This is a genomic window from Pseudomonas sp. NPDC090208, assembly GCF_044746785.1.
In the GTDB taxonomy this organism is placed as follows: domain Bacteria; phylum Pseudomonadota; class Gammaproteobacteria; order Pseudomonadales; family Pseudomonadaceae; genus Aquipseudomonas.
In genome coordinates this window covers 173616-231286 of record NZ_JBIVCU010000013.1, presented here as the reverse complement: position 1 = coordinate 231286, position 57671 = coordinate 173616, and the positions used below count along the sequence as shown (strand labels likewise).

43 protein-coding genes (1 of these 43 only partly in view) are annotated in these 57671 nt (G+C 61.7%); 22 read left to right on the top strand and 21 right to left on the bottom strand.

From position 1 onward, the window contains the following. Positions 1-3160: the 3' portion of an alpha-2-macroglobulin family protein gene (locus ACIPL0_RS21685; RefSeq protein WP_400596538.1), read on the top strand. The gene continues 1766 nt to the left of window position 1, outside the view; 3160 of the gene's 4926 nt are visible here — the last part of the coding sequence; its start codon lies off the left edge, out of view; its stop codon occupies positions 3158-3160. A 213-nt stretch (positions 3161-3373) separates the two neighbouring features. Here the strand turns inward: ACIPL0_RS21685 and ACIPL0_RS21680 are convergent, their stop codons facing one another. Beyond that, the gene (locus tag ACIPL0_RS21680) at positions 3374-3667 is read right to left on the bottom strand and encodes a hypothetical protein (protein ID WP_400596537.1); all 294 of its coding nucleotides are present in this window, start codon (positions 3665-3667) and stop codon (positions 3374-3376) included. A 95-nt stretch (positions 3668-3762) separates the two neighbouring features. On the opposite strand from ACIPL0_RS21680, the gene pbpC reads away from it, so the two are divergent. Then, on the top strand, positions 3763-6141 hold the full coding sequence (pbpC, locus tag ACIPL0_RS21675; protein WP_400596536.1) for a peptidoglycan glycosyltransferase PbpC: 2379 nt from the start codon (positions 3763-3765) through the stop codon (positions 6139-6141). A 630-nt stretch (positions 6142-6771) separates the two neighbouring features. On the opposite strand, the gene ACIPL0_RS21670 is transcribed toward pbpC, so the two are convergent. Further along, the gene (locus ACIPL0_RS21670) at positions 6772-7179 is read right to left on the bottom strand and encodes a response regulator (protein ID WP_400596535.1); all 408 of its coding nucleotides are present in this window, start codon (positions 7177-7179) and stop codon (positions 6772-6774) included. A gap of 61 nt (positions 7180-7240) precedes the next feature. Then, positions 7241-7504 (bottom strand): Flp family type IVb pilin, encoded by a 264-nt coding sequence (locus tag ACIPL0_RS21665; protein ID WP_400596534.1) that lies wholly within the window; start codon positions 7502-7504, stop codon positions 7241-7243. 237 nt (positions 7505-7741) lie between these two features. Here ACIPL0_RS21665 and cpaB point away from each other — a divergent pair, with 237 nt between their 5' ends. From cpaB to ACIPL0_RS21625, 8 genes are read left to right on the top strand one after another with little or no spacing between them, the layout of a single operon-like run. Then, positions 7742-8689 carry a Flp pilus assembly protein CpaB gene (gene cpaB, locus ACIPL0_RS21660; RefSeq protein ID WP_400596533.1) on the top strand — a complete coding sequence of 316 codons (948 nt, stop codon included), beginning with the start codon at positions 7742-7744 and terminating at the stop codon, positions 8687-8689. A gap of 21 nt (positions 8690-8710) precedes the next feature. After that, on the top strand, positions 8711-9964 hold the full coding sequence (locus ACIPL0_RS21655) for a type II and III secretion system protein family protein (RefSeq protein WP_400596532.1): 1254 nt from the start codon (positions 8711-8713) through the stop codon (positions 9962-9964). Continuing rightward, complete coding sequence (locus ACIPL0_RS21650; RefSeq protein WP_400596531.1) at positions 9961-11157, top strand: CpaE family protein; 1197 nt, start codon at positions 9961-9963, stop codon at positions 11155-11157. The genes ACIPL0_RS21655 and ACIPL0_RS21650 overlap by 4 nt, the downstream gene beginning before the upstream one ends. Further along, on the top strand, positions 11158-12420 hold the full coding sequence (locus ACIPL0_RS21645; RefSeq protein ID WP_400596530.1) for a CpaF family protein: 1263 nt from the start codon (positions 11158-11160) through the stop codon (positions 12418-12420). Between the two features lie 20 nt (positions 12421-12440). Next, positions 12441-13325, top strand: a complete 885-nt coding sequence (locus tag ACIPL0_RS21640) for a type II secretion system F family protein (RefSeq protein ID WP_400596529.1) — start codon at positions 12441-12443, stop codon at positions 13323-13325. Position 13326: 1 nt separating this feature from the next. Continuing rightward, positions 13327-14214, top strand: coding sequence for a type II secretion system F family protein (locus tag ACIPL0_RS21635; protein ID WP_400596528.1), 888 nt, complete (start codon positions 13327-13329; stop codon positions 14212-14214). Between the two features lie 24 nt (positions 14215-14238). Next, positions 14239-14940: a tetratricopeptide repeat protein gene (locus ACIPL0_RS21630; protein WP_400596527.1), complete on the top strand. Its 702-nt coding sequence runs from the start codon at positions 14239-14241 to the stop codon at positions 14938-14940. Then, a complete protein-coding gene (locus tag ACIPL0_RS21625; protein WP_400596525.1) occupies positions 14937-15215 on the top strand; it encodes a DUF3613 domain-containing protein in 279 nt (92 codons plus the stop codon). Before ACIPL0_RS21630 ends, ACIPL0_RS21625 begins: the two co-directional genes overlap by 4 nt. A 272-nt stretch (positions 15216-15487) precedes the next feature. Here the strand turns inward: ACIPL0_RS21625 and ACIPL0_RS21620 are convergent, their stop codons facing one another. Beyond that, on the bottom strand, positions 15488-16255 hold the full coding sequence (locus ACIPL0_RS21620; protein ID WP_400596524.1) for a response regulator transcription factor: 768 nt from the start codon (positions 16253-16255) through the stop codon (positions 15488-15490). 148 nt (positions 16256-16403) lie between these two features. Further along, positions 16404-16874: a prepilin peptidase gene (locus ACIPL0_RS21615; RefSeq protein WP_400596523.1), complete on the bottom strand. Its 471-nt coding sequence runs from the start codon at positions 16872-16874 to the stop codon at positions 16404-16406. A 75-nt stretch (positions 16875-16949) separates the two neighbouring features. Here ACIPL0_RS21615 and ACIPL0_RS21610 point away from each other — a divergent pair, with 75 nt between their 5' ends. Beyond that, complete coding sequence (locus ACIPL0_RS21610) at positions 16950-17408, top strand: TadE/TadG family type IV pilus assembly protein (RefSeq protein ID WP_400596522.1); 459 nt, start codon at positions 16950-16952, stop codon at positions 17406-17408. After that, positions 17398-20163 (top strand): ATP-binding protein, encoded by a 2766-nt coding sequence (locus tag ACIPL0_RS21605; protein WP_400596521.1) that lies wholly within the window; start codon positions 17398-17400, stop codon positions 20161-20163. Before ACIPL0_RS21610 ends, ACIPL0_RS21605 begins: the two co-directional genes overlap by 11 nt. A 163-nt stretch (positions 20164-20326) precedes the next feature. On the opposite strand, the gene ACIPL0_RS21600 is transcribed toward ACIPL0_RS21605, so the two are convergent. The 7 genes from ACIPL0_RS21600 to ACIPL0_RS21570 form a co-directional block, all read right to left on the bottom strand. Then, positions 20327-22228, bottom strand: coding sequence for a TadG family pilus assembly protein (locus ACIPL0_RS21600; protein WP_400596520.1), 1902 nt, complete (start codon positions 22226-22228; stop codon positions 20327-20329). A gap of 445 nt (positions 22229-22673) precedes the next feature. Continuing rightward, positions 22674-23243 (bottom strand): DUF4136 domain-containing protein, encoded by a 570-nt coding sequence (locus ACIPL0_RS21595; RefSeq protein ID WP_400596519.1) that lies wholly within the window; start codon positions 23241-23243, stop codon positions 22674-22676. 15 nt (positions 23244-23258) lie between these two features. Then, positions 23259-23882, bottom strand: coding sequence for a DUF4136 domain-containing protein (locus tag ACIPL0_RS21590; protein WP_400596518.1), 624 nt, complete (start codon positions 23880-23882; stop codon positions 23259-23261). A gap of 21 nt (positions 23883-23903) precedes the next feature. Next, complete coding sequence (locus tag ACIPL0_RS21585) at positions 23904-24653, bottom strand: methyltransferase domain-containing protein (RefSeq protein ID WP_400596517.1); 750 nt, start codon at positions 24651-24653, stop codon at positions 23904-23906. After that, entirely contained in the window at positions 24650-24955 is a 306-nt protein-coding gene (locus ACIPL0_RS21580; RefSeq protein ID WP_400596516.1) for a nucleotide pyrophosphohydrolase, read from the bottom strand. Before ACIPL0_RS21580 ends, ACIPL0_RS21585 begins: the two co-directional genes overlap by 4 nt. Positions 24956-25298: 343 nt before the next feature. Then, the gene (locus ACIPL0_RS21575) at positions 25299-26156 is read right to left on the bottom strand and encodes a MaoC family dehydratase (RefSeq protein WP_400596515.1); all 858 of its coding nucleotides are present in this window, start codon (positions 26154-26156) and stop codon (positions 25299-25301) included. A 64-nt stretch (positions 26157-26220) separates the two neighbouring features. After that, positions 26221-27576 carry a 3-oxoacyl-ACP reductase gene (locus ACIPL0_RS21570; RefSeq protein ID WP_400596513.1) on the bottom strand — a complete coding sequence of 452 codons (1356 nt, stop codon included), beginning with the start codon at positions 27574-27576 and terminating at the stop codon, positions 26221-26223. A gap of 142 nt (positions 27577-27718) precedes the next feature. Here ACIPL0_RS21570 and ACIPL0_RS21565 point away from each other — a divergent pair, with 142 nt between their 5' ends. Together ACIPL0_RS21565 and ACIPL0_RS21560 are read left to right on the top strand one after the other, a co-directional pair. Next, positions 27719-28996: an acetyl-CoA C-acetyltransferase gene (locus ACIPL0_RS21565; protein ID WP_400596512.1), complete on the top strand. Its 1278-nt coding sequence runs from the start codon at positions 27719-27721 to the stop codon at positions 28994-28996. A 304-nt stretch (positions 28997-29300) separates the two neighbouring features. After that, positions 29301-30107, top strand: coding sequence for an AraC family transcriptional regulator (locus ACIPL0_RS21560; protein WP_400596510.1), 807 nt, complete (start codon positions 29301-29303; stop codon positions 30105-30107). 57 nt (positions 30108-30164) lie between these two features. Here the strand turns inward: ACIPL0_RS21560 and ACIPL0_RS21555 are convergent, their stop codons facing one another. From ACIPL0_RS21555 to ACIPL0_RS21535, 5 genes are all read right to left on the bottom strand, one after another. Next, the gene (locus ACIPL0_RS21555; protein ID WP_400596508.1) at positions 30165-32036 is read right to left on the bottom strand and encodes a hypothetical protein; all 1872 of its coding nucleotides are present in this window, start codon (positions 32034-32036) and stop codon (positions 30165-30167) included. A gap of 394 nt (positions 32037-32430) precedes the next feature. Beyond that, positions 32431-34338, bottom strand: coding sequence for a hypothetical protein (locus ACIPL0_RS21550; RefSeq protein ID WP_400596507.1), 1908 nt, complete (start codon positions 34336-34338; stop codon positions 32431-32433). A gap of 67 nt (positions 34339-34405) precedes the next feature. Then, complete coding sequence (locus ACIPL0_RS21545; RefSeq protein WP_400596506.1) at positions 34406-35929, bottom strand: hypothetical protein; 1524 nt, start codon at positions 35927-35929, stop codon at positions 34406-34408. A gap of 39 nt (positions 35930-35968) precedes the next feature. Next, on the bottom strand, positions 35969-37861 hold the full coding sequence (locus tag ACIPL0_RS21540) for a hypothetical protein (RefSeq protein ID WP_400731604.1): 1893 nt from the start codon (positions 37859-37861) through the stop codon (positions 35969-35971). An 89-nt stretch (positions 37862-37950) separates the two neighbouring features. Continuing rightward, the gene (locus ACIPL0_RS21535) at positions 37951-39906 is read right to left on the bottom strand and encodes a hypothetical protein (protein ID WP_400596504.1); all 1956 of its coding nucleotides are present in this window, start codon (positions 39904-39906) and stop codon (positions 37951-37953) included. A 446-nt stretch (positions 39907-40352) separates the two neighbouring features. On the opposite strand from ACIPL0_RS21535, the gene ACIPL0_RS21530 reads away from it, so the two are divergent. The 4 genes from ACIPL0_RS21530 (at position 40353) to ACIPL0_RS21515 (ending at position 46594) form a co-directional block, all read left to right on the top strand. After that, positions 40353-42707 (top strand): autotransporter outer membrane beta-barrel domain-containing protein, encoded by a 2355-nt coding sequence (locus ACIPL0_RS21530; RefSeq protein ID WP_400596503.1) that lies wholly within the window; start codon positions 40353-40355, stop codon positions 42705-42707. Positions 42708-42863: 156 nt separating this feature from the next. After that, positions 42864-45110 (top strand): autotransporter outer membrane beta-barrel domain-containing protein, encoded by a 2247-nt coding sequence (locus tag ACIPL0_RS21525; RefSeq protein WP_400596502.1) that lies wholly within the window; start codon positions 42864-42866, stop codon positions 45108-45110. A 243-nt stretch (positions 45111-45353) separates the two neighbouring features. Next, complete coding sequence (locus ACIPL0_RS21520; protein ID WP_400596500.1) at positions 45354-46247, top strand: PA4780 family RIO1-like protein kinase; 894 nt, start codon at positions 45354-45356, stop codon at positions 46245-46247. Between the two features lie 110 nt (positions 46248-46357). After that, the gene (locus ACIPL0_RS21515; RefSeq protein WP_400596498.1) at positions 46358-46594 is read left to right on the top strand and encodes a hypothetical protein; all 237 of its coding nucleotides are present in this window, start codon (positions 46358-46360) and stop codon (positions 46592-46594) included. Between the two features lie 26 nt (positions 46595-46620). Here ACIPL0_RS21515 and ACIPL0_RS21510 read toward each other — a convergent pair whose 3' ends face one another. Then, positions 46621-47808, bottom strand: a complete 1188-nt coding sequence (locus tag ACIPL0_RS21510) for a hypothetical protein (RefSeq protein ID WP_400731603.1) — start codon at positions 47806-47808, stop codon at positions 46621-46623. A 603-nt stretch (positions 47809-48411) separates the two neighbouring features. On the opposite strand from ACIPL0_RS21510, the gene ACIPL0_RS21505 reads away from it, so the two are divergent. From ACIPL0_RS21505 to ACIPL0_RS21495, 3 genes are all read left to right on the top strand, one after another. After that, on the top strand, positions 48412-50250 hold the full coding sequence (locus ACIPL0_RS21505; RefSeq protein WP_400596495.1) for a hypothetical protein: 1839 nt from the start codon (positions 48412-48414) through the stop codon (positions 50248-50250). A 24-nt stretch (positions 50251-50274) separates the two neighbouring features. Further along, positions 50275-52110, top strand: a complete 1836-nt coding sequence (locus tag ACIPL0_RS21500) for a hypothetical protein (RefSeq protein WP_400596493.1) — start codon at positions 50275-50277, stop codon at positions 52108-52110. Between the two features lie 99 nt (positions 52111-52209). Continuing rightward, on the top strand, positions 52210-53958 hold the full coding sequence (locus tag ACIPL0_RS21495) for a hypothetical protein (RefSeq protein WP_400731602.1): 1749 nt from the start codon (positions 52210-52212) through the stop codon (positions 53956-53958). A gap of 11 nt (positions 53959-53969) precedes the next feature. Here ACIPL0_RS21495 and cueR read toward each other — a convergent pair whose 3' ends face one another. From cueR to ACIPL0_RS21480, 3 genes are all read right to left on the bottom strand, one after another. Further along, the gene (gene cueR, locus ACIPL0_RS21490; RefSeq protein ID WP_400596489.1) at positions 53970-54371 is read right to left on the bottom strand and encodes a Cu(I)-responsive transcriptional regulator; all 402 of its coding nucleotides are present in this window, start codon (positions 54369-54371) and stop codon (positions 53970-53972) included. Continuing rightward, positions 54368-56566 carry a heavy metal translocating P-type ATPase gene (locus tag ACIPL0_RS21485; RefSeq protein ID WP_400596487.1) on the bottom strand — a complete coding sequence of 733 codons (2199 nt, stop codon included), beginning with the start codon at positions 56564-56566 and terminating at the stop codon, positions 54368-54370. The genes cueR and ACIPL0_RS21485 overlap by 4 nt, the downstream gene beginning before the upstream one ends. Positions 56567-56817: 251 nt before the next feature. Beyond that, positions 56818-57198, bottom strand: a complete 381-nt coding sequence (locus tag ACIPL0_RS21480) for a hypothetical protein (protein WP_400596485.1) — start codon at positions 57196-57198, stop codon at positions 56818-56820. Positions 57199-57353: 155 nt separating this feature from the next. Here ACIPL0_RS21480 and ACIPL0_RS21475 point away from each other — a divergent pair, with 155 nt between their 5' ends. Further along, complete coding sequence (locus ACIPL0_RS21475) at positions 57354-57551, top strand: heavy-metal-associated domain-containing protein (RefSeq protein ID WP_400596483.1); 198 nt, start codon at positions 57354-57356, stop codon at positions 57549-57551. Positions 57552-57671: the final 120 nt, after the last annotated feature.

Here is a 57671-nt window from a genome sequence, read left to right as displayed (position 1 = left end):
CAGCCTGCAAGAGTCCGGCGGACGGCCGATCACACGGCGTCTGACCCAGCCGGTGTGGCCGGCGGACAAGCTGCCGGGCCTGCGCGGGCTGTTCGACGGCGAAGCCACCGATGGCGATGGTCCGGTCGAATTCGAAGTGCTGATGGCCGATGCAGAGGGCCACAAACTGGCCGCCGACAACCTCAAGGTGCGGCTGATTCGCGAACGTCGCGACTATTACTGGAACTACTCCGACAGCGATGGCTGGAGTTATCACTACAACGAGAAATTCCTCAACCTCGCTGAAGAAACCGTCAGCGTGAACAAGGACTCGACGGCGAAAATCAGTTTCCCGGTGGAGTGGGGCCCATACCGCGTCGAAGTCGAAGACCCGGCCACCGGACTGATCAGCAGCCTGCGTTTCTGGGCCGGCTACCGCTGGCAGGACAACGCCGAGGGCGGCGCCGTGCGTCCCGATCAGGTCAAGCTGGCGCTGGACAAACCGGCCTACGCCGATGGCGACACGGCCAAGGTCACGGTGACCCCGCCGAGCGCTGGCAAGGGCTATCTGCTGGTGGAGTCCAGCGAAGGCCCGCTGTGGTGGCAGGAGATCGACGTGCCCGCCGAGGGCAAGACCTTCGACGTGCCGGTGGACAAACAATGGGCGCGGCATGACCTGTACGTCAGCGCGCTGGTGATTCGTCCCGGCGAGCGCAAGGCCAACGTCACGCCCAAGCGCGCAGTCGGCGTGCTGCACCTGCCGCTGGATCGCGCGCAACGCAAACTGGCCGTGGCAATCACCGCACCGGAAAAAATGCGGCCCAAACAGCCGCTCAAGCTCAAGGTCAACGCGAAGAACGCCGACGGCTCGATCCCCAAAGACGTGCATGTGCTGGTCGCGGCGGTGGACGTCGGTATCCTCAACATCACCGAATACGCCACGCCTGATCCGTTCGCCAGCCTGTTCGGCCGCAAGGAATACGGCGCCGATCAACTGGACATCTACGGCCAGTTGATCGAGGCCGGTCGCAACCGTCTGGCCAGTCTGGCGTTCGGTGGCGACGCAGCGCTGGCCAAGGGCGGCAAGCGTCCGGAAACCAGCGTCACCATTGTCGCCCTGCAAAGTGCGCCGGTGACGCTGAACGAGCAGGGCGATGCCGAAGTCAGCGTCGATATCCCCGACTTCAACGGCGAGCTGCGCATCATGGCGCAGGCCTGGACCGACGAACGCTACGGCATGGCCGAAGCGAAAACCGTGGTGGCCGCGCCGCTGATCGCCGAGCTGTCGGCACCGCGCTTCCTCGCCGGTGGCGACCAGACCAGCGTGGCGCTGGACCTGTCCAACCTGTCCGGCAAGGCGCAGAAGCTCGACGTGCAACTCAGCGGCGAAGGGCAATTGGCACTGGTCGAAGGGGATCACGGCAAGTCGATCAGCCTCAACCAGGGCCAGCGCACCACGCTGCAGATTCCGGTCAAAGCCCAAGGTGGTTTCGGTCAGGGCACGATCAAGGTCACGGTCAACGGCCTCGACCTGCCGGGCGAGAACCTGCCGGCGTTCAGCCGTGAATGGACCATTGGCGTGCGTCCCGCTTATCCGGCGATGCTGCGCCAGTACCGCGCGGTGCTCAAGGATCAGGCCTGGAGCCTGCCGGCCGGTGCGCTGGAGGCGTTTGAGCCGGCTGGGCGCGAGGCGCTGCTGTCGGTGTCGAGCCGACCGCCGCTGAACCTCGGCGAGCAGATTCGTGCGCTCAAGGCTTACCCCTATGGCTGCCTGGAGCAGACCACCAGCGGTCTGTACCCATCGCTGTACGCCGATGCCGCCACCCTCAAGCGGCTGGGGCTTGAAGGCGAGCCGGACGCGGTGCGCAAGCGCAAGATCGAGGTCGGTATCGAGCGCCTGCTGGGCATGCAGCGCTACAACGGCAGCTTCGGCCTGTGGGGCGCCGATGGCGAGGAAGAATACTGGCTGACGGCCTACGTCACCGACTTCCTGCTGCGCGCCCGCGATCAGGGTTACGCGGTGCCGCCGGAGCCATTGAAGAAGGCCAGCGAGCGTCTGCTGCGTTACCTGCAAGAGCGCAATCAGATCGAGGTCAACTACAGCGAAAACGCCGAACACACCCGCTTCGCCGTGCAGGCTTACGCGGCGCTGGTGCTGTCGCGCAGTCAGCAGGCGCCGCTGGGGGCGTTGCGCAGTCTGTTCGACCGGCGCAGCGATGCGCGCTCCGGTCTGCCGCTGGTGCAGCTGTCCATCGCGCTGGAAAAAATGGGCGACAAACCGCGTGCCGAACAGGCGCTGCTGGCCGGGCTTGGCGTCGGTCGCAAGGCCAACGACTGGCTGGCCGATTACGGCAGCCCGCTGCGCGATCAGGCGTTGATCCTGTCGCTGTTGGAGGAAAACAAACTGGCGGCGGACAAGGTCGAGGAGCGTCTGTTTGCGTTGTCCGATCAGGTCGCGGCCAGCCGTTATCTGTCGACCCAGGAGCGCAACTCGCTGTTCCTCGCCGGGCGTGATCTGCTCGGCAAGCCGGAAGGCAAATGGGCAGCGACGCTGAACAGCGGCAGTAACAATCGCGAGCTGAGCAACGATCAGCCGGGCGTGAAGCTGGACAGTTCAGTGCTTGCCTCGCCGCTGACCGTGCAGAACACCGGTGGTGACACGCTGTATCAGCAGTTGACCCTGTCCGGTTACCCGGCGCAGCCACCGGTGGCCGGCGGTGACAACCTGAGCATCCGCCGCGATTACCTGGGCATGGACGGCGAAGCACTGAACCTCAATGCGCTGAAAAGCGGTGAGCTGGTGCTGGTGCATCTGGAGGTCAAAGCCAAGGAGCGCGTGCCGGATGCGCTGGTGGTGGACCTGCTGCCAGCGGGGCTGGAGATCGAGAACCAGAACCTGGCGCAGAGCGCGGCGAGCCTTGAAGACGCCAGCGAGTCGGTGAAACAGTGGCGTGAGTCGATGGAGAATGCCGGGCTGAAACACCAGGAATACCGTGGCGACCGTTACGTCGCGGCGGTGGATATTTCCGGCTACAACACCGTACACCTGCTGTACCTGGCCCGCGCCGTCACCCCCGGCACCTATCGCGTGCCACCGCCGCAGGTGGAGTCGATGTACCGGCCGAACTGGCAAGCCCTGGGCGAAGCCCCGGCGCAGTTGGTGGTGAAGGCCAAGAAGTAGAAACGCGCTTGCCCCTTGTAGGAGCCGGCTTGCTGGCGATTGCATTATGTCTATGACGAATATGTCGCCTGACACACCGCAATCGCCAGCAAGTCGGCTCCTACGGCCTTCGGCCAGAAGCGCATCATCGCTCACCGCGATCCTGTGGGAGCCGGCTTGCTGGCGAATGCGATTTCAAGGACGCAGCCGTCAGAGAGACCGATGCGCGTTGCATCAATGAATAATCCAGCTCAACAACCACAAGCCCAAAAACAGCCAGATGATGCCGACAATGATCGAGCCGCGCATGAAGGCGCGGATCGCCGAATACAGCAGCATCAGCCCGATGATCAATCCGGCGATGCTGATCAGCGAGGTGTTCATGCCCAGTGTGCGCGCCAGGCCGTCGACGAAATTGGCGCCGGCATGGGTGAACAGGTTGAACAGCCAGCTCAGACCGTCGACGACGAAACGGATCACCGCACCGATGACCTGGCCGAGCCATTCGAAAATGCTTTCTACCTGCATGTCTGCTTCCTGATGAAAGGCGTGAAACAACGGAAATCCTGGCTTTGGCTATCCACAGGCGGAGCAAGTTCCGTGTTGCGTAAAGGCAATCTGCGATGATCCGGCGCTGGCTTGAAAAACAGTGTAGATCGGGATGTTGGAGATCTCCGTGGGCGCGGATCGGTCGCTGGCTGCTGGGCAGTCTGTTGCTGCTCTGTCTGTTGCTGTGGCTGGCCGACCGCATCTGGCCGTTGCCGTTGCCCAAAGACGATCTGGCCCGGGTGGTGCTGGCCGAAGACGGCACGCCGTTGTGGCGCTTCGCCGATGCCAATGGCGTGTGGCGTTATCCGGTGACGGTCGATCAGGTGTCGCCGTATTACCTCGAAGCGCTGCTGACCTACGAAGACCGCTGGTTCTATCAGCATCCGGGGGTGAACCCGATGGCGCTGGTCCGCGCCACCTGGCAGAACCTCAGCGACGGCCATGTGGTGTCCGGCGGCAGCACGCTGTCGATGCAGGTGGCGCGGCTGCTCGATCCCCATTCGCGCACGCTGCCCGGCAAGCTGCGTCAGCTGTGGCGTACGGCGCAGCTGGAGTGGCACCTGTCCAAGCAGGAGATCCTCGGGCTGTACCTCAACCGCGCGCCGTTCGGCGGCACCTTGCAGGGCGTCGCCGCCGCCAGTTGGGCGTATCTGGGCAAGTCGCCGCAGCAGCTGACCCGCGCCGATGCCGCGCTGCTCGCGGTGTTGCCGCAGGCGCCAAGCCGCTTGCGCCCTGATCGCCATCCGCAGCGTGCGCAGGCTGCGCGGGACAAGGTGCTGCGGCGTCTGGCCGAATTCGGCAACTGGCCGCAGCAGGCGGTCGATGAGGCGCTGGAAGAACCGCTGCTGCTGGCGCCCCGTCAGGAGCCGAGCCTGGCGCCACTGCTGGCCCGTCGCTTGAATCGCCCTGACAGCCCGCCGCTGATTCGCACCACCCTGGACGCCGGTCTGCAACGACGTCTGGAAGACTTGCTCATGGGCTGGCGCGCACGGTTGCCGGAGCGTACGTCGGCGGCGATTCTGGTGGTCGAGGCACAGAACATGGCGACCCGTGCCTACGTCGGCTCGGTCGATATCGGCGACAGCAAACGCTTCGGCCACGTCGACATGGTCAGCGCCCTGCGCTCGCCGGGTTCGACCCTCAAACCGTTTCTCTACGGCAAGGCCATGGATGCCGGGCTGATCCACTCCGAGTCGCTGCTGCAGGACGTGCCACGGCGCTATGGCGATTACCGCCCCGGCAACTTCTCCTCCGGCTTCAATGGCGCGGTGGCGGCCAGTTCGGCGCTGTCGTTGTCGCTCAATCTGCCGGCGGTGCAATTGCTGGAAGTCTACGGACCGAAGCGCTTTGCCGCCGAGCTGCGCAATGGCGGCGTGCCGCTGACCCTGCCGCCGCTGGCCGAACCGAATCTGGCACTGATTCTCGGTGGCGCCGGCAGCCGCCTGGAGGATCTGGTCGGTGGCTACGCAGCCTTTGCCCGTGGCGGGCGCAGTGCCGATATTCGCCTGCAACCGGATGACCGCCTGCGCGACCGGCCGATGATGTCGCCGGGGGCGGCGTGGATCATCCGGCGCATTCTCAGCGGCCAGTCGCGGCCTGATCTCGACCCGCACGCCGAGCTGGTGCAGCGCCCGCAACTGGCGTGGAAAACCGGCACCAGCTATGGCTTTCGCGATGCCTGGTCGATTGGCGTGGGACCACGTTTTCTGATCGGCATCTGGATTGGCCGGCCGGACGGCACGCCGGTGCCGGGGCAGTTCGGCCTGGCTTCTGCGGCGCCGCTGATGTTGCAGGTGCATGACCTGCTGGTGAACCGCGATGCTCAGCGCAACATCGCGCCGCCGCCATTGCCGGTGCCGTTGAATGTCGGCGTGGCGGCGATCTGTTGGCCGCTGGGCCAGCCGATGAGCAAGAACGATCCGAACTGCCGCCGTCAGCGCTTCGCCTGGACACTGGACGGCACCACGCCGCCGACCTTGCAGGCCAGCGATCAGCCGCTGGGGTTGGGGCTGCTGGAGAAGGTCTGGGTCAACCCGCAGGGCTTGCGTGTGGGCGCCGGTTGTCCGGGTGCAGAAGCCCGTGACATCGCGCTGTGGCCGGCGCCGCTGGAGCCGTGGCTGGCGAAAGGCGAACGCCGCGAAGCGCGCTTGCCGGCGGTCGATCCGGCCTGCCCGCCGCAAGGGTTGAGCCTGGCGGCGCCGCTGTCGATTGTCGGGGTGCGCGAAGGTGATCAACTGCGTCTGCCGGCGGGCAGTCAGCAGCAGTTGCGCCTGCAATTGTCCGCGCTGGGCGGCAATGGCCGGCGCTGGTGGTTCATCGATGGCGCACAGGTCGGCGACACGGCCAGCCAGGCCAGTTACAGCCACACCTTCAGCCGCTCCGGCCGCTATCAGTTGAGCGTGCTGGACGAAAGCGGGCAGACCGCACGGGTGGAGTTCAGTGTGGTGGAGTGATGCGGCGCATATTTTCAGCGGTAACCCGCTCGCTGGTTCCGATACTTTGTAGGAGTGAGCTTGCTCGCGATTGCTGCTGATCTGTTACATCGTGGTTGGCTAGCAGAGCGCTATCGCGAGCAAGCTCACTCCTACAGGGGGTAGGCTCCCCAGAGGTATTAATACCAAGTCATGACTTGCCGAACACCGCCGCAGGGGTTGATATAGGCTCATGGCAGACACATGGAGGTCGCAGGTGTCAGTCGGTGGTTTGAGTGGCGGGTCTGTCGTCGCAAGCCAGCAGTGCCGTGCAGTGGGAGAGCTGTCGCGAGAAGGTTGTCCGTGACGCAGTGTTCTCTCTTCGGCGTGCTTCGACGGCGGCCCGTTGCCCAACGTCTGCGCCTGTTTCGGGTGGGGGAGTCGGATGATCCCCTGCCTTTTTTATGTCCGCATTTCCCTGGGTACACACCCACCCCCTGTAGGAGCTGGCTTGCCCTGCGACCGGCGGGGAACCCGTCGTAAAACCTGTGCACTCGGTATGCCTGACACTCCCAATGCGTATGGATTTACGACTGCTGCGCAGCCGGTCGCAGGACAAGCCAGCTCCTACAGGTAGGGGGCTGGCATGAGGGATTGGTTTGTCCGGGGGATTTACTGCCCGACCTTGAACACTCTGGGTTCGGGGAACAGGTTGTTGAGGGTTTCCAGCAGCCGTTCGTGGTAGATCGGTTTGCGGAATAGATCCAGCACCTGCAGGCGAAGCAGATCGCTGACGTCCTCCATTTCAGCGTGGCCCGAGGTGACAATCACCGGCAGGTGCTGGCGTGACGTGTGCTCGCGCAGGCGACGGATCAGCGAGATGCCGCTTTCTTCGGGCATACGCAGATCGGTGATCACCAGCGCGATATCCGGGTGCAAGGTCAGTTGCTGCAGGGCCGCCTTGACCGACGGCGCCGTGAAGCAGCAAAAGCCCTCGCCTTCGAGCAGCTCGGCGAGTTCTTCGTTGGCGTCCTCTTCGTCGTCAACGAGCAGGAGTTGCTGGCGTGTGGGAGTGGCCATCGAGTCATCCCGTCAATTCAAAAGGCAGTATGGTCGGTACGGTGCTACGAATACGGTGCGGTTATTTCAAGGCCGACTCGATACCGGTAAATATGGTCTTGATATTGCCACCAATGCCTGTGATGAAGCCCGCGATGACCACTGCGACCATCGCCACGATAATCGCGTATTCAATCCCGGAGGCTGCCTCTTCGTTCTTGACGAAACGTCGCAGTAACGCAGAAAAATACATAAGGTACATCTTCATCTCCTTGGCGCTTTGGAGCGCCTTTCTCGCATACGCATGACGTACAACCATCCATCGTGTCCACAGCATTGACCCCATTTAGCCACTCCACAATCGCGAGAAAGCATTAGTCGGAAAGTGATAAGCCTGAGTGCATTGATACCTCTAGGCTTTTTCCCTCGAACGAGGGGCTAGACGCGAAATTTCCGACGAGTGATGGCGCTTTGGGTGACGTCGACTACCTTTCTTAGCGAATGGATGAATGTTCACAGTCAACTGAATGACCGGTTGTCTCGTAACGTTGTCGAGGGTGTGGTCAGGCAGGGGAGAGCCGTCATGAGCAGTCGCGCCACCATGGGGCTCGCTGTGCTGTTTTTGCTGGGAGCATTGTTTGCCGGCTATTGGGGACTGGTTCTGAGTCGCCCGCCTGCACCGCCTCCCCCGGCGCCCGACACGACTGCCACGCCGGTTGCCGCGCCTGTTGTGGTGGAAAAGGAGGCCGAAGACCTCACCCGCCAACCCGTCCTTGTACTGGCCCGCGACCTGCCGGCCTATGAGCCGATCAAGGCCGATGACTTGATCGTCGAACGTCTGAAAGTCGCGCCGCCCGGCAGTTTCGACAAGCCCGAAGATGCCATCGGCCGCATGGCCTGGCGCCCGCTCAGCGCCGGTACCTGGCTCGGTGAAAACAGCTTCGAGGCCGGCGGTCCGCTGGCCCGGATGATCCGCCCTGGCGAACGCGCCATGGCATTGTCCGTCGATGAAATCATCGGCGTCGGTGGTCAGCTCAGTCCCGGTGATTACGTCGATGTGCTGCTTTATCTACCTCAGGATCAGACCAACCTCGACCGCAGCGCGCAGACCGTCGTGCCCGCACTGCGCGTGCTGAGTGTCGGCGCGGTGCTCGGCCCGGTGAATCAGGGCCAGGACGACCCAGGCATCAGCCGTGCCGACCGTGAACAACAACAGAAGCTCAAGGGCTCCGCGCGCAATGTCGTGGTTGCCGTGCCCGAGCAACTGCTCAGCCGCCTGATGCTGGCGTCCCAGTCCGGGTCGCTGCGCCTGGCCGTGCGCAGCGCCGAAGAACGCAATCTGCAGCGTTACTGGGCCGGTGCCAACGACATCACCCAGCAGCGCGACACGGTGCAGCGCAACGTCACCCACTTCGAACAACTGAGCATGGCGTCGCCGCGCCCGGTGCAGACCGGTGGCGGCGTGGTCCGCCCTCGGGGCATCGAAATCATTCGTGGCAGCGGCAACGTGGCGAGCCAGCAAACCCCCTGATCGAGCAAGGATTGCGCATTCATGAGTAACCGTTTCAACGCGGTCTTCAACCGTATCGTGCTGGCGTTTATCGGCGCAGGTCTGCATCAGGGCGTGGTCGCGGCGGCCCCCAGTGGCTGCAGCTCGTTACCGGCGATGCCGGCGGCCATCGAGATCGGCCAGGGCGTGCAACGGGACATGCGTTCGCCGGTGGCGATCACTCGCCTGGCGGTGGGCGATCCGAAGATCGCCGATGTCCACGTCAACGAAAACGACAGCAGCGGCTTTCTGTTGACCGGCGTCGGGCCGGGCACCACCAGCCTGATGGTGTGGACCGCCTGCTCGACTTCGCCGCGCAACAGCATGGTGTTCGTGCGCGGGGCGGCGACCACGGCGATGACCGATTCACAACTGCCGCCGTCCGAAGACCCGCTGCTGCCGAGCCAGGTGCAGACCGACATCCGTTTCATCGAAGTCAGCCGCACCAAACTCAAGGAAGCCAGCACCTCGATCTTCGGCCGCGGCTCGAACAACTTCCTGTTCGGTTCGCCCGGCACGGTGCCGGGTGTGACCGTTTCGCCCGGCACCGTGGGCGCCACGCGGCCGGCGATCCCGCTGAACAACAACAATTTCAACATCGTCTGGGGCGGCGGCAGCAGCAAGGTGCTGGGCATGCTCAACGCCATGGAAAGCAGCGGTTTCGCCTACACCCTGGCGCGACCCAGCCTGGTGGCGCTGAACGGGCAGAGCGCGAGCTTTCTGGCCGGTGGCGAGTTTCCGGTGCCGGTGCCCAATGGCGAGGGCAACGGCATTTCCATCGAGTACAAGGAGTTCGGCGTACGCCTGACCCTGACTCCGACGGTGGTCGGGCGCAATCGCATCACCCTGAAAGTGGCGCCGGAAGTCAGCGAGCTGGACTTCACCGCCGGGGTGACCATCGCCGGGACCACGGTGCCGGCGCTGAACGTGCGTCGCACCGACACCAGCGTGTCGCTGGCCGATGGCGAAAGCTTCGTCATCAGCGGCCTGATCAACAGCAGCAACATTGCGTCGGTGAACAAGTTTCCGGGGCTGGGCGACATCCCGATTCTCGGCGCGTTGTTCCGCAATTCGCAGATCAACCGCGACGAGCGCGAGCTGCTGATGATCGTCACTCCGCACTTGGTCCAGCCGCTGGCGGCCAACGCGCCGTTGCCGACCCTGCCGGGTGAGGGGCTGCGCAACTACGACCCGAACTTCTTCAAGATGTACTTCATGGAGAACGGCCAATTCGATCGCGGCGGGCTATCGCAATGACCCAGGGACCGAGCCTCAGCCAGACCTTTCTGGCCATTACCCGAAACACCACCGACCTGGAATGGCTGCAGGGCGCGCTGGCGCCGCTGGGGCAGGTGGTCAGCGCCGGCACCGGCAGCCTCGACGAACTGTTGGCACTGGTCGACGTGACCTTCGCCAGCGTGGTCTTCGTCGGTCTCGACCGTGAGCATCTGATGAACCAGAGCGCGTTGATCGAAGGCGCGCTGGAGGCCAAGCCGATGCTGGCCGTGGTCGGTCTCGGCGACGGCATGGACAATCAACTGGTGCTCAACGCCATGCGCGCCGGGGCGCGGGATTTCGTCGCCTATGGTTCGCGCTCCAGTGAGGTGGCCGGGCTGGTCCGGCGCCTGAGCAAACGCCTGCCAGCGGTGGCGCCGAACCCGAACATGGGCAGCCTGACGGTGCTCTACGGCGCCCAGTGCGACGGCGACGGGGCGCTGGTGTCGGCGCATCTGGCGCTGGTGGCGCAACAGAAAGGTCAGCGCACGCTGTTGCTGGACCTGGGCATTCCCCGTGGCGACAGCCTGGCCTTGCTCAGCCTGGAAGCATCGTTCAATTTCGGCGACGCCCTGCGCCATCTGCGACGCCTCGATTCGACGCTGATCGACAGCGCCTTCACCGTACACCCCAGCCAGTTGCGCATCCTCGCTTACGCCGCCGACGACATGTCGCTGGAGCACACCAGCACCGCCGAGCTGTACATGTTGCTCAGCGCCCTGCGTCAGCATTTCCAGCACGTGGTGGTGAATCTGGTGGGCCAGGCGGACAGCGAATCGCTGCGCACTTTTGTCGCCCACTGCGACCAGTTGCTGTGGTACGCCGACCAGAACGTCATCGAGTGCCGACGCAATCTGGCGATCCTCAATTTGTGGCGGGAAAAGGGCCTGAAATTGCAGAACGCCGGTCTGCTGGTGGACAAGTACCTGCGTCAGGTCACGCCGCATTCCGAGGTGCTGGAAAAGACCTTCGGCCTGTCGGCATGGGCGGTGCTGCCGCTGAGTCCGGAGTTGCGCCTGAACGCCAAGAATCAGGGCGTGTCGCTGTTCGAGCTGTCACCGAGGGAGTCGTTGAGCGCCGGCCTGCGCCACCTCGGGGAGCGGCTGGCGAGCCATTCGGAAGACCCCGCCAAGGCGCGTGACAACTGGTTCAGCCGGCTGTGGGGGAACCGCTAGATGAAAGGCGAAAAACTCTTTGGCGTGTCGTCACGGCCCCAGGAAAGCGGCGGTGACGGGCAGGGCCTGAAACTCGTGTTGCACCGCTACATCATCGATGCCATCGAAGAGAGCGGCCGCAACCTGCTGGAGGGCACGCGGGCAACGCTGGCGCAGTTTGTCACCGACAAGGTGGCCGAGTATGTCGCGCGTCTGCGCCTGGCGATTTCCCGTTATGAGATGGAGCGTCTGGCCGAAGAACTGGTGGACGAACTCACCGGTTTCGGTCCGCTGGAAGTGCTGCTGCGCGACAAGACGGTCACCGAGATTCTGGTCAACGGGCCGAACAAGGTGTTCATCGAACGCGAAGGTGTGTTGCATCACTCCGACCTGCGTTTCATCGATTCGCACCACGTCGAACGGGTCATCCAGCGCATTCTCGCGCCGTTGGGGCGGCGGCTCGACGAGTCGTCACCGATGGTCGATGCGCGCCTGCCGGACGGCAGCCGGGTCAACGCGATCATCCCGCCGATTGCCCTGGACGGCCCCTGTGTGTCGATCCGGAAATTCCGCAAGGACATGCTCAAAAGCTCCGACCTGGTGGCGATGCAGACCATCGACCAGTCGATCTACGAATTCCTCGAAAACGCGGTGAGCAAGCGCTGCAACATCCTGATCAGCGGCGGTACCGGCACCGGCAAGACCACCATGCTCAACGTGCTCAGCCAGATGATCCACACCCAGCAACGGCTGGTGACCATCGAAGACGTCGCCGAACTGCAGCTCGGCCACCCCCATGTGGTGCGCCTGGAAACCCGTCCGCCGAACGCCGAGGGCCATGGTGAGGTGCGCGCCAGCGACCTGATCCGCAATGCCCTGCGGATGCGCCCGGACCGCATCATTCTCGGCGAGATTCGCGGTGTCGAAGTGCTCGACGTGATGACCGCGATGAACACCGGCCACGATGGCTCGATGAGCACTGTCCACGCCAACAACGCGCAGGATGCGTTGCTGCGCCTGGAGACCCTGGTCGGCCTGACCGGTCGGCAGATCGCCGAGAAAACTCTGCGGCAGATGATTTGCGCCGCGCTGGACGTGGTCATTCAACTGACGCGCATGCCCGACGGACGCCGCTGCGTCAGCGAAGTGGTGGAAGTGGTCGGCGTGCGTGACGACGTGTACGTCACCAACACCCTGTTCCGCCTCGACCGCCGCACCGGCTTCGGCTTTTTGCGCGAAGCGATCAACCCGGCCGGCGACAAGCTGCGTCATCTGGATTATTAGGCCGGGCCAGGGAGGTTACGGTGAAAGGCTCCATCGTTCTCGGACTGCTGTTCATGCTGATGCTGGTGGCGTCGCTGTACCTGTTCCGGCGCGGGCTGAGTCAGGGCGCCAACGAACGGATCATGGCGCGGCTGGTGCTGGACCAGCCTGAAGTTGCGCCGGCCAGACCTGGCCTTGCGCGGATCGAACGGGCGTTTCTGCGCGCGGGTCTGGGGCGGCCCACCGAACGACTGCCGCTGGCGCTGACCCTCTGGTCGCTGTCGGCACTTCTGGGGTTCGCACTGCAGGGACTGTTCGGCCTGCTTCTCGGTTTGTTGCTGCCGATCATCCTGCTGCGCTTTTACGTCAGTTTCCGTTACCAGCGGCGGCTGCGGCGGATGATCGAACAACTGCCGCAATTGCTCGATCACAGCGTGCGCAGCCTCAAGTCGGGACGCACCCTGGGCGATGCGGTGCTGAACAGTATCGAGGTCGCCGACCAGCCGCTGAAGGGCGCCATGTTGCGGATCAAACGCAACGTGCAACTGGGCGTGACCCTGCCTGATGCGGTGCAGGATTTCGCCGAATTGTACGAGCGCGACGAGTTTCAGTTGTTCGCCCTCGGTTTGCGGGTCAACCACCGCTACGGCGGCAACGCCAGCGAGCTGCTGGACAACCTCATCCGCCTGATCCGTGAGCGCGAACAGGCCGCCCGGCAACTGCGCGCGATGACCGGCGAAACCCGCATGACCGCCGTGGTGCTGGCGCTGCTGCCGGTGGGCATGGTCGGCTACTTCCTGTTGGTCAATCCGGCCTATCTGATGCACATGTGGCAGGACCCGTCCGGGCAAAAAATGCTGATGGTTGCGTTCGCCATGCAGACCCTGGGTTGCGTGGCGCTGTGGCGCATGTTGCGGAGTATCTGAAATGGCCTTGATGCTGTGTGCTCTGCTGTTGGCCGCCGCCGGCTTTTTCCTGCTGTTGGGAGTGGCCCGGCAGAAACGCTATGAGCGGCAGGTGATGTCGCGTCTGCAAGGGGAGATGACCCGCGACAGCAAGGTCGGCAACTGGCTGCGGGTGCTGGGCGACAGCCGCTTCGGCCAGCGCTCGGTCAGCCTCGACAGCGAAAGCCAGATCCTGCTCAACCGCGTCGGCTGGCGGCGCTCCAGCCAGCGCTCGATGTTTGCCGCGTGCCAGATCGGTCTGCCCATCATCGCCGTGTGCCTGGTGCTGCTGGTGCAGGCAGTGTTTTTCGAGGACGCGACTTACCCGTTGATGGCGCCGGTGTTCGCCCTCGGGCTTGGGTATCTGGCGCCCAAGCGGGTGCTTGCCGCGGCGGCTGCCAATCGGCAGAAAAAAGTGGTCGGTGAAATCAGCATTTTCATTCCGCTGCTGCGCATTCTTTTCGAGTCCGGCATGGCCGTGGAGCAGGCGCTGCGCGTGCTCAGCGGCGAGGGACAGCGACTGCTGCCGGTGCTGTCTTCCGAGCTGCGGGTGATGCTGATGCGGGTCGATTCGGGGCTGGAGCTGGGCGACGAATTGAACAAGGTCGCGGTGCTGCTGGCCGTGGACGAATTCAGCGATACCTGCGTGATTCTCAACCAGTTGATTCATCAGGGTGGCGGGGCGATGAAATCGCTGCTGGCGCTCAAGCAGTTGATCGATGACCGCCGCCTGACCCGTTTGCAGGAGTACATCTCCAAGCTGTCGGGAAAGATGTCGGTGGTGATGATGGTGTTTCTGTTTCCGGCGTTGCTGATCGTGCTGGCGGGCCCGGGGTTCGTGGCGATCGGCAAGGCGCTGGGGTCGTATTGAAGAATGGCTATTCAGGGAGAACGGATGAAAGCAGTCATCGCAGCATTGGGGCTGATGGTGCTCAGCGGGTGTGCCACCGATGGCCGGGGTGCGTGGCAGGCGGCCGGTAGCTGTGCCAAGCCGGGATCGGATCAGGAGCTGGCGCTGAACATGGCGCAGGACATGGCTGACGAGGGCCGTTTGCACGCCAGCCTGGCCCATCTGGAAACCCTGCCGCCGAACCTGCCTGAAGTGCGCCTGCGCAAGGCGCGGGTGCTGCGTCTGTTGGGCAGCGGCGAAGCCGAGCCGCTGTATCGCAGCCTGCTCGGCACCTGTCGTGCGGCGGAGGGGGCGCATGGTCTGGGTCAACTGGCGGCGGCCCGTGGCGACAACCATCAGGCGCTGATGTACCTGCGCGATGCGGTGAAGCTGGCGCCGACCGACGAAAAGATCCGCAACGACCTCGGCGTGGTGTACCTCAATCAACGGCAACTGGAGCAGGCGCGGTTCCAGTTTCTCACCGCCATCGAACTCAAGCAGGGTGACAACCTGGCGGCGCTGAATCTGGTGACGCTCTTGCTCTACGAGGATGACTGGACCCGGGCCGCCGAGGTGGTGTCGCGGGCCGGGCTCACGCCCGATCAGGTCAGCAGCGCCCAGGCCCGCGCCGATCAACTCAAGGCCGCGCCTGTGAGCACGCCGGTGAAAGCCGACAAGGTCGCGGCGCTGACAGGAGCACAACCATGAAAAGCGTATTGCTGACCGGTTTGTGCCTGGCGGGGCTGTCCGGCGCCGCCATGGCCATCGACCCCGGCCCGTCCTCGCCCACGCAACAACAGACCGAAGCGTGGCTGCAACTGCAAGCCAGCGGCAAGGCCGCCTCACCCATCCCGCAAGCGGCCAGCCCCATCGAACGCGACCTGAGCATGCAGCGCTGGCTGAACAGCTACCAACACCCGATCCCGGATTTCTTCGAGCAGAAAAAAGGCGGCAACATTTCCAGCGGATCGGGGAGTAATTGATCGGGTTTCGGTAGATGCACGCGCAGCCCCCGTAGGAGCGCGCTTGCCCGCGATTGCGTTTGGTCAGGCGGTATCGATGTGTCAGACCCACCGCCATCGCGAGCAAGCTCACTCCTACGGTTTTGTGGTGCTCGCGGGGTGTGATGTCAGGCGCAGCAGACGTTGTAGGAGTGAGCTTGCTCGCGATCGCGTTTGGTCAGGCGGCATCGATGTGTCAGACCCACCGCAATCGCGAGCAAGCTCACTCCTACAGATAGCGTTATGGGCCTGTTTTAATGCGCCGTCACTTTGCTACGCCATGCGCTGTTGTTGGGCGACAGGGCCAGCGCCAGTTGCGTGCGGTTGTGCATGTGGGTCAGGCGCAGGACCTGGGACACGTACAGCTTTACGGTGTTTTCGGTGATGCCCAGTTCACAGGCGATCTGGTAGTTGGTCTGGCCCTTGCCGACCAGTTTCGCTACATCGAGCTGACGCGGCGACAGCTGTTCGAACAGTGCCGGAAGTGGCGTGTGGGCCGCGCTTTCAACCGGTTCCGGTTGGCCGATCTGGCGGGACTTGTCGAGGTCATGGCAGAGGTCGTCGATCGACGCCGCCAGAAATTGCAGCTTGTCGTTCAGATGCCCCAGATGCTGGACATTCTTGACCCGCTCTTCCAGCGACTCCTCCTGACGGCGTATGCCGTCGAGCAGTTCGTTGAGGTCGACCGGCTTTTGATAGTAATCGGCGATGCCGGCGCGCAGGGCCTTGATCACGTCCTGTTTCTCGGCGCGTCCGGTGAGCATGATCGATTCGAAAATGCGCTTCTTGCCCGCCAGTTGCTGCATGGTCTGCACCAGCTCGATGCCATTGAGGCCGGGCATTTCCAGGTCGAAGAGGACGATGGCGATGGCCGTGTCGTCGCGGAACCGCTCCAACGCATCGCGACTTGAGTAGCAGGGCACGCAGTCATAACCGCTGCCCTGCAGGAATTCACTGATTTCGTCGACGATGGCGGGCTGGTCGTCGACCACCAGCACTTTTACAGCCGAATGCTTGTTCACTCGCTACTCCCTGCTGCGATTGCAACTGACCGGTGCCCGGTGCCATGTGTGTCCTTCACGGCAATCCACGCAGGACTAACAGTCCGGGCGCAGGAACAAACCTAGTCTTACTTTCCGACTATGTACATAGAGTGTGATGGCATTTCGACTAGCGGAGCCAGACCACCGTGCCGACGAAGCCGGCCAGCAGGAACGGCACGAATGGCGGCTTGTTTGACGTTTGCGCAAACAGGCCCGGGTAGCGCCCCGTAACTCCTTGACCCGCATACGCCACGATTTTTTGACGCGCCAGCAGCCAGATCACGCTGACCATCCCGGCCCCGATAAACGTGCCCAGGACATACGTCGGATGGCTGGCGAGGGCCACCGCCATAAGCAGTTTCACATCACCGGCGCCCAGTCGGTTCAAGGCATAACCGGGCAGCGTCAACAGCAGCGTCAGGCATAAGGCCCAGCCCGCTTGCGAGGCGGGAGCCCCCAGCCAGGACGTGCCGGTGGTCGCCAGCCACACCAGCGCCACCGCTGCGCCGCCGAACGTCAGCAGGTTGGAAACACGGCGCTGCCGGGCGTCCTGGTCTGCACAGACGACGAACCACAGCAGTAGGAAAAGTAAATTCATTGAGTAAAAAACGTCCTGTTTTTTGGAAAGAATCTATGCTCCTTGCAAGGTAGCACTGTCAGGGTAGACGTCGGCATGCGCAGTAACCTTCGCCATTTTTCCCGATCAAGACAACGCGGCGCAGCGGCCATCGAGTTCGCTCTGGTGTTCGTGGTGTTCTTCGCCGTGTTCTACGGCCTGGTGACCTACAGCCTGCCGCTGTTGATGATGCAGTCCTTCAACAACGCCACCGCCGAGGCCGTTCGTCAGAGCGTCGCCATCAGCCCCAGCGCCAACAACTACAGCACGCTGGTGCAAAACCAGGCCAGCAGCGCACTCACCACGCAACTTTCATGGATTCCCACGGCCTTCGCTTTCAGCGTGGCCTCGGACGCCACGGTGAGTTTCGACGGCAAGCTGCTGCGAGTCCGTATCGATTACCCCAAAAGCAAGCTGACTCAGGTCATGCCGGTACTGACGCTGCCAGGCGTCGGTAGCGTGCCGAACCTGCCGACTTTCCTTTCCGCTGAAGCGAGTCTGCAACTTGCCCCTTAAAAACGAAATCCTCAATCGGTGGCTCGGCCGTGTCGACAGCCCGCCCGAGCCTGCACCCGCCATCGTGGTGGAACCTGCTCCGGCCAGTGCCGACTGGCACATGCAACTGGACGCCGAGGGCCGCGTGACTGCGGTCAGCAAATCCCTGCGCAGCGCGTTGGGGCTGGGGCCGCTCACCAGTGCGCCAGCGCAGCGTCTGCTGGGCTATCTGATGCCCGGCAGTGCGCTGGTGGTCGAAGGCGTGCCGCAGGACTGGCAGGGGCACATGCTCGATCTGGATTTCACCCGCCCCAGCGGCCAGGTGCTGCACACGCGGGGTTGGGTGCAGGCCCGGGGCGATAGCTGGCTGCTGCAGCTGCTCGACATCGGCGACCTCATGGAAGAGGCGACCATCGCCCAGAGCCGTCAGCAGTGCCTGCGTCTGGCCGGGCAGATCGCCGAGAAGGTGCGCGGCTGCCACCCCGACCGCCTGCAAAGCGTGACCGCCGATCAGCTCGAAGAACTGGCCCAGCGTTATCGGGTGCCGTGCCTGGCTTTGGTGCTGGCCGAGCCGGCCGGGATCGGCTGGCGCATCTACGCGCATTACAACGCCCACACCGCGCCGCAGCTGTGGCAGGACGGCCAGCGCCTGGGCAATGACCTCAATGCCCTCGACGGCACCGTGACCCACCAGATCGACTTCAGCAGCACCAGCCATCTGGTGCATCTGCAAAGCGCCTTCGGCAATGCCGACGGGTTTCTCCTGCCGCACCAGAAGGACGGTGCGGTCAAGGCGTGGATGCTGTTTGGTTTCTACAACGCCGAGCGACAGGCGCCGGAGCTGGGCGAGCGTGAGTGGATGAACCTCTGTTCGGCGCTGGCTGGCCCGATTCTGTATCGCCAGGCCGATCAGACCCATCGCCATCAACTGGAGCGTCTGGCGGTGCTGCAGGACTTGCTCGGCACCGGCTGGTGGGAGTTGCTCCCCGCCGATGACGAAGTGCAGCTGGCGCCGCAACTGGCGCGTACCATCGGCCTGCCGGACATCACCGACGTATTGCCGCTGTCGGCATGGATGCAGCGAATTCATCCCGCCGATCGCCACGAACTGGAAAGCCGCCTGAGCCTGCTGCGCCGCCAGGGCACGCCGATGCTGGCCTGTGTGCGCTTGCGTCAGGACGATCCGAGCCAGGCGCCGGTGTGGTTCCGTATTCAGGGGCAGGTGCTGATCAGCGGCCAGACCCGGCGGATCCTCGGTTTCATGCTCGATGTCAGCGACATCAAGAATCAGGAGACCCAGGCCGCTGCGGCCCACGCGCGGCTGGACAATCTGATCGCCAGCTCGCCGGCGGTCATCTACGTGCTCGGCTACGATCAGGGCAGCCTCGAACCGACCTTTTTCAGCGCCAGCCTGACGCCCCTGCTGGGCTGGAGCGAAGCCGAGTGCGCCGATGGTCGCCTGACCCAATACATCCACCCCGACGACCGCGATCTGTGGTTCCAGCGCACCCGCCAATTGCTGCGCGAAGGCGTGGTCAGCTGCCGCTATCGACTGCGCGACAAGAAGGGCGAGTACCACTGGCTGCTCGATGAAGCGCGGCTGCTGCGTGACGATCTGGGCATGCCGGTGGAAGCCGTCGGCCTGTGGCTGGACGTCACCGAGGCGACTCAGGCGGCCGAGCGCGTGCGCGAAAGCGAAGAGCGCTACCGCATTCTGGTAGAGGACTCGCCAGCGATGATCTGCCGCTACACGCCGGATCTGGTGCTGAATTTCGGCAACCGGCCGCTGGCTGATTATCTGGAATGCACGCCGCAGCAATTGACCGGGGTGAATCTTGGCGCGTGGTTCTCTGCCGAGCAAAAAGAGGCGTTTCTGGCGCGCATCGCCGAGCTGACCCCGGAGTCGCCAATGAGCACGGCGGAAATCTGCCTGGAACTGCCGGGGCGCGAGCACGCCTGGTGGGTCTGGGCCGACCGTGGCGTGTTCGACGAGCAGGGCAAGCTGATAGAAATCCAGGCCGTGGGGCGCGACAACACGGAAATCCGCCGCACCCGCATGCAGCTCAACCAGAGCGCGAAAATGGCGACCCTCGGCGAGATGGCCACGGGGCTTGCCCATGAGATCAACCAGCCGCTCAACGTCATGCGCATGGCGGTGGTCAACGTGCTCAAGCGGCTGAGCAACGGCGACACCGATATCGAGTACCTGACCGACAAGCTCAACCGCATCGACACACAGGTGCAACGCGCCGCACGGGTGGTCAACCACATGCGTGTGTTCGGTCGTCGTTCGGAAATCGAACAGCAACTGTTCGACCCCATCGATGCGGTGGAGGGCACGCTGAACATGCTGACCGAGGGCATGAAGGGTAAGGGCGTGGAACTGCGCGTCGGCGATGCCGGCGAACGGGTGCAGGTGCGCGGCCATGTCGACCAGTTGGAACAGGTGCTGATCAACCTGATGGTCAACGCCCGCGACGCGCTGCTTTCCAAGCGCGAGAAGGACAACGAGTTCCAGCCGTGGATCGCCCTGCACGTGGAACAGGACGAGCAGACGTTGTGGCTGATCGTCGAAGACAACGGCGGCGGCATCGATCCGCGCCTGCTGGAGCGCATCTTCGAGCCGTTCTTCACCACCAAACCGGTGGGCGTCGGCACCGGCCTGGGGTTGTCGGTGAGCTATGGCATCGTCGAACAGATGGGCGGGCGCATGAGCGTCAGCAATGCCAGTGAAGGGGCGTGTTTCCGCATTGCGTTGCCGATTGCGCGGGATTGAGGGATTGCATTGAAAACGGTGGCGCCTGATCCGACGCCTTCGCGAGCAGGGCTCCCTCCCACGGTTTTGTTCTTGGCCGCAGCATTGCGTCCGACGCAAGCCCTGTGGGAGGGAGCCCTGCTCGCGAAGAGGCCAGCCCAGACAGCGGTGAACTCAGCGGGTGTCAAATCACCAACTGCGCCTGCCCCGGATGGCAGCTGAGGTTGGCGCCGACTTCAACGTTTGCCAGGTTGATACCCAGGCTGGTCAGCACCTGATTGAGCAACGGGTCGACGATCGGGCCGAGCAATCCGCCCACCACCCCACCAAGCAGATTCAACACCGACGTCAGTACACCGGTCACCAAACCCAGCACCGCACCGAGCAGGGAGGTGCTGGCCGGTGGGTGATTGATCAGCTTGATGCTGCCAAGGGTGTTTTGCAGGCTGCTCACCAGGTTATTGCTGCTGAAGGAGTGGTAAGGCGAGGGCGGCTGATTGATCTCCGCAGGCTGGGGAAAGGTCCAGGGTTGAACCGATCCCAGCACGGTTCCGTCGAGTGGTCCCGTTCCGCCGATCATCAACCCCACGCCGCCAGCCCCGTAAGGAATGCGGGGCTGACAGACGCCGAAAATGTTGCAACTGACGAGACCCAGATCGAGGATCGGCAGCTCGCTGACCGTGAGGTTGGTCGATGACGACGTCCAGGCTGACTTGTTGATCTGCCCGACCTTGACCGTCACCGCTGCGGTGCTGGTGGTTGCCGTCAGGCTCTTGGTGCTGTCGTTGGTGCAATCGAAATCCGTGACCCGGCTGCTGGCGCTGGCGGCTTCAAGGCTCAGATCCAGATTGGGACCGTTGGGCAGCAATTTGGGATCGATACTGAGTGCGCCGGTGAGGATGGACAGTAATCCGTTGACCGCACCGAGTGATGCATTCAGGCCACTCAGATCGACGCTGATCAGCGTTCTGACTTGTGCGGTTCGCACGTAAATCTGGTTGGGGCCGGTCGGGTTGGCCTTTGCCAGCACCGGGTTGCCCATGGCGGACAATTGCGGCGGCTCGATGACCTTGAGGTTGATCGTGACGCCGGCCAGGCCCAGCACATTGGCCGGAATGGTGGCGAACGCTGCGCTTTGCGTATTGGCCACCTGCACAAACGCCTCGATCAACTGGAACAGATTGAGGTTGGTGTCGAGCGCCGAGGCGGGCAGGCCGGATTGCAAGGTCAGCAAATCCTGCAGCTTGATTTTCGTACCTGCCGCGATGGCATTGACGCCCAGCAGGTTATTGATGGCCGCCTGTATCGCCGGGCTGTTCTGGGACAGCACTTTGGTCGAGGTGTTGAGCAACTGCGTGACGGAAATGCTGGTACCCAGCAATGAGGTGTAATCCCCGGCTTTCACGCCGACATCCAGCGCCAGTTGGTTGAGGAAGTTGAGCAGGTTGATGTTGGCGTTGGTCAGGCCGTTCCAGCCTGCGACCGATATGTTCAGGGTGCCGCCGAGCAATCCGCCCCAGATCGAGTTCAGCAGGTTGCCGCTGTTGCTGTCGACGGTGGCCAGCGTGCTGCGAATGGTCAACTGCGCCAATGGCGGCGACGGTTTGGCGGCCACGGCCACCGCGGTCAGTTGCACATTGGGTGAGGTCGGCTGGCTGTCGAACATGGCGCCGACACCGGCGGCGATGCTGCGGGGTACAGCGTGGCTGACGGTGACTTGAATGGCGGCAGACTGGGTGGCATCGACCACGAAGCTGCGGCGGCTGTCGGCGCCGGTGGCGAGGGTGCCGCAGCGGGTGGTCAGAGTGCGGCTGTTGTCGCTGACGGTGAAGCCATTGCGGGTGGCGCTTTGCGTCGCGTAGCTGCTGGCGGTATTGGCACCGCTGCAGGAGCCGTTGAGGCTGGCGGCTTCCAGGGCGGCCATGTCGGCGACCCGTTGCAGGGTGCGTTTTTCCAGGTACAGACGACCGCTGTCGACCACGACCAGGGTGCATAGCAGCGCCAGAGCCATGGTCAACGCGGCCAACAGGCCGATAGCGCCCCGCTGCCGGTCCCGGCGCAGGCCACGATGGATCGGGGGAGACATCAGCACTCCTTCGGCTTGCGCCGTCGCTACTCACCCAGGTTGCAAGGAGTGTAGTTGGCGTGAAGGCAGAATGCTGGCGTGGAGATGGCAACGGACACCGTAAAACCTGTAGGCGCTGGCTTGTCCTGCGAGCGCGCCGGGGTCGCGTCCGACGGAACCCGTCGTAAAACCTGCACATGCGGTGGACCTGACACGGACAAGGCGTCCGGACAAACGCTGTGGAAGCGGGCTTGCCCGCGAAGGCGTCGTGTCAGGCAACAGGGATGTCACAGATCAAATTCATTCGCGGGCAAGCCACGCTCCCACAGGTTTTGGGGTGTTCTCAGGCCATGCGGCCAACACATTTCCTGTAGGAGCGGGCTTGCCCGCGAAGGCGTCGTGTCAGGCGACAGTGATCTCACAGATCAAACGCAATCGCGGGCAAGCGCGCTCCTACAGCAGGGGCTCAATGCGGCGGGTACTGCTGGAGGATTTTCTGTACGGTCTGGCGCAATGCCAGTTCGCGGGCGGCCGGGTTGGCGGTGCTGCTGTCGTTGCCGACCTGTTCAGTGCTGCCGCGCCAGACCAGTTTGCCGTCCTTGCCGTCGAGCAGGTCGATCTGCAGGGTCGAAACCTTGTAATCGACATTGCGCGTTTCAGTGCCGATCGGGCCGCCCCAGTAGCCGCCCCACGGATTGCCCCAATAGCCGCCACCGCCGTAGTTGGTGGTGACCATCTGCTGGCGGTTCTCGACGATCAGCCAGGCCTGCACCTGCACGTCGGCCTTGGTGCCGGGCGCGGCCATGCGCAGGCCGCGTTGGTCGAGTTGCTCGCCGACCGATTGGCGGATGCGCTGCTCGGTCAGGTCACTCTTGATCCGTGGATCGTTGGGTTGATATTGCAGGCCGGGTTCTTTCCAGGCCCAGGTTCGATAGCCGCCGAAGTCTCGCTGGGCGTCGAAGTCACGAATGACCCGGTCGGTCTGACAGGCGCTCAGAAGCAGGGCGACAAACAGGACAGCGATACAGCGCAACATGATGGTTCTCCGGGCTTACGAAGGTGGGTAGGCGGTCAGGGCGTGCTGCACCGCCTGGCGCAACGCTCTGGCGCGATCCGACTGATCGCCGCCACTGCCGGTTTCGGCACTGGCGCTCCACACGGGCTGGCCACTGCGCGCATCGAACAGACTGATGCGCACCACGACCACTTGTTCCTGATACGTGCGCACGATCGGCACGCTGGCATAACCGCCGTAGCCGCGACGGTAGCCGTTGTAATAACCCACACCGGCGCCGCCGTAGTAAGGGTCGTAATAATCCTCACGGACCTGACGCAGGCGGGTTTCCACACGGGTGTCGGCGGCGACGCTGAGGTCGGCCGCCTGTGGGTTGCGCGACGGGCGCAGGCCGCGTTGGTCCAGACCGTTGCTCACCGCTTCGGCCAGTTGCGCCGAGTCGGCCCAGGCGGTGCCCGGCGGCAATTGGCCGTTGAGCCAGGTCCAGTTGCGATAACGGCCGAAGTCCCGAGGTGCTGCCGGGTAGGCGCTCATGTCGAGGGTATTGGCGGCCTGCGGTGGCGCCGGAGGAATCGCCGCCGACACCGCACGGTAAGGATTCGGGCTCTGACAGGCGGCAAGGCCCAGGCAGAGGAAGAGGACAGCGACACGGCGTTTCATGAGGATCTCCGCAGATAACCGTCAGACAGGTCGGCACATCCAGTGCAGATAACGTCCCAAACCGGCAAAGCCTGGATGGCGTCGGTGCGCGAGTTCCATTTCCAGCAGATCCGCGAGCTCGGCACGGGCCTGGAACTCGACGGGCATGTAATCGTGAAAGACCCGAACGCCACTCTGGGTTTCGACTCGCCACATACCCTCAAGTTGCGCCGCTAATTCGCGGGGATCAAGAGGTTCTTGCGGGGTCAGGCTCTGTTTTTCACCGGCCAGGGTGTTGCGGCGCATCTTGCGGAAGTGGCCCTTGAGCAGATTGCGATAAATCAGCGCGTCGCGGTTGTAAAACGCCAGAGACAGCCAGCCGTCGGCGCGGGTCAGCTGACGCAAGACCGGCAGGATGGTGTAGGGCTCGGCCAGCCATTCCAGCACGGCGTGGCAGATGACCAGATCGTACGGCTCGCTCAGCAGTTGCGGCAGTTCCTGCCACGGCGCCTGAATGAACGTGGCGGTACGGCCGGCCTCGGCAAAACGCTGGCGCGCGCCTTCAAGCATGGGTTCGGCCGGTTCGGCGAGGGTGACCTCATGGCCGCGCTCGGCCAGCCAAAGCGACATGTGGCCCAGGCCCGCGCCGATATCCAGCACCCGCAGCGGGCGGTCCGGCAGGCTTTCCAGCAAGTCGGCCTGCAACACCGCCAGACGGATCGCACCCTTGGCGCCGCCGTAGATCTTCTCGGCGAAGCGCGTGGCGAGCTGGTCGAAGTGACGGTCACTCATTTGGCGAACCGCCGCTCGCTGTCGGCCAGCTTGGCGCGCACCACTTCGTTCATGTCCAGCCCCAGTTCGCTGCACATCAGCAGCAGATAGAGGATGATGTCGCCCACTTCCTGGCCGGCATGGGCCAGTTCGTCAGCCGGCAACTGGCGCGACTGCTCTTCGGTTTTCCACTGAAAGATTTCCACCAGCTCGGCCATTTCCACACTGGCGGCCATGGCGAGGTTCTTCGGGCTGTGGAATTGGCGCCAGTCGTTGGTATCGCGGATACGGTGCAGGCGCTGGGTGAGTTCGTCGAGGTTCATGGGTGCGTCTCCTGAAGGTGCGTAGCTTCAGGGGGAAGCGCGCGGGACGCAAGGGGGACGCTGACAGACCTGTGGCCGATCAGCCTGTGGGAGCGAATTCATTCGCGATGCGGTTTTTCAGACGGGGCATTTGTGCGGTCTGATCCGGCCTCTCGCGAATGAATTCGCTCCCACAGGTTCTTGGCCCGAAGGTCCACTTTTGGCAGCTGGCACACCGCTTTCCCTGTGGGAGGGATCGGAGGTTACGACGGTCGCGAAAGCGTTCTGTCTGACACACCGCCTTCGCGACCGTCGTAACCTCCGATCCCTCCCACGTGAAGAGCAGCCCAGTCTGGAACGGCTGTCACTCAGCCGCCGGCTGCCAGCTCCCGAGCAGATGCACGATCCCTGCCTTGCCCTCGACCTTGAACTGTCCATGAGACCCTGCGGCGCTGGCGGACAGGTGGACTTCACCCGGCAGGCGCACCGGCTTCTGAAATTCCACCGAGATATCCACATTCGACGCCGGCAAATGGTCCTCCAGCGCTGCCAGCGTGCGGCTTTTTATCCACAGGCCGTGGGCGATGGCGGTGGGGAAGCCGAACAGTTTGGCGCTGGCATCGCTCAGGTGAATCGGGTTGTAGTCGCCGCTGACCCTGGCGTATTGCCGGCCGATGTCCGACGGCGCATACCAGGTCGCCAGTTCGGTCATGGGCAGCGGTGCTGGCTCGAAAGCGCCTTCCGGCTGGCCGTCGACATGGGCGCCGCGACAGAGCATGGTGCTGTCTTCTTCCCAGAGCAGGCCCAGCGCATCCTCGATCTGGGTGATCAGGCTGAACGTTGCGCCCTTGGCATGGGGCTGCAGGTTGGCGACCCGCACGCTGACCTGGGCCTTGATCACTCCGCCCAAGGGGCGGCGAATGCTGATGCGGTTGCTCAGATGCACCAGCCCCAGCAGCGGGAAAGGGAAGTCCTTGTCGGTCAGCAGTTTCATCTGCAACGGAAAGGCCAGCACGTGTGGATAAGTCGGCGGCAACAGGCTGCCGGGGATGAAGCCGCAGACCTTGGCGAAGGTGTTGACCTTGTCCGGGTCCACTGACACCCAGCAGCGCAGGCCCTGATCGGGCAGTTGTGCGCCGCTGACCTTGCGCCGCAGCGCCGCCTGCATGAACAGGCCGGGCAGGGCCGGCGGGCTGTCCAGATAACGCCAGTGTCCGCTCATCGCGCTGTTCCTGTGTTTGCCACCGTTTTCCGGAGAGCTTGGGGATGATTCGAGCATAGAGACCTCAGGCGCCAATGACGCTTTGTCCACAGACCCGCAGCACCTGGCCGCTGACCGCGCCGCTGCCCGGCTGGCTCAACCAGGCCACGGCTTCGGCGACGTCTTGCGGCTGGCCGCCCTGACCCAGCGAGCTCATGCGCCGCCCGGCTTCGCGCAGGGCGAACGGCATGTGCGCGGTCATGCTGGTTTCGATAAAGCCCGGCGCCACCGCGTTGATGCTGATGCCACGGGCTTTCAGCGCGGGCGCCATGGCTCTGGCCAGGCCGATCAGGCCGGCTTTGCTGGCGGTGTAGTTGGTCTGTCCGCGATTGCCGGCCAGACCGCTGATCGAGGCCATCAGAATCACGCTGCCGTTGTCGTGGATGACGCCTTCGTCGATCAACGCCTGGGTCAGCACCTGCGGTGCGTTGAGGTTGACGTTAAGCACCGAGTCCCAGAAGTCGGCGGTCATGTTGGCCAGGGTCTTGTCGCGGGTGATACCAGCGTTGTGCACGACGATGTCGAGGCCGCCGGGGAGCTGGCCGATCAACTGCGTGGCGGCGTCCGGCGCGCAGATGTCCAGCGCCACCGCCTGGCCGCCGAGGCGCGCGGCCAAAGCTTCGAGGTCGGACTTGGCTGGCGGCACGTCCAGCAGCACCACGTCGGCACCGTCACGGGCCAGGGTTTCGGCGATGGCCGCACCTATGCCCCGCGCCGCGCCGGTCACCAGCGCCTTGCGTCCGGCCAGCGGACGGCTCCAGTCCTGCACGCTTTCAGCGCAGGGGCTCAGGCGAATGACTTGTCCGGAAATGAACGCGCTTTTCGGCGACAGAAAAAAGCGCAGCGCGCCTTCCAGCTGCTCCTCGGCGCCACTTTCCACCTGCAACAGCTGCACGGTGCCGCCGTTGCGCATTTCCTTGCCCAGCGAGCGGCTGAAACCCTCGATGGCCTGTTGTGTGCTGGCGGCCAGCGGATCGCTTTGTGAATCGGGCGTGCAGGCAAGGATCACGATGTGCGCGCTGTTTTCCAGGTGACGCAGCAGTGGCTGGAAGAACTCGCGCAGACGGGCCAGATCGGCGGTGTGCAACAGGGTGCTGGCGTCGAACACCACGGCCTTGATCTTCGCCCCTTGCTCGGCGGTCCATGGGTGCGCGCCGCTGACGTCGCTGCCAAAGCTGAACAGCAGGTCGGTCATGCGCGGTGCGAAGCCGCTGACCCGCTCGGCCAATGGCCCGCCGCTGAGCAGCAAGGCCCCTTCCACCGGCCGCAACCGCCCGGCTTGCCAACGTTCCAGACGAGCAGGGGCGGGCAGCCCGACGGCGCCTACCAGCCGACGGCCGATGTCCGAGTTGGCGAAGTCAATGTAGCGATCAGATGCCATGGTGCTATCTCCTTGAAAGCAGCGCCTTGAGGACAGTTCCTTGAGGGCGGCTCCTGGGCGGGATTCAAAGAGTGGACCACACTCCTTGGCAATAGATCCTAGGCTGTCCGCTGGCAACTTCGCACAAGAAAGGGAGATTTCGATGATTCAGACACGTCGCGTGGCCATCATTGGCGGTAACCGCATTCCGTTCGCCCGCTCCAACGGCGCCTACGCCACCGCCAGCAATCAGGACATGCTGACCGCTGCTCTGGAGGGGCTGATCGAACGTTTCAACCTGCATGGCCTGCGCATCGGCGAAGTGGCGGCGGGGGCGGTGCTCAAGCATTCCCGTGATTTCAACCTGACCCGCGAATGCGTGCTCGGCTCGCGCCTGTCGCCGCAGACCCCGGCCTACGACATCCAGCAGGCCTGCGGCACCGGCCTGGAAGCGGCGCTGCTGGTGGCGAACAAGATCGCTCTGGGCCAGATCGAGTGCGGCATTGCCGGTGGCGTCGACACCACGTCCGACGCGCCCATCGGCGTCAATGAAGACCTGCGGCAGATTCTGTTGCAGGTCAATCGGGCGAAAAGCACGGGCGACAAACTCAAGCTGCTGACGCAATTGCGCCCGCACAACCTCAAGCCGGAGTTGCCGCGCAATGGCGAGCCGCGCACGGGGTTGTCCATGGGCCAGCATTGCGAGTTGATGGCGCAGACCTGGCAGATTCCCCGCGAGGCGCAGGACCAACTGGCGCTCGAGAGTCATCAGAAAATGGCGGCGGCCTATGCCGAGGGCTGGCACGGCGACCTGCTCACGCCGTTTCAGGGCCTGACCCGCGACAACAACCTGCGGGTCGATGCCAGCCTGGAGAAGCTCGCCTCACTCAAGCCGGCCTATGAACGCAGCAGCAAGGGCACACTGACCGCGGGCAACTCGACACCGCTGACCGATGGCGCTTCGTTGGTGCTGCTCGGCAGTGAGGACTGGGCCCGCGAGCGCGGCTTGCCGGTGCTGGCGTACTGGCGTGACGGCGAAGCAGCGGCGGTGGATTTCGTTCGTGGCGAAGAGGGCCTGCTGATGGCGCCGGTGTATGCGGTGCCACGTCTGCTGGCGCGCAATGGTCTGACGTTGCAGGACTTCGATTACTACGAAATCCATGAAGCCTTTGCGGCGCAGGTGCTGTGTACGCTCAAGGCCTGGGAAGATGCGGACTACTGCAAGACTCGCCTGGGCCTCGATGCACCGTTGGGCTCGATTGATCGCAGCAAGCTCAACGTCAAAGGCAGCTCCCTTGCGGCCGGACACCCGTTTGCTGCAACCGGGGGAAGGATCGTCGCCAACCTCGCCAAATTGCTCAGCGTTGCCGGGCAAGGGCGCGGCCTGATCTCGATTTGCGCGGCAGGCGGGCAGGGCGTGACGGCGATTCTGGAGCGTTAAGGCGATGCCCCGTAGGAGCGCGCTTGCCCGCGATTGCAACCTGCCTGTGTCATTTGGATTGCCTGGCACACCGCCTTCGCGACCCTCGCAAACTCGGATCCCTCCCACGGCCTGCGGCCAGAATCAAAAATTGTGGGCGCCAAAGATGGGTGCCACGACAAAACCCTGTGGGAGGGATCCGAGGTTACGAGGGTCGCGAAAGCAATCTGTCTGACACACCGCGATCGCGGGCAAGCGCGCTCCTAAGGGGCAGGTCAGTCCTCAGCTCAGGTATACTGCCCGCTTCACGACATAGGGCGCCGTCATGCCGGTCAACGGACATTCCTCTGCACGCAACCCCGACACGCAACGGCTGATCCCCAGCCTGACCGACTTGCCGCGCCCGCTGTATGCGCGCGCCGAGAGCCTTACGGCCGGGTCGTGGACGCCGACCCATCGGCATGACTGGGTGCAGTTTTCCTACGCTATCAGCGGCGTTCTGGGCGTGCACACCGCTCAGGGCAGTTTCTTCGCGCCGCCGCAGTGGGGCGTGTGGATTCCCGCCGGGCTCGACCATGAAGTGGTCACCTCGACCCGCGCCGAGATGCGCAGCCTGTACGTGCGTACGGCGGATTCACAGTGGGCGCCGGACCGCTGCCGGGTGCTGGAAGTCACGCCACTGGCCCGCGAGTTGATCAAGACGTTCTGTCTGTTGCCCGCCGATTATCCACAGGCCGACGGTCCGGAAGCGCGATTGGTGCAGGTATTGCTCGATCAGCTGGCAAGCCTGCCGGAAGTGGCGTTTTCCTTGCCGCTGCCAAGGCATGCGCGCCTGCTCGGGCTGTGCAACGAACTGATCGAAGCGCCGGACAGCTCGATCACCCTCGGCGATTGGGCGACTCGCCTGAGCATGTCGGAAAAGACCCTGATGCGCCTGTTTCAGCGCGAAACCGGCCTGAGCTTTCGCGGCTGGCGGCAACGGGCACGGCTGCTGGCTGCACTCAATGCGCTGGAAGAAGGCGACAGTGTCACCAGTACCGCGCTGGCCTGCGGCTACGATTCCACCTCGGCGTTCATCGCAGCCTTCAAGGGCCTGTTCGGTTTTACCCCGGGGGAATTATTTCGCGGCTGAACCGGATTCTGCACCCAGACCCGGATGCAGAACCCTGTTTCACGGAAGCCCGATGGCTCAGCGCTCCATCAGAAAGTTGTCCCAGCGACTCCAGTCCCGATCACCGGTGATGCGCAGGTAACTTGCGGGCTGCGCAGGATTGTTGAAGTCCAGGTGGTAGTTGGACTGATCACCGGGAATGGCAATGGTTTCAACCACATCCTTGTTGCCATCCAGCACGTCGACCAAGGTGCTGCCCATGCCGCCATGCACGTCGCACTGCACCCGCGTAAATGCGCCGTGCAGATCCACCTCCATGACCTGAACGCCGGGGTAGCACATGTGCAGCACCGGCAGTTCCAGCGAGCCCGGTTCGGCAGGCAGTTGGTCATTGTCGGGGAAACCGGCATAGCCCAGCCCCGAGATGAAGTTGAGGCCCAGTTTGCCGGTGTCGATGGACTCGCCCGCCTGGATCAGGTTGGGTGCCTGACCGGTAAAGTCTTCGGAAATCGGGCCGTCGCTGCGAATGATGTTGTAGGTGGCCTCATCCGAGCCGGGGAAGGTCAGGCCCCACGACAAGCGCTGGATACGGTAATGCAGCTTCAACTGGCCGCCGATGAGCAGAGTCAGCTGCTTGTGGCTCACTTCAAACACCTGCTCGGCAGCCTCTTCTCCGGCCAGCACGACATGCTCGACCAGCAGGTGCGAGGCGGGAGGCGACAACGGCAGGCCCGTGCCGACCAGGCTGATGCGGTCGCCCTCTTTCTTGCCGGTGTAAACCGGCACGGTGATGCGCAGCGGATCAGCAATTTGCCCAAGGTCTATCTCATTGCCAGTAGCACCCTGTACCACAGGCGCGGCCAGCCCCGGCCACTGTCCGCTCAGAAGGGCCGAGGCTTGAGCCCTGATGGAATTCTGACCGCCCGAACGTCGGATGTAGCTGGCATGCGCTCTGCCCCTGCTGAAGCGCTGCAGTTCAGCGTTGGGAATCGCAAAGGTTGTCACGGGGTCGGCGGCGGGGTCGATGACGGTATGGACGAGTATCTGCACGGCCTCGGAGCGTGCGAATCCACCCATCCAGGTCAGCGTGTAGATATCGCCTACTTGAGGTGAGTAGGCGCGAGGGATGGAGACATGGGCGTCGGCCCCTCCCAGCGCGTCGAGATCCAGCATCAGGGTGTCCGGATCGACCTCCTTGATCACGGGGGAGGGCAAAGCGCCTGAAGTGAATACCTCCACCATGGTCGTCGGAGAAACCCGCGAGTAATTATCGACCTTGTCGTGAATCGAATAACTGACAGGCACTTTGGGGTTCAGCGGCTCATCGCCGCCAAAGAAAAGCGTCACGGTCTGAGCAATCCCTGGCTGGGTGACCGAAATGTTTTCTTTGGGTATGCCATCCCACCACACCGTCAAGAAATCGCCCTCCGCCATATTTTCCCAAGGCGCGACCGTGACCTTAATGGTTCGGGTAGTTGCCGGATTGAAACGGGCAGGCTCCACGCTCGGCGGTTGCAGATTGTCGTTGAAGCCTGTCTCGGGATTGGGTGCCTGGCCGCCAGGGACGCTCCTTTTGACGGGAATCGTGCGCGTTGGCGAGGGCTGCGGACCTTTACCGCTGTGATCGTCGACGGTGTAGTACACCTCGCCGGACGGCTCCTGAATCTGATCGGGCAACACACTGAAACTCAGCCAGCCGGTGTCCAGGGTGGTGGTATCGACGTTGTAGCTTTGTTGCTCCACACCGTCCCAATACAACGTGACGGTGTCGCCCATACTGATGACATCGGGCAATGCCGCGATCAGGGTAACGGGTACAGCGGGATCAGAGAGCTGTTGATGACCCAGGCCTCGCCTTGGGTTGTTCTGGATGTCATGGAGCCCGGTAAAAACTAGCGCATTAAGTACTCGTTTATCCTGGGCGTTGTAAGAAATATCCTTAGTGTTCATGGTTATGTCCGTTCTTGATTAAATGGGTTTTGTTTTGGCAATAGATCGCCAAGACGGCGGAACGCATCGGCCGGTTATCGGGAGGATGAAAAAGATGAATGGAACAGCCGTGCCTTGTTATCCGATCACTGTCGAATCATTCGTCAAGAGGATGGGTTAATAGGAAGTGGGTAGGTGGCGTCAAGCGAAATGTTGCCATTTGTCATGAAAGACACAGTCGACTGAAGTCGGAAGACAGGAGTGTTCGTCAATAAGAAGTGTTATTGAGTGTGCGTTTTTGATCAGCGGCTTATTAATTAATGTGATGGGGCATTCAATATCGGTCGATAGCGTGTTTAATGATTAAACAGCATCGCTCTGCATCATTTTTCGATGCAGAGCGATGTTGCAGGTATCACTTTTCCATCACGAAATTGTCCCAACGGGTCCAGTCCTTGTCTGCAACGATGCGCAGGTAACGAATGACCGCCGTGGCGCTGCTGTGGCTAAAGGCGTAATTCACCTGGTCGGGCACATTGATGGTGGCGATGACCGTCTTGCTGCTGTCCAGTACTTCGACTTTTGTGGCGCCGTTGCTGCCATGTATGTCGCAGCTGACCTTTTTGAACTCGCGTTTGAGGTCGACTTCCAGAGTCTGCGTGCCGGGGTTGAGTGTCGGGTTCTGGAAGCAAGCATGCAGCACCGGCAAATTCAGCGTGCCGGGGGATTCCGGCAGCTTGTCGTTGTCGGGGAAGCCTGCATTGCCTGCACCAGAAACAAAACGGATAACCAGATTCTCGGTGTCGATGCTGGCACCGGCCTGGATCAAACCCGGGCCCTGCCCGGTGAAATCGTCTTCGACGATTTCCGTTTCGATGATGCTGAATGTGGCCGGTAGTGAAAATTTCGATTGCGTTACGGTCTGCGAGGCGGTCGACTGGTTATAGGTGACCTGATAACAGAGCCGCCACTGGCCGTTGATCAACGGGACCAGTTGAGCGCGGCTCACTTCGAAGACCAGTGATTCGAGTTCTTCACCCTCTGTCACCTTGTGATCCGCCAGATAATGAGCTGCTGGCGGGTCCACTGGATTGCCTATGCCGAACAGTCGAATGTAATCCGTTAAACCTTTACCGGGATAAGCCGGCACGGTGACTTGTAGCACTGGATCGCTGACGGTCCCCAGGTCAATGACATCGGCTACCGCCTGTCGCACAGTGGGCGAAGGTAGGCCGGGCCACTTGCCGCTCAGCACGACGCAGGTGTTTTTCGATGGGTAATTCAGGGTGCCGCTAAGTTTTGTGTAGTAGACATTGGCCTTGCCTCCGCTAAACCGTTGTAGGTCAGCATTGGGAATCGCGACTCGCATCACGGGATCCAGAGCGCTATCGGTGACTGTATGGTTGAACACCACGGGGGTAGCGTTTTGGTTGTAGTACCCGCCGAGCCAGGTCAGGGTAAATATGTCGCCTGTTCTGACGGTGCGGTCGTTGGGTATGGCGACGTGAGCATCGGCGCCGTCCAGTGCTTCCAGATCCAGCATCAGCGTTTGCGGATCGGTCTCCTCCACGACAGGCGGTATGATGTCAGAGCTTCGCTTGAGCTCACCCCACGCTGTTTGCGAAAACCTGGAGTAGTTGCCCACCTCGTCGCGAATCTCATAGGTCACCGGCAATCTCGCGTCCGCGATTCTGTCGGGTCGCAAGAAAATGGACAGGCTTTGAACACCGGTGTCCGGATTAGTGACGTTGCCAGAGGCTGCTGGAGAGCCATTCAGCAGCACCACCCAACTGTCGCCAATCTCGATGTTGCGCCAGTTGGGTACGGTTACCTCAAGGTTTTCTCTCTTGTCCAGATCGACGGGGACGGGGGTCAGACTGGGCGGTGGCAGCCCAATGTTCGTGGGCGAGTCCGGCTCGAGGATGGGGCCACCCGGAATGCTCTTCTTGACATTCACCGTGCGCAACGGCGACCGCTGCGGTCCGCTACCGGAATGATCATCCACCGTGTAATACACGGTCCCCAAGGGTTCTTCGATCTGATCGGGCAGCACGCTGAAACTCAACTGTCCGGTGTCGACGACCAACTGACTGACGTTGAAGGTTTGCTGCACCTTATCGTCCCAGTACAGCGTGACTGTGTCGTCCAGGCCAATGTCGGTCGACAGGCTCGCGATCATCGCGACCGGCCTTTGTGGGTCTGACAGCTGCTCGACTCCAAGCCCTGGCCTTGGGTTACGGTCGGTGTCGTCAAAAACGGTAAACACAATCGGATTGAGCGCCCGTGCGCTCCGGGCATTGCGGGAAAGATCTTCGGTTGTCATGTTCGTGTCCTTTCGTTGAAGTTCCGGCAAACCGCCCGCCGTCCGGCGGCGGGGCGGTTGGTGCTACCTAGTTTGTTTCCACCGTGCCGGTCAGCGTGACTCTGGTGTAAGCGGTCGAACCACCCGAAGGGATCTCGACGCCGTCGGCGCCTTCCACTGTGGTGATGGTGACGATCTTGCCGACCTGTGGTGTGGTTCTGATCGAGTAGGTCTTGACCGGGAAGGGCACGCGGTTGATGCCGTCGAGGGAAACCTCAACCAACAGAGAGAGTTCCGATCCGTCGTTGAGGGTTTTCAGCCTGGCAAGGTCCAGGGTGGTGGCCTGCGCGCCGTTACCGACGATTGCTCCGCCATTCCAGAAAGTGGCGCCGTAGGGCGGGTCGGATGTGACAGTCAGCCAGATTTTTTCGCCTGAGATGATGCCCGGCCAGGCCGCAACGGTGACGTTGGCGTCGGCGGTCAGCTTGCTGATGTCGAGCACGTCAGCTACCGCTTCGGTGATAACCGGTTTCGGGTAATCGAGCGCCACGTTTTTGATGGTGTAGGTCGCCACAGGGAAGGGCGTACGGGTGGTGCCGTCCAGAGACACTTCAACCAGCAGCAAAAGTTCCGATCCGTCCTTGAGGACTTTCAGTTTGGCGGCGTCCAAAAAGGTGACCTGCGAGCCGAAACCGTCAACTATCCCGTCATTCCAGGAAGTGGCGCCGTAGGCCGGGTCGGATGTGACGGTCAGCCAGATCTTTTGGCCTGGCGCGATGCCCGGCCAGCTGGCAACGAGGAGGCTGGCAGTGTTGCTCAGCTTGACGACGTCCAACACGTTTCCAGATGCTTCTTTGATCTCCGGTTTCGGGTACACGGGCGCCACGTTTTTGATGATGAAGTTCGCCTCAGGGAAGGGCACACGGGTGGTGCCGTCCAGAGAGACTTCAACCAGCAGGTAAAGCGTTGATCCGTCTTCGAGGGTTTTCAGCTTGGCAAGGTCCAGGGTGGTGGCCTGCGCGCCGGTGCCGACAATGGCCTCGCCATCCCAGGCGGTGGCGCCGTAGGCCGGGTTGGATGTGACAGTCAGCCAGATCTTCTGGCCAGCGGCGATGCCCGGCCAGGCAGCAACGGTGACGTTGGCATCGGCGGTCAGGGCCGCGATATCCAGTACACCGCCTGACGCCTGGGTAATCTCGGGGGCGGGATATACCGGTTCGAGGTACTTGTCCACGACCAGTTTGAGAATCTCCGATGGCACGCCGTCGGGGTTGGCATCGTCGACCACCGAATACAGCACATCGATGGTCTTTTCGGTGGCGGCCATCACCAGTGCCCTGGGCACAGCCACTTTTTTCGGCTTGTTGTCGGCGGCCACTGGCGCGATGGAGGTATCGCCGTTCCAGGAAAAGATCAGCACGTCATTGCTGGGCATGTCGGCGTAGTCGACGATGATTTCCACCGTGTCGACATTGTCAGGTGTCGGGTGCAATACGCCGTCGGTTTCGACCGGGGTGACGGTCGGCGCCAGGTAAGCGGCATTGGGGCTGCCTGAGCGCGCAGCGGCGCGGAGCACGGCTTTTTGTTTGTCTGTGGCGGTCTTGGGGATCATGGTCATATTCCTTTATCGAGATTCCATGGTGGGCGCGGGTCAGGGGGTCATCACGAAGTTGTCCCAGCGCGTCCAGTCTTTGTCGCCGATGATGCGCAAGCGGTGGATCGGGCGAGCGCGGGTGCTGTTGCAGACGAAGGGGTAGTGGGTCTGGTCGGGAATGACGAAGCCGTCGATCACTGTCTGGCTGCTGTCCAGCCAGGCGATCTCGGTTTTGCCGTTGCTGCCGTGCACGTGACATTGCACGCTGACGTAACCGTCCTGCAGGTCGATTTCCAGGGTCTGGGTGCCGGGGTTGAGCACCGGATTCTGAAAACACACGTGCAGCACGGGCAAGGCTAGCGGGCCGGGGTCGGACGGCAGGCTGTCGTTCTCGGGAAAGCCGGCATTGCCTGCGCCGGAGACGAAGTGAATGGTGATCTTGCCGGTGTCGATCGACTGGTTCGCCTGAATGATCTGCGATGCCATACCGGTGAAGTCTTCAATCTTGGTGAAGGCGCCGATCACGGCGTAATTGATCGTTTTCGAATCGGCCGGCCGTGCGCTGTCCACGTACACCACCTGATATTGCAAGGCCAGCGCTCCGTCGATCAGCGGCTCCAACAGCAGGGTGTCCACGGCAAATACGTGCTCGCGAGCCTCTTCGCCGGCGGTGACGATGTGACTGGCCTTGTAGTGCGAGGGTGGCCCGCTTGCCGGTTCCCCGCTCCAGATCAGGTTGATCCGGTCGCCGGCCTTCTTGCCGGGATACGCCGCAATGACGACATGCACATCCGGGGTGGTGATCTGGCCCAGATCGATGACCCGGCCGTTGGCCTCTTCCACACCGGGCGCAGCAAGCTCCAGCGGCATGCCGGTGAGGGTGATGCTGGTCCGTTTCGACGGCAGGTCGGTACTGCCGCGACGGCGCACGTAACTGGCCGACGCTGCGCCGCCGACGATCAATTGCAGGTGGGCGTTGGGGATTCTGAAGGTCACCACCGGGTCTCTGTCGGCATCACTCACCACCTGGGTCTGATCGGGCAGCGGGATGTCGGCCGCGCCGGTGCGGCCGGTCCACTTCAGGATCAACTCGTCACCCACTTGCACGTCGCCATACGGAGCGACATCGACATTGGCGTCGCCGCTGCCCAACGCTTGCAGATCCAGTATCAGCGTGACCGGGTCGGCCTCCCTGACTCGGGGCGCGACCAGCCTGGAGCCGATATCAACGGCAGCGAAGGCCGACAGGGAAACCAGCGAATAGTTATCGACGATGTCGCGAATTTCATAGGTGACCGGCAGCCTCTCATTGCTGCCGGCCTGCTCCAGAACCTCCCTGGGGATGGGGACGATCTGCGGGCCGCCGATGATGTCGAGTTTCGGCTGATCGACGCGAATGCCGTCCCACAGCACGGTCAGCTCATCGCCCAGTTCCATGTTTTCCCATTCGGGGACGGTCACGGTGACGTTGGTATCGGCGGCGTTGATCACCGGCGGGATGATGGTCGCCGGGGCCAGCTTCTCGTTGATCGGCGTGCTGATGTCCGGGTCCAGGCCGCCCGGTGGCAGGCGGTTGACGGTGACGGTGCGCACGTCAGAAGTTTCGATGTCGCCGGAGAAGGGGTCGGCGACGGTGTAGTACGCCCTTCCGGAGGGATCCTTGATCACGGCTGGGGACACACTGAAGCTCAGCCAGCGCCGGTCGACCGAGCCTTGATCGACTTCATACTTTTGTCGCTCGATGTCATCCCAGTAGAACACCACCAGATCGCCCTCGCGTACCGTTGCAGGCAGCGCTGCGATCAGCCCCACAGGGACCGTGGTGTCAAACAGCTGCTTGTAGCCCAACCCCGGTCGCGGGTTGTTCGGGGAGTCGTCGAAGCCGGTGAAAACGAGCGGATTGAGTGCCCGTCCGCCTTTCGGGTTTTTCGGCAGGTCCTTGATGTTCATGGCCGCTCCAGTGCGCGGAAGTCCGCAAGTCGTCTTGATGAGCGGACCCGGCTGACAGGCCGGGCGCGCGGTTCAGTGACGGGTGGGTGCTAGACGGGGCAACTGCCTCCAGCGACGTTGAGGGCGAAGTAGACGTACTTGGGCGGCGCTAGCGTCCAGCCCAGATCATTGCGGATCATGTAACCCACATAGGCGCCGTTGCGGCAGATCAGCCGCAGGAACTGATAGGTCAGCGACACTTCGTAATAGCCCTGATCCAGCATGGCCTGGGTGATCGGAATGTTATTGCCTTCCCGTTCGGTCCCCGGGATGAGTTCGGTGCCGGGTGGCGCGGGGTACAGTGTTGTATTCACCACCCCATGGAACTGGTAACTGATGGCGGGGCCTCGGCTGAGCTCGATATTGCTGACGTCCAACAGCGGGATGCGGAACGTGGTGCCGTCCAGGCCAGCCGCCCTTTGAATGGCGTCATACTCCAGATACCCCGGGATTTGCGTGGCCTCCGGAAAAAACGCGAGCTCCAGCGTTCCACTGCCCGGTAGCTCATCGACGGAACTGACCTTGACCTCCTGGGTCGGGGCCAGGATTTTCACCTCGATATCGCCTCCGGCACTGTTCAGTGTGCGCGTGATCGTGAAGAACATTCGAACTGTGCCGACGCCGACAGCCTTGATCACGGTGTCGAAGGGCAGGTTGATTCTCAGGTCCGCACCTTCATTGGCTGCCGTGATCGTCACGGCCGGGATGGTGGGCGAGGCCAGGGTGCCATAGGTCAATTGCACCACGTCGTCGACCTGCCAGATAGGGCTGTCCTTTTTACTGAGTCGTTTCAGGGTAACCGTTGCGTCCTTGCCATAGTCCAGAGGGATGATCGTGTTGGGGTCGCTGATGCCGCAGGTCAGCGTTGCCGGAAAGACATTTTCATGTTCCGGCGTTTCGGGGTCGGGATCCGGGTCCGGGCCGCCAGGCATGTCGAGATTGACGTCCACCAGCGTGTCGGGCGACACCCGATTGGCGCCCCCGCGAACCAACGTGTAGTTGACGACGATGTCGGTGCCATTGCCCACCAACGCCACCGTCGCATAAGGCACCACCAGCGTCACGATCGGGTCGGCTGCGGCTTCTTCCGCGCTGATCGAATAAGGCCCCAAAGCCTGGCCACCCCAGCTGACTTTCAGCACGTCACCGGCTTTTGCACTGTTGTAGGCGGGAATTTCCACATTCACGCCCTTGGCCGCATCCGGATAGGTCACCAGACCGTCGGCATCGGCGGGCACCACGGGCGCAGGCAGGGCAGCAGGTACTTCGAGAAAGACATCGATCTGCACCGGTTCGGATTTGGTGCTGACGTTACCTGCCCAGTCGGTCACCTGATAGCCAAAAAAGCGCACACCGTCTGGCAGGCTTACCAGGTCGGCTCTGCTGATGGTGACGGTGGTCGGCATCGCCGGGTTGGTCACTGTGAAGGTTGGTGTCAGAAAGGCGCCAGTGGTGGCGCTGCTGCCCATCCACAGTTGCAGCACATCGTCCGCAGCGCCATCCAGATAGTTGGAGATATGCGCTGTCAGCACATCACCCACCAGATCATCTTCGGTGATGCCGGAAAGCTGATCGGCCGTGAAGGTGATAGGCGGAGGGTTGTCGCCGCCGGGCGCGAGCCGATCGAAGCGGGCGGTTACGGGCATGCCGGCTGGCTGGCCGTCTCCGGAAAAAATGTCGAATATCCAGTAGTCGACGTTGACTACAGTGTCCGTACCCGCAGCCGGGAAGTCTGCCATTTTGAAAGTCAGATCAAATTCGGTCGCGTTGTCAAAGTCTGCATCTGCCAGGGTTAACGGCTCACCCTTCTTTTCCCCGTTAACGAGCAGTTGGATGGCTTGTTCGGGGTACATTTCAGCTGATTTGGGTACTTTTACTTCAATGTCGCTGGTCAGATCGGCAATCTTGAAGGTGAGCCGGGTCGCGTCCAGTTTGGGTATTTTAAGTTGAGCCAGTGCTCCGGGTGTCACAGGCTTTCTCGCACGAAGAGGTTGCATGGTGGTCATGATCGAATCCCTTTTATCCAGTTCCATTAGCCTGCGTTTATGCCAGGTAATAACGCGACTTCACCCGTCCTTGAGCGGACTGGCGATCAATGCCTGTGAGCAGGAAAGTGTCGTACGGGAAGGACATTCCCGCTGAGTTGACGGGCCTATTGTAGGGTCGCTCAGCGAATACCGTCACCTGTCAGAATTGACAGTTGACGGGTGAAGTTTGATTTTTTCGACCTCGTAAATGAATGATTTGGCGCAATATGTTTTTTCGCGATAATTGTTATTCGGAATCAATATGAAGGATGTTGAATAAAGAGAATGGCTCACGTTGACAGTGAATGAGTTGATACTTAAATGAAGTGATCAGAGCGGTTGGTTATATCAGGTGTTAACGATATTTCAGTTGCTGATTTATCGTCTTTGGAGTGGTTTGAAAGTTGAACAGGGAGGTTGGTTATATGAGCCAGTGTGCTCGGTTTTGCCATCGCCGCGAGTGGGTTGCGGTCGCCATGATCATGACGTTGAGTGAGTGTGCCTGGGGGGCGGTGGTGCCCCCGGGAGGCTCGGCCGTCGTCAATCCCGGCGATGTTCCCGAAACCTGGCAACTGACGGGAGCCACCCTGACCGTCAACCCGGGAGGGCAGACGCTGGGCATTTCGACGTTTGCCGGCTCGACCGTCACACTGAATTCGGCAGCGGTTTCCGAAACGACCAATGACGCTGTCAGCGTGCTCAGCAGCACAGCGACCATCAGTGGTTCGACCCTCACGTCCAGCAGCGGCACCGGCCTGTCTGCTGCTCGCGATACAAGTTCTGCGCTGGCAGGCTCCACGGTCGCTGTCACGGGCAGCACGATTTCCGGTCTGAGTCGCGGGGTCAGCGTATCGGCTGGCAGTACGGTGACGTTGAGCAATTCACAAGTCACTGGCACCGGGACGGGGGTTGGCGACGGCCTCGGCATTTCGCTGATTGGCGGCGAAGCCATTGTGCAGGGCAGCCAGGTGACCGGCAGCACCCGTGGCATCGGTCTGTTTTCCTCCGCCACAACCGGCCAGGCGCCGCATCTGCTGCTGGACGCTTCGACCCTGACCTCGGGGGCCGGCAGCGCCATTTTGGTGAGTAATCAGGGTGGCCCGGCGATGACGGCAACCATTGAGGTCAATAACGGTTCATCGCTGTCGGCCGCCAACGGCACCTTGCTGGAGGTCGGGGATGCGACCTCGCCCGCCGGTTCCACCAACGCGGTGTTCACGGTGAACGCCAGCACCCTGACCGGTAATGTGCAGGTGCTGCCGGGCGCCACTGCCGATGTGTCGTTGCTGGGCAGCTCGGCGCTGACCGGCAACCTCAGCAATGTCACCAACCTGTCTCTGGACAACAGCCGCCTGACCGGCGATGTGACCAGTGATGCCAGCCCCGGTACCGCGATCACGCTGAACAATGGCGCGCGGCTGGCCGGTACGGTCAGCAATGGCCAGAGCATGGCGGTGGGCAGCGGCTCGACCTTCGACATGGTCAACGACTCCAGCGTCGGTGCGCTGACCCTCAATGGCGGTACGGTCAATCTGCGTGGCGGCAACGGCGCCTTCCGCACGCTGACGGCATCGAGCCTGGCAGGCGCAGGCACGTTCGCCATCGGCACCGACCTGGCCGGGCACTTGAGCGACCTGGTGAACATCACCGGCCAGGCCAGTGGCAATCATGTGCTGTGGGTGCAGAACAGCGGTGCCGAGCCGGTGGAAGAAAATCACTCGCAGTTGGTGGTGCACACCGGCGGTGGCGATGCGGCGTTCGCGGTCGAAAGCGGGCAAGTGAGCCTGGGGACGTTCAATTACGATCTGCAGCAGCAAGGCACCGACTGGTTCCTGAGTCAGGCTATCGGGGGGGATGGCGGCCCGATCATCTCGCCGGGAGCTCAGGCGGTGATCGGCGTGTTCAGTGCCGCACCCACGGTGTGGTACGGCGAGCTGAGCACCTTGCGCAGCCGCATGGGCGAGTTGCGCAACGGCCATGAGCAGGGCGGTTTCTGGGCGCGGACCTACGGCAACAAATACAACGTATCGGCGGCCGATCAGGTCAACTACAGCCAGACCCAACAGGGCGTGTCATTCGGTGTCGATACGCCGATTGCCAGTCGCTACGGTCAATGGTTGGTGGGCGTCATGGGCGGCTACAGCAATTCTGCGCTGAACCTGCGCGAAGGGGCCAATGGCCGGGTCAACAGCTACTACCTGGGCGCGTACAGCACCTGGCTGCTCAATGACGGTTACTACGTGGACGCGCTGTTCAAGGTCAACCGCTTCCAGAACCGCGCCGACGTGCGCCTGGACGATGGCAGCAAGGCCAAGGGCGATTACGACAACTACGGCGTCGGTGGTTCGGTGGAGGCCGGGCGGCGTTTCGATCTGGCCGATGGCTGGTTTGTCGAGCCCTTCGTACAGGGCTCGGCGTTGTGGGTCAACGGCGAAAACTATGACCTGAACAATGGCCTGCAAGCGCGCAGCAACAAGGCCGACTCGTTTCTTGGAAAAATCGGTACCCATGCCGGGCGCACCATAGCCTTGCAGTCGGGCGGCTTCATACAACCTTATGTGAAGGTGGCGCTGGCCCATGAATTTGCCAGCAGCAACGAAGTGAAGGTCAACAGCACGACGTTCAATGACGACTTGTCCGGCAGTCGCGGTGAGCTGGGTGCAGGTGTCGTGGCCCAGATAAACCAAGCGCTGCAGCTGCACGCCGATGTGGACTACAGCAATGGCAGGAACATCGAGCAGCCTTGGGGGGTGAATCTTGGCCTGCGTTATGCGTGGTAGAAGCTGTCAGTCGTCTCGGAGAAAGCTGACGCTGTGTTGGTGATTGTTTCTATTTGATTGAGGGAATTTTCCTACGTGTAAAACAGAAGCGTCTGGACTATTTCTGTAGTCCATTCCTATCAAATAGCGCCCTTTTCTTGTGCGGAGCAATAGGGCGTGGCGAAAAAACGGTTTGAAGGCAAGGTGGGCCTGCTGGCGCTGGCGGTGACCATGGCATCGTTCGAGGCACAGGGTTTGAATCTGAAGCCCGGTGACAGCCTTACCATTGGCGAAGGCGATGCGCTTGATAAATACACGCTGGACAACGCGACACTGACGGTGACCGCAGGTGGCGAGACGCAGAATATTACGGCCAACAACGGCTCGAACCTGAACATCAACGGTGGCAAGGTGGCATCGGTGGGTACCACCGCGATTGCTCTGTCCGGCAGCCACGCAGTCATCGATGGCGCAACGATCATTGCCCAGGCCAACCCGGATACCCCCAAGAATATCGCCTACGGGCTGGCGCTGAGCAGCTGGTCGGGCAGCGTGCCGTCTCTGGCACAGGTCAGCAACAGCTTCATTTCGGGCGTCGACCGAGGTGTCAATGTCGCCGGTGGCAGCGAGCTGACGCTGGTCAACTCCCGGGTTGAGGGGTATGCAGGAGAAACAGGCGTTTCTTTCATCAGCGGTGGCGTCGGACTCGTCGTCGCCGGGGGTAGCGCTGTTGTCAGGGGCAGTGAAATCGTCGGCGATAACCATGGTGTGGTGCTGGCGCCCGCCAGAGTCGGATCGCAGCTAGCCACATCGAATCTGGCGCTGGACAGTACCTCCGTTACCGGGCTGGAAGGTTCGGCGTTGTTGATTGGCAGAAGCAACGTGGATCTCGACACCCACGTCGACATTCGCAATGGCTCCACCCTGACCGGCGGTAACGGTGTGGCCATCGAGGTCGCTTATGGCGCCGTCGGCAGGATCAACATCGACAACAGCGCGATCGTCGGCGATGTGCTGGTCGACGACGCGTCCAAAGCCCATCTGAAGCTCGACAACAACGCCAGCCTCACGGGCCAGATGACCAATGTCACCAGCCTGCAGATCGGTGAAGCTTCGGCGTGGAACATGCGCGGCGATTCCAGCGTCGGCGAACTGACCCTCAACGGCGGCACCGTCGACCTGCGCAACCCGGACAACGGCTTCGGCCGCCTGACCCTGGGTGAGCTGGGCGGCGAGGGCACTTTTGCCTTGGGCACCGACCTGTCAACCGGCGAAGGCGACTTCCTCGACGTGACCGGCACTGCCAGCGGCCATCATCAGTTGCTGGTGCAGAACTCCGGTATCGATCCGACACTGGGACAGGATGCTCATCAGGTGGTCCATGCAGCAGCAGGCGATGCGCAATTCTCGCTGGTCGGTGGCCAGGTCGATTTCGGCACCTTTGCCTATGAACTGGAGCAGAACGCCGACGGTCTGGGCGGTACTGACTGGTCGTTGGTGCAGACTGAACAACTGTCCGAGTCATCGCGATCGGTGATCGGCCTGTTCAGCGCCGCGCCGACCGTGTGGTACGGCGAATCGGCCAGCCTGCGCAGCCGTATGGGCGAACTGCGTAACGGCAATGGCCAGGGCGGTGGCTGGATGCGTGCCTATGGCAACAAATACGACATGTCGGCAGCGGGCGGTGTGGCGTACCGACAACGGCAGCAAGGTATCTCATTCGGTGCCGATGGCGCTGTGCCGGGCAGCTCCGGTCAGTGGCTGATGGGTCTGATGGGCGGTTACAGCAAGTCCGATCTGGATCTGAAAACCGGCACCACCGGCAAGGTCGACAGCTACTACGTAGGCGCTTACAGCACCTGGCTGGCCGAGGACGGTTTCTATATCGACGCGCTGATCAAGGCCAACCGCTTCCAGAACTCGTCGGATGTCGCCATGCGGGATGGTCAGAAGGCCAAGGGTGACTACAGCAATAATGGCCTTGGTGGCTCGCTGGAAGTCGGCAAGCACATCAAGCTCGATGACGGCTGGTTCGTCGAACCGTTCGCGCAGGCATCGGCGCTGTGGGTCGGCGGCGAGGATTACCACCTGGACAACGGCATGCATGCCAGCAGCAACAACGCCAACTCGCTGCTGGGCAAGGTCGGCACCCACGTCGGGCGTACCTTTGCACTGGATCAGGGCGGTTTCGTCCAGCCGTACGTGAAACTCGCGGGCGCCCGTGAGTTTGTCGACAGCAACCGCGTCAACATCAACGACCAACGCTTCAGCAATGACCTTTCCGGCTCGCGTATCGAGTTGGGAGCGGGCGTCGCCGCACAAGTGACCGAGGTGCTGCAGGTGCATGCCGACTTCGATCACATGAGCGGTCGCAACATCGAACAACCATGGGGCATGAGCGTCGGTCTGCGCTACAACTGGTAACGATCGGCTCACTACTGGCTGTCCACAAAAGGGGTCTTGATTGACCCCTTTTTGCTTGTCTGCGGCGGCCTCTGCAATACGGGTTTCGCCTCGGCATGAAAGGTGCTTGGACAGATCTGGCACTCCTGTGCGGCAACTCGATCCATGATCGGCGTTCACCGCCCCTCTACTCGCTGACGGAGGATTGCCGTATAACGAGCAACGATCGCGTGTCTGGCCACGAAGGACCCATAATAAAAGCTGATGAAGACTCCAAAACGCATTGAACCCCTGATCGAAGACGGTCTGGTAGACGAGGTGCTGCGCCCGCTCATGAGCGGTAAAGAAGCGGCTGTTTATGTGGTGCGCTGCGGTAAGGAGCTGCGCTGCGCCAAGGTTTACAAGGAGGCGAACAAACGCAGTTTCCGTCAGGCAGCCGAGTACCAGGAAGGCCGCAAGGTGCGCAACAGCCGTCAGGCGCGGGCCATGGCAAAAGGCTCGAAATACGGGCGCAAGGAGGCCGAAGACGCGTGGCAGAACGCTGAAGTGGCGGCGCTGTTCCGCCTCGCCAACGCGGGTGTGCGGGTGCCCAAACCCTACGATTTCCTTGAGGGCGTCCTGCTCATGGAAATGGTCTGCGACGAGGACGGCGATGCGGCGCCGCGCCTGAACGATGTGGTGCTGGAGCCGGAGCAGGCTCGTGAGTACCACGCCTATCTGATCAGTCAGATCGTGCTGATGCTGTGTACCGGACTGGTGCACGGTGACTTGTCAGAGTTCAACGTGCTGCTGTCGCCGGATGGCCCGGTGATCATCGACCTGCCCCAGGCGGTGGATGCGGCGGGTAACAACCATGCGTTGAGCATGCTGGAGCGTGACGTCGGCAACATGGCTTCGTACTTCGGCCGGTTCGCCCCTGAATTGAAGAAAACCCGTTACGCCCGGGAAATGTGGGCTCACTACGAAGCCGGCACGTTGTCGCCGGCGACCGTATTGACCGGTGAGTTCGCCGATCCGGATGACGTGGCAGACGTCAACAGCGTGCTGCGTGAGATCGAAGCGGCGCAGCGTGACGAAGCGCGGCGTCAGGCGGCACGGAATGCCGATGACGCACCCGCAGCCAAGGCTGAAGAGCCGACGCCGCCATGGATGCAGTGACAGGCTCCTGCCTGTCGCCGCGCAATCGCTACGGTGTTGCCTGACACGACGCCATCGCGGGCAAGCGCGCTCCTACAGATTTCGCGGCGGCAGTTCGGCTGGCTGGCGACATGAAGGAGCTGGCTTGCCCTGCGACCTGGCGCGCAGCGGCAGCAAGATCGGCGAATGCGATGTGCCTGGAAAAACACGGCGTCAGGTTTTACAACGGGGTTTTTACTGCCAGTGAATCCTTTGTCCGGCAGAACGAATTTATCCTGCGGGCATGGGATAGCGACGCAAAAGTGACGGGCAGGCTGCCTCCCCTTGAGGGTACACGCCACTTCGCCACTGAAAACGGCCTGGCGTGAGCGCCAGGCCGTTTTTTAGTCCAGCGTTACAGTGAATCGATGCGCAGCAGCAACGAGAAAAACGCATGCGGATCTGCCGGGTTGAACTGCACGCGATAGTTGAAGAGCACCGATGTGCCACGGTTTTCCGCCAGCCACGCCGGATCAATCGGCGTGTTGACATATTCCGCACTGCCCACGGTGATCTCCTCACCTTCCCATGAGCTGATCCCGATGGCGCGCACTGTGACCGTCGTGGCGTCGTTGAAGGTTTGCAGACGCCAGACCCTGATGTTGTTGTGAGCGTCGTTGATGGTCGGCGCCAGGATGGCCGGCTCATGGCCGGTGACGCGTAGCTTCAGGTGGCGAGAGTAGACAATTCCGGGGCTGGGCGGCCGTCTGACGCTGTAGCGCACGTCAGTATTGGGCAGGCCGATGACATCGATCACCTCGTATTTGGAAACCTGGAAGCTCAACGGTTCGACCGGATCGGCCACGGTGACGATGTCCGGGCTCCACTGACCGTTTCTGCCGATCCAGTACAGCTTCACCGTGTCTCCCGAGCGCAGATAATCCACCGGAACGATCACATGGATATCGTCCAGATGCTGGTAGTAATTCAGTTGCTGGGCATCGTTTTCAGGCACCGGCGCTTCTTCGACAAAGGGCACCTGGATGTCTACCGGGGTCACCAGTTCGTCGACTCGCAGGATGCGCGAGAACAGCAGATCAGGGCTCGACGCGTCCATCTGCACGCTGTAGTTGAACACCACCGGTATGCCACGGTTGGCGGCGATCCATTCTGGGGAGATCGTGAAATTCAGCGCGTTTTCGGTACCAAAGGCCTTGAAACTGCTTTCCCATGAGGTGTTGCCAACGGCACGAACCCGCACCCGGGTGGCTGCGCTGAACTGGCTCTGACGTCTGACGCTCAGCGTCTCGTGTGTCTCGTCGATGGTGGGCGCGTTGATGACAAAATCCTGGCCGGTGACCGTCAGATTCAGGTGGCGCGAAACGATCAGATCAGCGCTGGGCGGGCGCTTGATGGTGTAATGCACGTCCGTGGTCTGGTAGCCGATGGCGTCGATGACTTCGTATCTGGAAATGTTGAATTGCATCGGCTCTACAGGGTCGGTGACCGTGCGGGTTTCCGAACTCACTCTGAAGCCATCCCGGCCGATCCAGTGCAGTTTGACGCTGTCGGCGGGGCGCAGGTAGCCGGGCGGGACGATCACTGAAAGGTCGCCTCTGTGCTCGTGATAGTTAAATCGTTGCGCGTCGTCCACCGGCGGCGCGATGCCCTCGACATAGGGCACTTCGATGCCCGTCGGCGTTTCACCGACGTTGATTCGCCAGGGGCGGGAAACGAAGCTCTCTGTCTGCGCGAAAATACATGGAGGCCCGGGGTCAGATCCCTGACTTGCCAGGTCCATGTGCCGGCGTCATCGGTCTGGGTTGTCCCGAGGCTTTCGTCATTATCGAAGATTTCCACGGTTTCCAGCGGCGCAGGTGCCCGCGCACTGGCTGTCTGTGGGGTGCTGTTCATGGTCGATGTCCTTGTGATGTCTGTCCCTGGGGCACTGGCAGCCAGTGGCCCGTTGCAGTTGCTTATTCGCAGACCGAAGGAATGGGCAGACTGCCCGCCGGATCAGCAAGGTATCGGATAAACAGAGGTCCCGAACAGGGTGCGAATAACCGAGTTATAAGTCTCGATTGTATGAAGGGTCAAGCGCTCGCTGTTTTATTTGAAATATAGAAAAAGTCGCGATACCTCGTAAGGGTGTTATGTCGAAAAGCTCTTGTGGACTGTCAATTCTGACAGTAGTCAGCGAACAGGGTTGGCGATATTCTCGGAACTCGTTAATGCCAAATGGCTGCCGTTGTTACAGTGGTTTTATGGCAAAAAATACATGGATGGTCACGTCCAGCTCAATGGAATTGCCATGACTACGACAAAGTACATCTGGTGCTTGTTATTTGTTTTGGTGTTAAGTGCCTGTACCAATGAATCGCCTCGTTCCGTCGACGGGTCATTCCGTCACATGATAAAAGCGGACCTGGGCGATCAAACGGCAATGTTGCTGAATACGCGTTATGTTGACACTGCACGCAATTGCGGCAGCAATTCGACACCGGCCTTTTTATGCAGTGGCATCATGATCAGAGGCACACGGGATAATCTGGAGCATCCTGTCTGGGACCCGGCAGAAAAGGATACCGTCCGAGGCGCCGTATCGTTTTCTTATTTGCGCGCCGACACACGCTATAAAAAGCTGGCGTACAGTTACAGCAACGGTTACATCATGGATGCCTACTTCAAGGCGTCTGGAAAGTTTCATCCGGAAGTGCGTTGTTTCTTTCCCATCGACGGGTCGAGCAATGAGCGTGCCTTGCAGGGGTGTGGAGAGTATCCAGGCTACGCAGGGAGCGGCCCGTGCCATACGGTGGGTGTACTGACCGCGGCGCAGTGGTGGGCCCACTACGATGCCAACACCGATGACCGGCGCCGTCGGCAGTGCGGATTCGATGTTTCCGATGATCGCAACGCCCTGGCAGGCCCGGCCTTCGCCGCGGGTATCGAGGCGATGGCACTGGCGGGCGATGAGTCTTTCGGCACGCAGAACGAAATGGTCCTGACCGTCTGGGAGGCGGGTTTGGGGAAAGCATTGCCGTTGCAGGCGTTTTTTTATGCCGCCGGTTCGGCAGACGGATTGACGGTTGCACGGCGCAATCAAACCGATCTGAAAACCCGGGAAGACGTGACCGTACCGGTGATCAAGGTGACGTTGCCGCAATCGGAAACGGACCTGGCGAGCTTCACCTACGCCGCTGTCGATCAGGCGGTGCCGATGCCTGCGGTGCCGGATCTGGGCGACAAGGTCGCGGCCGACCTCACGGCGCGCTACGCCGATACAGCCGTGGGCTGTGACAACAACTCAAGCCCTGCCTACTTGTGTAGCGGTATCGTGATCAGAGGCACTCGGGACGACCTCGAACAGCCGGTATGGGATGTCGCCGATAAAGACATTGCCCGTGGTGCGGTGACATTCGCCTATATGCGCGCCGACGCTACGTACAAGACGGTCATCAACAACTACTCCAACGGCTTTATCTTCAAGCCTTACGCGAGCGCTGCAGGGCAGTTGCATCCTCAGGTCAGGTGCTTCTTTCCCCTGGCTGCCAGTACCGCCAGCAGGGCTGAACAGGGCTGCGGCGCCCATTCTTCCTGGCCAAAAAGCGGCCCCTGTCGGGCCAATGGTGTGGTCAGTGCCGAGCAATGGTGGGCACATTTCAACAATGAAGCCGGTGGGAACATTCAAGGGCAGTGTGGTTTTTCGCTGACACAGGACAATCAGCTCCACGACTTCGCGGCGGGCATTGCAGCGATGAAACTGGCGGGCGAGCGCTCGTTTCAGAGTTCGAATGAACTGCTGTTATCACCGTGGAAAAATGGCCAAGGCAAGGATCTTCCGCTAGAGGCATTCTTCTATGTTGCCGGTTCTTCTTCGGGGCTTGAAGTTGCCAGGCGCAACCAAAGAAGTTTGATTGATCGAGAACAGGTCATTATTCCGGTGATTAAAATTTCCTTGCCGCAAGCCTCCAGTGAACGGGCGACATTTAATTACGATCCCGATGATCAGGTAATTTCCATGCCTGTGGTCGTGGCGTTGCGCTGAAGGTGTTGAAAATAACAGGGTCCAATGAAAGTTATCAAGGAAGGAATCGATATGAGTCGCGTGAAATATGGGTTGAGTCTATTTTTATGTCTATCGCTGGCTGCCTGTGTGAACACCGACCATGGCGTTACCCAGGTTGATACGGCACGAACATCGGTTGGCACCAGGGCTCAGGAAGACCTGGGCCAATATGTTGCCCGCCAGTTGACTGCCCGTTATGCCGATGTGGCTGTAGGCTGTGACAACAATTCCAAGCCTGCTTATTTGTGTAATGGCGTTTTGTTCAGGGCGGTCAATGACTCCCTTAAACCACCTATTTGGGATGTTGCCGATAAAGACATCGCCCGAGGCGCTGTGACATTCGCTTACATGAGAGCGAATGTGAAATTCAAGTCGCTCATTAATGGCTATTCCCACGGTTATATCTTTAAACCTTATCTGCAAGCATCAGGCAAACTCAATCCGCAGGTTCGGTGCGTCTTTCCACTGGGTGCTTCTACCGATGAACGGGATGAGCAGGGGTGTGGTGCCTCTTCAGGGTATCCAAAAAGTGGGCTGTGCCGTGTAAATGGCGTGACCTCTGCCGATCAATGGTTGGTGCACTTCAGGGATCAGGCCGGCGGTGCGGCTAAAGGGCAATGTGGCTTCTCTCTGACGCTGGAGAACTCATCCACAGTTTTTCACGACTTTGCCGTTACGGTGGCCGTCAGGGTACTGATGGGCGAGGAAGCATTCTCGCAGTCCAACGAGTTGCTGCTGTCGGTCTGGCCCAATGGCAAAGGCAAGGAGTTGCCGCTGGAGGCGTTTTTCTATGTAGCTGATTCCACCACGGGACGTGAGTCTGCAAGACGTGACCAGCAGGACTTGAATACTCGCGACGGCGTGCTTATTCCCGTGATCAGAGTCACCCTGCCGCAAACGGCGAGCAGTCTGGCTACCTTCAGATACAGTGCCGCTGATCAAACCACGCCCATGCCGCCCGCGTTGAGTGCGGGCGCGATGGTCGCCGCCAATCTGACAGCGCGTTATGCCGACACGGCAGCCAATTGCGGCAGTGATTCAAAACCGGCGTTCCTGTGCAGCGGGGTCATGATTCGTGCTACGGGTAGCAAACCCACTTACCACGTATGGGAAAACAGCCCGGCATCCCTGGCCAAGGGCGGGGTCTCTTTCTCGTATGTCCGCGCGGACGCTCCTGTGTTCAGGCTCGCGTACACCTATACCAATGGCTACATCATGAAGGCCTATGAACATTCCGAAAGTACGTTCAAGCCTGAGGTGTTGTGTTTCTTTCCAACGGATGGTGACTCCGTTAATCGGAGTGGGAAAGGCTGCGGTCCACATAAAGGCAGCCCTAGTAGCGATCTTTGCCATCTGAACGGCGTTACCACCGCGCAGCAATGGTGGGAGCACTACACGGCCCACAGTAGCGGTCGTGATGGATGGCAGTGCAGCTTTGACGTGTCGGGAGCACGTGAATCATTGGCCGGCCCCGCTTTCCATGAGGGCATCAAGGCGATGAGTCTGATTGACCGTGAGCCGCTGGATAAACCGAATGAGATGATTCTTGCCGCCTGGCAAAACGGCGTCGGCAAAACACTGCCTCTGGAAGCATTCTTTTACATGGACGGCTCCGCGCCAGGGCTGACCGACGCCAAACGCAATCAGCAGGATCTGTTTGATACGCATGGCGTCGTCATCCCGGTGATCAAGCTGAAACTGCCACCCGCAGAAAACGATGTCGCCACCTTTACCTACGACGACGCCGATCAGGCGGTGCCGATGCCTGAAGCCAGCAATCCAGGCGCTTCGATCACCACCGATCTGGCCGCGCGTTTTGCCATGACCGGCAAACGATGAGGTGATTCCAACCAGGCTGGCGTTCTGTAGCGCGATTTCCGGAAGTGCGCAAAGCGCGCCGTATCAGATGTTGAATATCAACAGTGTCGGGGCATTCAAATGAACGCATCAAGGATGGTTGCGCTTTTTCTTCTCGTATTGCTAAACAGCGCATGTGTCGATCGAGCGCCGATAGAAGTAAGGCGCCAGTCTGCGGTAGCTCAGGAAGACCTGGGCCAATATGTTGCTCGTCAGTTGACTACCCGGTATGCCTTCTCGGCATTGGATTGTGAAAATTCGACCAAACCTGGTTATTTGTGTAATGGCGTTCTGTTCAGAGCGGTCAATGACTCTGTCAAACCGCCCATTTGGGATGTGACCGATAAAGATATTGCCCGAGGTGCTGTGACATTTGCCTGGATGCACGATGGCGTGAAATTCAAGTCGCTCATCAATGGCTATTCCCACGGTTTTATCTTCAAGCCTTATCTGCAAGCGCCAGGAAGACTCCATCCACTGGTTCGGTGCGTCTTTCCATTGGCTGCCTCTACCAATAGTCGAGATGAACAGGGTTGTGGCGCCTCCCCCGGATATCCAAAAAGCGGGCCGTGTCAGCTGAATGGCGTGAGTACTGGCGAGCAATGGTTGGCTCACTTCAAAAATGAGGGTGGTGGTACGAACGCAGGGCAATGTGGCTTTTCTATGCCATCGGAGACATCCACAGATTATTTAAGTTTCAGGATGTCGATATCCGCAAGGAAGCTGGTGGGTGAGCAGGCACTCTCACAGCCCAACGAGTTGCTGTTGTCGGTCTGGCCCAAGGGCAAAGGCAAGGAATTGCCGCTGGAGGCATTTTTCTATGTAGCCGACTCCGCCACGGGACGCGAGGCTGCCATGCGTGATCAGCAGGACTTGAATACCCGAGACGGTGTGCTCATTCCTGTGATCATGATTACTCTGCCGCAAACGCTAAACGATAAGGCAACGTTTACCTACAACGCTGACGATCAAACGTCGCCGATGCCGCTTGTAGAGGATCTGGGGGATATCACGGCAGCCAGCCTGACTGCGCGGTATGCCGATACGTCAGCCAACTGCGGCAGCAATTCCACGCCGGCGTTTTTGTGCACCGGTGTGATGCTCAGGGGCACCAGCAACAACCCGACGTATCACGTCTGGGACAACAGTCCTGCCTCCATCGCCAAGGGTGGCGTGTCGTTTTCGTATCTGCGCACTGATGCACCGATTTTCAGACTGGCCTACACCTACAACAATGGCTATTTTTTCAACGCCTATTTTCATGTTTCGGAGAAACTCCTCCCGGAGGTACTCTGCTTCTTTCCAACGGACGGTGATTCCTACGATCGTGCCGATAAGGGTTGTGGCGCCAAAATAGATCGTCCAGGCAGTGACTCTTGTCATTTGAGCGGTATTACCACAGCGCAGCAATGGTGGGAGCATTACACCGCGCACACTGAAAACCGGGATGAATGGCAATGCAGTTTCTCAGTGGAAGATGATCGTAACAGCCTGGCCGGACCTGCTTTCTTTGAGGGGATTAAAGCCATGGCTTTGGTTGGGCGCGAGCCGGCAGACAAACCGAACGAAATGATTCTGGCGGCCTGGAAAGACGGGTTGGGCAAGGTCCTGCCGCTGGAGGCGTTCTTTTATCTGTCCGGTTCGTCCGAAGGCCGGACCGTTGCCCGGCGTAATCAAACGGACCTCTATGCGACTGATGGAGTACTCCTTCCGGTGATCGAAATTCAACTGCCGAAAGTAGCGAGTGAGCCGGCAGGGTTTTTCTACCATACAGAAGACCAGGGATATTACATGCCGGTCCCCTTTACGGTTACGCAGGCGCGACCTTGAACACCTGCCGGTCAGTTGCAACACCCGCCCGACGCCAGATCCTTGAGGATCGGGCAGTCGGGACGGTGGTCGCCGTGACAGTGTTCCACCAGATCTTGAAGCGTGTCGCGCAGGCCGGCCAGTTCGGCGATTTTCTGGTTCAGTTCGACGATGTGTCGCCGGGCCAGCGCTTTGACGTCGGCGCTGGCGCGGTCGCGGTCCTGCCACAACGCCAACAGCTTGCCGACTTCTTCCAGCGAGAATCCCAGATCCCGCGAGCGCTTGATGAACGCCAGGGTGTGCAGGTCGTCCTGGCCGTACAGGCGGTAGCCGCTGTCGGTTCTGTGGGCCGCCTGAAGCAGGCCGATGGACTCGTAGTAACGAATCATCTTGGCGCTCAGGCCACTGCTTTTCGCCGCTTGGCCGATGTTCATGACGCGTCCCCTCCATCCTTCGGTTGCCAGGTTTTCAACAGCAGGGCGTTGCTCACCACGCTGACACTGGACAGGGCCATGGCCGCGCCGGCCAGCACCGGATTGAGCAGGCCGAAGGCGGCCAGCGGGATGCCGATCAGGTTGTAGACGAAGGCCCAGAACAGGTTCTGGCGGATCTTCGCATAGGTTCTGCGGCTGATGTCCAGTGCGGCGGGAATCAGCCGTGGATCACCGCGCATCAGGGTGATGCCGGCGGCGTGCATGGCGACATCGGTGCCGCCGCCCATGGCGATACCGACGTCGGCGGCGGCCAGCGCCGGGGCGTCGTTGATACCGTCGCCGACCATCGCGACCACGGCGTTTTTCTTCAGCGCCACGACGGTAGCGGCCTTGTCGGCAGGCAGTACTTCGGCGTGGACATCGGCAATGCCCAGCGCCTCGGCGACTACCCGGGCGCTGCCGCGATTGTCGCCAGTCAGCAGGTGGCTGCTGATCTGCCGCGCGGCCAGTCGCTCGACGGCCTGAAGCGCGCCGGCCTTGAGCGTGTCGCCGAAGGCGAACAGGCCCAGCACGCGGCGTTGTGGGCTCAGTTCGATCAACCAGGACAGCGTGCGGCCTTCGGCTTCCCATTGCTGCGCGGCGTCTGCCAGGGGGCCTGCGTTGAGCTCGCTTTCTTCCAGCAGACGGCGATTGCCCAGCGCCAGCGCTCGGCCCTGCACCGTGCCGGCGATGCCACGACCGGCGAGGGCGCGGCTGTTGCCGACGGCATCGGTCGGCAGATCGCGTTCGTGGCACAGGTCCAGCACGGCTTTGGCCAGCGGGTGTTCGCTGCCCCTCTGCAGCGCGCCGGCCAGTTGCAGCAGGCTGTCGTCGTCGCCATCGAGCGCGGTCATATGAGCCACGCGCGGTGTGCCGGAGGTCAGTGTGCCGGTCTTGTCGAACACCACGGCGGTGACTTCGTGGGCGCGCTCCAGGGCTTCGGCGTCCTTGATCAGAATGCCGTGACGCGCGGCGACGCCGGTGCCGGCCATGATCGCCGTCGGCGTTGCCAGGCCCAGTGCGCACGGGCAGGCAATCACCAGCACGGCGACGGCATTGATCAAGGCGTTTTCCAGCGATGCGCCGACGAACAGCCAGCCGGCGAGGGTGGCGAACGCCAGCAACAGAACCACCGGCACGAACACCTGGCTGACCTTGTCTACCAGCTTCTGAATCGGCGCCTTGGCCGACTGCGCGTCTTCGACCAGACGGATGATGCGCGCCAGCACGGTCTCCGCCCCGAGCGCCTGAGTACGCACCAATAGACGACCTTCGCCGTTGATGGCGCCACCGGTGACCTTGTCGCCGGGTTGCTTGGCGACGGGCAGGCTTTCACCGCTGATCAGCGCCTCGTCGGCATGGCTCTGGCCTTCGATGACTTCGCCGTCCACCGGGAAGCGCTCGCCGGGTTTGACCAGCACCACGTCGCCAAGCTTGAGGGCACTGATGGCGACGTCGCGCTCTTCGCCGTCGACCAGCAGAATGGCCCGCTCCGGACGCAACGCTTCCAGCGCACGGATCGCACTGGCGGTCTGGCGCTTGGCGCTGCTTTCCAGGTATTTGCCCAACAGCACCAGCGCGATCACCACCGCTGAGGCCTCGAAGTACAGGTGCGGCATGCTGCCCGCGTCGGCCATCAGCCATTGATAGACGCTCAGGCCATAACCGGCGCTGGTGCCGAGGGCGACCAGCAGGTCCATGTTGCCGGCTGCGGCGCGCACGGCTTTCCAGGCCGCGACGTAGAAGCGTGCGCCGAGGAAGAACTGCACCGGCGTCGCCAGCAGAAACTGTACCCAGGCCGGCAACATGGCGTGGACTCCGAACGGTTGCAGCAGCATCGGCAGCACCAGCGGCAACGCGAGGACGATGGCAAGGATCAGGTGCCAGCGCTCGCTGTCATGTCGTTTTTGCTGGTCGGCCTGCTGCACCGCAGGGTCCTGTTCAAGGCTGGCGCCATAACCGGCCTTGTCGACAGCGGCGATCAGGGTGGCCGGGTCGATGGCTTCGGCGACTTCGACGTGGGCCCGTTCGTTGGCCAGGTTGACCGTAGCCGAGGCGACGCCGGGGACTTTACGCAGCGCGCGCTCGACCCGGCCCGCGCAACTGGCGCAGGTCATGCCGGTGATCGGCAGGTCGAAGGTGACGGGACTGGACATGGAAAAGCACTCCTTGAGGGCGATTGCCGACAAGGATCAACCTTGCCATGTTGGTAAGGTCAAGGGGGATTTCAAACCAGGACGCTGCGAACACCCGGATGCACGGTTGGAATAAGCCGTGGGAGGGAGCCCTGCTCGCGAATGCATCCGTTCAGACAATGCTGTACTGGATGACACACCGCCTTCGCGAGCAGGGCTCCCTCCCACAGACAATGTGTGTCAGCCCCGGCCCGGAAGCTCAGGGGCATCGATCAGTAATTCAACGCTGCCGGCTTCAGATACATGCCGTTAGGCCCCGAGGCGATGCGGTATTTCAGCACGTCACCGGAGTTGATGTGGATGCGGGTGTTGTTCTGCGCCTCGATGCCTGGCGAGCAGCCCGGCATCTGACTCGGCAGCACGCGCAGGCGGACCGACAGGTCGCCGGCAGGCAGGTTGAACGAGCGGATCTCTTCCTGAAACAGGCGTCCGACCAACTGATCCTGCATGTAGATGCCGATTTCACATGGCGTCGCGACTTCCAGACGCTCGCGGGAAATGATGAGCACGCCATAGTCCTGATCGGCCTGGGCCCAGGATGCGGACGCCAACAGGCCAATAAAACCGAAGAGGCGAAAGGCTGACCAGCGCATGGCCGATTCTCCTGAAATAACGGTAATGCTGAACTTTGGCCCAGACCCGGTGCGAATGCCAGCCCGGCCGATGCAACGAAAACTTGACCTTGCCATGGTGGCAAGCTTGAAGATGCCGTCAACCCGAGTCATTTCCATCATCGAGGAGTCATCCCATGCAGGTTTTCAACGTTCAAGGCATGACCTGCGGACACTGCGTCCGCGCCGTGACCGACGCGATCAAAAACGACGACGCCAGCGCCGACGTGCAGGTAGATCTGGCCAAGGGCGAGGTTCGTGTGCAGAGCCGGCTGGCAGCTGAACGAGTGATCGGCCTGATCGAGGAAGAGGGGTATAGCGCGAAGGTGGCGTGAGTTCCGGAGCCAGTTTTGCCTTTGCGGGGACGCCGACTGTGCCTTTGTGGGAGGGAGCCCTGCTCGCGAATGCGTCATGTCAGTCAATATTGTGCTGCCTGACCCAGCGCATTCGCGAGC

Bases quoted from the DNA above. Each gene is read 5' to 3' on its own strand.
- ACIPL0_RS21680 (WP_400596537.1), bottom strand. From the start codon at position 3,667: ATGCAGGTAGAAAGCATTTTCGAATGGCTCGGCCAGGTCATCGGTGCG.
- pbpC (WP_400596536.1), top strand. From the start codon at position 3,763: ATGATCCGGCGCTGGCTTGAAAAACAGTGTAGATCGGGATGTTGGAGA.
- ACIPL0_RS21670 (WP_400596535.1), bottom strand. From the start codon at position 7,179: ATGGCCACTCCCACACGCCAGCAACTCCTGCTCGTTGACGACGAAGAG.
- ACIPL0_RS21665 (WP_400596534.1), bottom strand. From the start codon at position 7,504: ATGGGGTCAATGCTGTGGACACGATGGATGGTTGTACGTCATGCGTAT.
- cpaB (WP_400596533.1), top strand. From the start codon at position 7,742: ATGAGCAGTCGCGCCACCATGGGGCTCGCTGTGCTGTTTTTGCTGGGA.
- ACIPL0_RS21655 (WP_400596532.1), top strand. From the start codon at position 8,711: ATGAGTAACCGTTTCAACGCGGTCTTCAACCGTATCGTGCTGGCGTTT.
- ACIPL0_RS21650 (WP_400596531.1), top strand. From the start codon at position 9,961: ATGACCCAGGGACCGAGCCTCAGCCAGACCTTTCTGGCCATTACCCGA.
- ACIPL0_RS21645 (WP_400596530.1), top strand. From the start codon at position 11,158: ATGAAAGGCGAAAAACTCTTTGGCGTGTCGTCACGGCCCCAGGAAAGC.
- ACIPL0_RS21635 (WP_400596528.1), top strand. From the start codon at position 13,327: ATGGCCTTGATGCTGTGTGCTCTGCTGTTGGCCGCCGCCGGCTTTTTC.
- ACIPL0_RS21630 (WP_400596527.1), top strand. From the start codon at position 14,239: ATGAAAGCAGTCATCGCAGCATTGGGGCTGATGGTGCTCAGCGGGTGT.
- ACIPL0_RS21625 (WP_400596525.1), top strand. From the start codon at position 14,937: ATGAAAAGCGTATTGCTGACCGGTTTGTGCCTGGCGGGGCTGTCCGGC.
- ACIPL0_RS21615 (WP_400596523.1), bottom strand. From the start codon at position 16,874: ATGAATTTACTTTTCCTACTGCTGTGGTTCGTCGTCTGTGCAGACCAG.
- ACIPL0_RS21610 (WP_400596522.1), top strand. From the start codon at position 16,950: ATGCGCAGTAACCTTCGCCATTTTTCCCGATCAAGACAACGCGGCGCA.
- ACIPL0_RS21600 (WP_400596520.1), bottom strand. From the start codon at position 22,228: ATGTCTCCCCCGATCCATCGTGGCCTGCGCCGGGACCGGCAGCGGGGC.
- ACIPL0_RS21595 (WP_400596519.1), bottom strand. From the start codon at position 23,243: ATGTTGCGCTGTATCGCTGTCCTGTTTGTCGCCCTGCTTCTGAGCGCC.
- ACIPL0_RS21590 (WP_400596518.1), bottom strand. From the start codon at position 23,882: ATGAAACGCCGTGTCGCTGTCCTCTTCCTCTGCCTGGGCCTTGCCGCC.
- ACIPL0_RS21585 (WP_400596517.1), bottom strand. From the start codon at position 24,653: ATGAGTGACCGTCACTTCGACCAGCTCGCCACGCGCTTCGCCGAGAAG.
- ACIPL0_RS21580 (WP_400596516.1), bottom strand. From the start codon at position 24,955: ATGAACCTCGACGAACTCACCCAGCGCCTGCACCGTATCCGCGATACC.
- ACIPL0_RS21575 (WP_400596515.1), bottom strand. From the start codon at position 26,156: ATGAGCGGACACTGGCGTTATCTGGACAGCCCGCCGGCCCTGCCCGGC.
- ACIPL0_RS21570 (WP_400596513.1), bottom strand. From the start codon at position 27,576: ATGGCATCTGATCGCTACATTGACTTCGCCAACTCGGACATCGGCCGT.
- ACIPL0_RS21565 (WP_400596512.1), top strand. From the start codon at position 27,719: ATGATTCAGACACGTCGCGTGGCCATCATTGGCGGTAACCGCATTCCG.
- ACIPL0_RS21560 (WP_400596510.1), top strand. From the start codon at position 29,301: ATGCCGGTCAACGGACATTCCTCTGCACGCAACCCCGACACGCAACGG.
- ACIPL0_RS21555 (WP_400596508.1), bottom strand. From the start codon at position 32,036: ATGAACACTAAGGATATTTCTTACAACGCCCAGGATAAACGAGTACTT.
- ACIPL0_RS21550 (WP_400596507.1), bottom strand. From the start codon at position 34,338: ATGACAACCGAAGATCTTTCCCGCAATGCCCGGAGCGCACGGGCGCTC.
- ACIPL0_RS21545 (WP_400596506.1), bottom strand. From the start codon at position 35,929: ATGATCCCCAAGACCGCCACAGACAAACAAAAAGCCGTGCTCCGCGCC.
- ACIPL0_RS21540 (WP_400731604.1), bottom strand. From the start codon at position 37,861: ATGAACATCAAGGACCTGCCGAAAAACCCGAAAGGCGGACGGGCACTC.
- ACIPL0_RS21535 (WP_400596504.1), bottom strand. From the start codon at position 39,906: ATGACCACCATGCAACCTCTTCGTGCGAGAAAGCCTGTGACACCCGGA.
- ACIPL0_RS21530 (WP_400596503.1), top strand. From the start codon at position 40,353: ATGAGCCAGTGTGCTCGGTTTTGCCATCGCCGCGAGTGGGTTGCGGTC.
- ACIPL0_RS21520 (WP_400596500.1), top strand. From the start codon at position 45,354: ATGAAGACTCCAAAACGCATTGAACCCCTGATCGAAGACGGTCTGGTA.
- ACIPL0_RS21515 (WP_400596498.1), top strand. From the start codon at position 46,358: ATGAAGGAGCTGGCTTGCCCTGCGACCTGGCGCGCAGCGGCAGCAAGA.
- ACIPL0_RS21500 (WP_400596493.1), top strand. From the start codon at position 50,275: ATGAAAGTTATCAAGGAAGGAATCGATATGAGTCGCGTGAAATATGGG.
- ACIPL0_RS21495 (WP_400731602.1), top strand. From the start codon at position 52,210: ATGAACGCATCAAGGATGGTTGCGCTTTTTCTTCTCGTATTGCTAAAC.
- cueR (WP_400596489.1), bottom strand. From the start codon at position 54,371: ATGAACATCGGCCAAGCGGCGAAAAGCAGTGGCCTGAGCGCCAAGATG.
- ACIPL0_RS21485 (WP_400596487.1), bottom strand. From the start codon at position 56,566: ATGTCCAGTCCCGTCACCTTCGACCTGCCGATCACCGGCATGACCTGC.
- ACIPL0_RS21480 (WP_400596485.1), bottom strand. From the start codon at position 57,198: ATGCGCTGGTCAGCCTTTCGCCTCTTCGGTTTTATTGGCCTGTTGGCG.
- ACIPL0_RS21475 (WP_400596483.1), top strand. From the start codon at position 57,354: ATGCAGGTTTTCAACGTTCAAGGCATGACCTGCGGACACTGCGTCCGC.